The sequence below is a fragment of the Methylibium sp. genome (genome assembly GCF_035762065.1).
Classification (GTDB): Bacteria; Pseudomonadota; Gammaproteobacteria; order Burkholderiales; family Burkholderiaceae_C; genus Methylibium.
Window position 1 is genome coordinate 1 of record NZ_DASTPW010000052.1, and the last position, 41,020, is coordinate 41,020.

The window sequence follows — 41,020 nt, forward strand, 5'->3', positions numbered from 1 at the left end:
GGTCGGGGGCGCGACCGCGTCACGACCCCGGGTGGAACGGCTTGCCGAGCGACGCCGGCATGTTGATGCGGATCCAGAGCGGGTTGCGCGAGATCAGCGCGAGCACGACGATGGTGGCGAGGTAGGGCAGCATCGAAAGCCACTGGCTCGGCACCGCGACGCCCGCGGCCTGCAACGCGAACTGCAGCATCGTCACGCCGCCGAACAGGTAGGCACCAAGCAACACACGTGCCGGTCGCCAGGTCGCGAACGTGGTGAGCGCCAGCGCGATCCAGCCGCGCCCGGCGACCAGCCCTTCGACCCACAGCGGCGCGTACACCACCGACAGGAACGCGCCCGCGACGCCGCACAGCGCGCCGCCGGCGATCACCGCCGCGCAGCGGATCGCGCGCACCGGGTAGCCGAGGGCGTGCGCCGATTCCGGCGATTCGCCGACCGCCCGCAGCACCAGCCCGGCACGGCTGCGGTACAGGAACCAGGCGAGTGCCGCGCACAGGGCGATCGCGAGATAGACCACCGGGTGCTGGCGGAACAGCGCGGCCCCGACGAAGGGCAGCTCGGCGAGGCCCGGCACCTCGAAGGCCGCTCGATCGGCCAGCTTCTTGCCGACGAAGCCCACGCCGACGAAGGCCGAGAAGCCGGCGCCGAAGAGGCTCAGCGCCAGCCCGGTCGCATAGGGGTTGGTGTTCAGGCCGATCACCAGCAGCGCGAACAGCGCGGCCATCGCCGCGCCGGCCGCCGCGCCGGCCGCGAAGGCCAGCGCGTCGCTGCCGGTCGCCAGCGCCACCGCGAAGCCGGCGATCGCCGCGACCAGCAGCATCCCTTCGGCGCCGAGGTTCAGCACGCCGGCCTTCTCGCCGAGCAGCAGCCCCAGCCCGGCGATCGCCAGCGGCGTGCCCGAGGCCAGCGTCGCGGCGACCAGCAGCGCGGCTTCGTTCATGCGGCGTCCCTGCTCATCGCCCGGCGCCCATCGGGCTGCCGGTGCGCACGGGGCCGTCGAGCGTCGGCGGCGGGCTAGCGAGGCCGCGCGGCGCGGCGCCGAAGGCGGTGAGCCGGAGCCGGTAGGTGATCAGGCTGTCGCAGGCCAGCAGCAGGAACAGCAGCAGGCCCTGGAACACGCCGGTCAGCGCATTCGGCAGGCCGAGCCGCGACTGCGCCAGCTCGCCGCCGATCAGCAGCACCGACAGCAGCACGCTCGCCAGCGCGACGCCCAACGGATGCAGCCGGCCGACGAAGCACACGATGATCGCGGTGAAGCCGTAGCCGGTGGAGACGTGCGGCGTCAGCTGCCGCAGCGGCCCGGCTGCTTCCATCGCGCCGGCCAGGCCGGCCATGCCGCCGCAGACGAGCAGCGCCGTCCACAGCGAGGTCCTCGCCGAGAAGCCCGCGTAGCGCGCCGCGGCCGGCGCGAGCCCGCCGACCTGCAGCTGGTAGCCGCGCCACGAGCGGAACAGAAAGAGCCAGAACACCGCCACCAGCACCAGCGCCAGCACGAAGCCCCAGTGCAGTCGCGTCCGCGGCAGCAGCACCGGCAGCCAGGTCGTCGCGTCGAAGGTGGGCGTCTGCGGGAAGTTGAAGCCGGCCGGATCCTTCCACGGCACGAACACCAGGTAGTTCAGCAGCTGCTGCGCCACGTAGACGAGCATCAGGCTCACCAGGATCTCGCTGGCGTTGCAGCGGTCGCGCAGCGCCGCGACGATGGCGGCCCACGCCATCCCGCCGGCCGCGCCGGCCAGCAGCACCAGTGGTGCGTGGACGCCGCGCGGCCCGGTCGCGCCAAGCCCCTGCAGCCACAACGCGACGCCGCCGCCCGCGATCGCGCCCAGCAGGAACTGCCCTTCGGCGCCGATGTTCCAGACGTTCGCCCGGTAGCACACCGCAAGTCCCAGCCCGCACAGGATCAGCGGTGTCGCCTTCAGCAGCACCTCGGCGACCGCACGCGTGCCGCGCAGCGGCTCGACGAAGAAGGTGCGCAGCCCCTGCAGCGGATCCTTGCCCAGCAGCGCGAACAGCGCGCCGGCCAGCAGCGCGGTGAGCGCCAGCGCGATCAGCGGCGAGGCGATCGCCATCGCCCGCGACGGCTCGGCGCGCGCTTCGAGGCGAATCATGCCGAGGCCGCCTGCGGCCACAGCCCGCTCATCCACGCGCCGACGGTCTCGAGCGTCGCCTCGGCGGCCGCGAGGCTCGGGCTCATGCGGCCGCGCGCCATCACGACGAGCCGGTCGCTGATCTCGAACAGCTCGTCGAGCTCCTCGCTGACGACGAGCAGCGCACAGCCCTCGTCGCGCAGCTTCAGCAGCGCGCCGCGGATCTGCGCGGCCGCGCCGACGTCGACGCCCCAGGTCGGCTGCGAGACGACGAGCAGCTTCGGCTTCGCGTCGATCTCGCGGCCCACGATGAACTTCTGCAGGTTGCCGCCGGACAGGCTCTTCGCGGCCGACCGCGGCCCGCCCGCCTTGACGTTGAAGCCGGCGATCAGGCGCTCGGCGAGCGCGGTGACCTGCCGCGTGCGCAGCCAGCCGCCGCGGCCGACCGGCTCGGTGCGGGTGAGCAGCGTGTTCGCCGCGAGCGACAGCGTCGGCACCGCGCCGCGCCCGAGCCGCTCCTCGGGGACGAAATGCAGGCCGAGCGCGCGCCGCGCGGCGGGCCCGGCATGGCCGACGTCACGCCCGAACAGCGTCAGCGCGCCGGGTGCCGCGCGCGGGTCCTCGCCGGAGAGCGCCGCCATCAGCTCCTGCTGCCCGTTGCCGGAGACGCCGGCGATGCCGACGATCTCGCCGGCGCGCAGGTCGAAGGCCACGTCGTGCAGCGCGGTGCCGAAGGGCGTCGCCTGGCTCAGCCGCAGGCCCCGCACCCGCAGCGCGAGCTCGCCGGGCTGCGCCTTGCGGCGCGCAAGCCGCGGCGGCTCGGCGCCGATCATCAGGCGCGACAGGCCGGCGTTCGTCTCGGCGCGCGGATCGACCTCGCCGGCGACCCGGCCGCCGCGCAGCACGGTGCAGCGCTCGCACAGCGTGCGGATCTCGTCGAGCTTGTGGCTGATGTAGAGGATCGAGCAGCCCTCGCTCGCCAGGCGGCGCAGCGTGACGAACAGCGTCTCGACGGCCTGCGGCGTCAGCACCGAGGTGGGCTCGTCGAGGATCAGCAGCCGCGGCTCGGTCAGCAGCGCACGCACGATCTCGATGCGCTGGCGCTCGCCGACGGACAGGCCGTGCACCGGCCGCAGCGGATCGACCTCGAGGCCGTAGCTCGCGGACACGCGGGCGATGCGCGCGCCGACCTCGGCGAGCGTGCCGGCGCGGCCCAGGCCGAGCCAGACGTTCTCGGCCGCGCTCAGCGTGTCGAACAGGCTGAAGTGCTGGTAGACCATGCTGATGCCCAGCGCGCGCGCGTCGGCCGGGCTGCGGATCGCGACCGGCCGGCCGTTCCACCGGATCTCGCCGGCATCGGGCCGCACCGCGCCGAAGATCACCTTCATCAGCGTCGACTTGCCGGCGCCGTTCTCGCCGAGCACCGCATGGATCTGCCCCGGCGCCACCTTCAGCGACACGTCGTCGTTGGCCTTCACCGCCGGGTAGTGCTTGGTGATGCCGGCGAGCTCGAGGCGCAGCGCGGGCGCGGGCTCGGCGAGGGAGGCGGCGCGGCTCATCGGCGGCCCTCGGGCGGGCGCTGCGGATCGCTCCAGCGCTCGACGCCGGCCACCCGCGTCTCGACCAGGTTGCGCTCGTCGCCCAGCGTCATCCAGGCGAAGACGCGCTCGTGCAGGGCGGTGCCGTCGGCGCGACCGAGCGCGAGCGCGTCGCGATGCCGCGCCACCGGCCCGACCGCCCAGTCCCACACGCACAGGTCGGCCGTCGCGCCGACGTCGAAGTGGCCGATCTCGGCCGCGAGCCCGAGCGCCTCGGCAGCGCCGCGCGTCGCGGCATGCAGCGCCTTCCACGCGCCCAGCCGCACGCCGCGCAGCGCCTGCACCTTGTAGGCATCGGCCAGCGTGCGCAGCATCGAAAGGCTGGTGCCGCCGCCGACGTCGCTCGCGATGCTGACCTTGTGGCCGCAGGCCACCGCCGCCTGCCAGTCGAACAGGCCGCTGCCCAGGAAGAGGTTGCTCGACGGCGCGTGGGCGATCTGCGCGCCGGTGTCGGCGAGCAGCGCGCGGTCGGCCGCGTCGAGCCAGATACCGTGCGCCAGCACCGCGCGTTCGTGCAGCAGGCCGTGGCGGTGGTAGACGTCGAGGTAGCTGCGCGCCTCGGGGAACAGCTCGCCGATCCAGCGCACCTCGTCGAGGTTCTCGGCGACGTGGGTGTGCATGTAGAGCGTCGGGTCGTCCCGGCACAGCCGGCCGGCCATCGCCAGCTGCGCCGGCGTGCTGCTGGCCGCGAAGCGCACCGTCACCGCATAGGCCAGGCGCTGCCGGCCGTGCCAGCGGGCGATCAGCTCGAGGCAGTCGCGCTCGGCCTGCACCACGTCGTCGCGCAGGCCGTCGGGGGCGTGGCGGTCCATCAGCACCTTGCCGGCGACGAGCCGCATGCCGCGCTCGCCCGCCGCGGCGAACAGCGCCTCGGCCGAGACCTTGTGCACCGTCGGGAACACCACCGCCGCGGTGCTGCCGTGCGCGAGCAGCGCGTCGAGGAACAGGGCCGCGCCGGCCGCGGCCACCGCCGGATCGGCGTGCCGCTGCTCGGCCGGGAAGGTGTAGGTGTTCAGCCAGTCGAGCAGCGCGAGGCCGTGGCTCGCGATGACGTCGAGCTGCGGGCCGTGCACGTGGGTGTCGATGAAGCCCGGCATCACCAGGCGGCCGCGATGGTCGATGCGCTGCCAGCCCGCGTCGGGCGCCTCGGCCTGCACGCCGGCGATGCGGCCTTGCTCGATGAGCAGCCAGTGCCCGGGCCGCCAGCGCACGCCGCGCATCTCGGCCGGCGGCGCGAAGCCCGGGTCGGCGGTGAAGTCCAGCAGGTCGCCGAACAGCGCGAGGCGTGAAGTCGTCATGGCGGTGGGGCGACGCAAGTGCCGCGCCAGCAGCGGCATCGTCCTTGCATGCGGCGATGTTAGAAGCGCGCGGAGTACCTTTCAGCTTTCCGCCGCTGCCCCCTCGCTCCCGTGAACCCTGAACCGATCCGCTTCGTCCACCGCGGCGCCGTCGTCGAAGTCGACGCCGCCGACCCGACCCGCAGCGTGCTTGCCTGGTTGCGCGAGGACGCGCACTGCACCGGCACGAAGGAGGGCTGCAACGAAGGCGACTGCGGCGCCTGCACCGTGATCGTCGCCGAACTGGCCGAGCACGCCGGGCCCCCCGTCGGCGCGGCGGCGCGGGCGAGCGTCGTCGGCGGCCTGAGCTTGCGCACCGTCAACGCCTGCATCCGCTTCCTGCCCACGCTGCACGGCAAGGCGCTGCTGAGCGTCGAAGACCTGCAGCCCATCGCGGGCGGCGGCCTGCATCCGGTGCAGCAGGCGCTCGTCGACGCCCACGGCTCGCAATGCGGCTTCTGCACGCCGGGCTTCGCGATGTCGCTCGGCCTTTGCTACGAGCGCCACGGCGAGGCCGGAACGCGGCCGACGCGCGCCGAGCTGGCCGACGAGCTCGCCGGCAACCTGTGCCGCTGCACCGGCTACCGGCCCATCCTCGATGCGGGCCAGCGCATGTTCGAGCTGCCGCGCCGGCGGCTGGACACCGCCCCGATCGTCGCGCTGCTGCGCGGCCTGCAAGCGCGCACCGGCACGACGCTCGGCGGGCGCTTCCATGCGCCGCGCACGCTCGCCGAGCTCGCCGCGCTGCGCGAAGCGAAGCCCGAGGCGACGCTGCTCGCCGGCGGCACCGACATCGGCCTGTGGGTCAACAAGCAGCTGCGCCTGCTCGGCGAGATCGTCCACCTGGGCGGCGTCGCCGAGCTCAAGCGCATCGAGTGGCAGGGCGACACGCTGCGCATCGGCGCCGGCGCGCCGCTGGAAGACGCCTGGCATGCGCTGGCCGACGCGATCCCGCCGCTCGCCGAGGTCTGGCGCCGCTTCGCCGGCCCGCCGGTGCGCCATGCCGGCACGCTGGGCGGCAACGTCGCGAACGGCTCGCCGATCGGCGACGGCGCGCCGGTGTTGATCGCCCTGGGCGCGAGCCTCGTGCTGCGCAAGGGCGCGCGCCAGCGCCGCCTCCCGCTCGACGCGTTCTACGTGGACTACATGAAGAACCGCCTCGAGCCCGGCGAGTTCGTCGAAGCGATCGACGTGCCCCGGCCGGCGCCGGCCACCGCGGTGCGCGCCTACAAGCTGAGCAAGCGCTTCGACTGCGACATCTCCGCGGTCTGCGCGGCACTGGCCGTCACGCTCGACGGCGAGACGGTGCGCGACGCGCGCTTCGCCTTCGGCGGCATGGCGGGCATCGTCAAGCGCGCCGCCGCGGCCGAGGCCGCGGTCGTCGGCCGGCCCTGGACCGAGGCGACCGCCCGCGCCGCGATGGCCGCGCTGCCGAGCGACTTCACCCCGCTGACCGACATGCGCGCCTCGGCCAGCTACCGAATGCGCGCCGCGCAGAACCTGCTGATGCGGCTGTGGCTCGAGACGCGGCCCGCCGCCGCGCTCGGGCCGGGCGCGACCAGCATCTGGGCTGTCGCATGAGCATCCACCCGCGGCCTGCCGCGCATCACCGACCCGGCCCGGACGGCGCAGCGCCCCGGCAACTCGCACGATGAACCAGAGCACCGAACCGCTGCAGTTCACCCCCGCCACCGAAGCGGGCCGCGCGCGTGCGCACGAATCGGCGCATTTGCACGTCACCGGCACCGCGCCCTACATCGACGACCTCCCCGAGCTTGCCGGCACCCTGCATGCGGCGCTCGGGCTTTCGCCGGTCGCGCACGGCGTGCTGAAGGCCATCGACGTCGAGCGCATCCGGGCGATGCCGGGGGTCGTCGCGGTGCTCACCGCGGCCGACGTGCCGGCGGCCAACGACTGCGGCCCGATCGTCCACGACGAACCCATCCTCGCGGCCGGCACGGTCCACTACCTCGGCCAGCCGGTGTTCGCGGTGATCGCGACGAGCCGCGAGCTCGCGCGCCGCGCCGCCGCGCAGGCCAAGGCCGTGCTCGCGATCGAGCCGCTCGCGCCGGTCGTGAGCGCGCTCGAGGCGCACGCGAAGCAGCAGTACGTGATCCCGTCGATGCACCTGGTGCGCGAGTCGCGGCCCGGCGCGGTGCGCGACGCGCTCGCCGCCGCACCCCGGCGATGGCAGGGCAGCTTCAAGGTCGGCGGCCAGGAACAGTTCTATCTGGAAGGCCAGATCGCCTACGCCTGCCCGGCCGAGAACCACGGCCTCGTCGTGCACAGCTCGACGCAGCACCCGAGCGAGATGCAGCACGCGATCGCGCATGCGCTGGGCTGGCACAGCCACCAGGTGCAGGTGCAGTGCCGGCGCATGGGCGGCGGCTTCGGCGGCAAGGAATCGCAGTCGGCGGTGTTCGCCTGCGTCGCCTCGATCGCCGCGGCCAGGCTGGCGCGGCCGGTGAAGCTGCGCGTCGACCGCGACGACGACTTCCTGATCACCGGCCGCCGCCACGCCTTCGATCACCAATGGGAGGTCGGCTTCGACGACGCCGGCCGCGTGCTCGCCGCCGAGATCACGATGGTCTCGAACGCCGGCTGGAGCGCCGACCTGTCCGGGCCGGTGATGACCCGTGCGCTGTGCCACTTCGACAACGCCTACTGGCTGCCCGAAGTGGCGATGCACGGCCACAGCGCGCGCACCAACACGCAGAGCAACACCGCGTTCCGCGGCTTCGGCGGGCCGCAGGGCGCGATCGCGATCGAGGTAATCCTCGACTCGATCGCGCGGCGGCTCGGCAAGGACGCGCTCGACGTGCGGCGCGCCAACTTCTACGGAACGGGCTCGAACCGCGTCACGCCGTACGGGCAGACGATCGACGACAACGTCATCGCCGCGCTGGTCGACGAGCTCGAAGCCACCAGCGACTACCGCGCCCGCCGCGCGGCGATCGCTGCCTTCAACGCGGGCAGCCCGGTGCTCAAGAAGGGCCTTGCGCTCACGCCGGTGAAGTTCGGCATCTCGTTCAACGTGCGGCACTTCAACCAGGCCGGCGCGCTGGTGCACGTCTACACCGACGGCTCGGTGCTGGTGAACCACGGCGGCACCGAGATGGGCCAGGGCCTGAACACCAAGGTGGCGCAGGTCGTCGCGCACGAGCTCGGCGTTCCCTTCGAGCGGGTGCGCGTCAGCGCCGCCGACACGCACAAGGTGGCCAACACCTCGGCGACGGCCGCCTCGACCGGCAGCGACCTCAACGGCAAGGCCGCGCAGGACGCCGCGCGCCGCATCCGCGACCGCCTCGCCGCCTGCGCCGTGCAGCGCCACGGCGGCACGCCCGAGGCGGTGCGCTTCGAGGACGGCAAGGTCGAGGTCGCCGGGCGCACGCTGGGCTTCGACACGCTGGTCGCCGAGGCCTACACCGACCGCGTGCAGCTCTGGAGCGACGGCTTCTACGCGACACCCGGCCTGCACTGGGACCGCGACAAGCTCCAGGGCCGCCCCTTCCACTACTTCGCCTACGGCGCGGCGGTCAGCGAGGTGGTCGTCGACACGCTGACCGGCGAACACCGACTGCTGCGCGCCGACCTGCTGCACGACGCCGGCCGATCGCTGAACCCGGCGCTCGACATCGGCCAGATCGAGGGCGCGTTCATCCAGGGCATGGGCTGGCTGACGATGGAGGAACTGGTCTGGCACCCCGCCGACGGCTCCGAGCGCGCCGGGCGGCTGACCACCCACGCGCCGAGCACCTACAAGATCCCGACCGCGAACGACTGCCCGGCCGTCTTCACGACGCGGCTCTACGCGAACGAGAACCTCGCCGACAGCATCCACCGCAGCAAGGCGGTCGGCGAGCCGCCGTTGCTGCTGGCGTTCTCGGTGTTCCTCGCGATCCGCGACGCGGTCTCGGCGGCCGGCGGCCATCGCGTCGATCCGTCGCTGCGCGCGCCCGCGACGCCCGAAGCGGTGCTCGACGCCATCGACTTCGTGCGCGACGGAGCCGGCGCATGAACGCCGGCGCGCTGCGCGCCGAGGCGCGGCGCTGGCTTGCCGCGGCACGGCCCGCGGTGGTCGTCGAGGTCGCGGCGACCCGCGGCTCGGTGCCGCGCGAGGCCGGCACGCGGATGCTCGTCGCCGCCGACGCGGTGCTCGGCACGATCGGCGGCGGCCACCTCGAATGGCAGGCGATCGCCGAGGCGCGGGCCCGGCTGGGGCGGCGCAGCACGCGCGGCGACGAAGCGCCGCACGAGCAGCGGCTCGCGCTCGGGCCGTCGCTCGGCCAGTGCTGCGGCGGCGACGTGCGGCTGGTCTACGCGCCGCTCGACGCCGCCGCGCTCGCGGCCTGGCCCAAGGCCGCGCCGGATTTCCATCTCGAGCTCCACGGCGCCGGCCACGTCGGGCGCGCGATCGTCGCGCTGCTGGCCGGCCTCGACTGCCGCGTGCGCTGGATCGACGAGCGCGAGGCCGAGTTCGCCCGTCTCGCCGTCGAGGGCCTGCCGCCGCACATCGAGCCGCTCTGCGTCGATGCGGCCGAGGCGGAAGTCGCGCACGCGCCGCCCGGCGCCTGCCATCTGGTGCTGACCCACGAGCATGCGCTCGACCTGCGCATCGCCGAAGCGATCCTCAAGCGCGGCGACTTTCGCTGGTGCGGGCTGATCGGCTCGGCCACCAAGCGCGCGCGCTTCGAGCATCGCCTGGAGGCGCGCGGCCTGCCGCGCGCCGCGATCGAGCGGCTCGTGTGTCCGATCGGCGTGAGCGGCATCGCCGGCAAGGCGCCGGAGGCGATCGCGATCGCGGTGGTCGCGCAGCTGCTGCAGGCCACCGGCGGCGGCGCCTGAGCCGCGGCAGGGCGAGGCGCCTGGCGGCGCCGAAGGCGCGGCCGCGTCAGCCCAGGTGGCGCCCGAAGAATCGCAGCGTGCGGTCCCAGGCCAGCTGGGCCCAGGCGGCGTCGTACTGCGTGACCGCGATGCGGCCGGGGCCGACGGCCGTCTCGTTCGCGAAGCCGTGCTGCGCGAGATAGCGGTGGAACTCGAAGCCCACACGTGCATCGTTCAGCCGGGCCTCGAGCGCGTCGACCGTGGCGATGTCGAAGACGGCGTCCTGCGTCGCCCAGTGGCCCATCAACGGCGCTTTGATCTTCGCGGCATCGACGTATTCGAGCGGCGGGTAGCCGTACCAGACGACGCCCGCATCGGCTTCGGGCGCCTGCGTCAGCGCCAGCAGCGTGAGCGCGCCGCCCATGCAGAAGCCGGTGACGCCGACCTTCGCATGGCCTTGCGCCTTCAGGTGCTGCACCGCGCCACGGATGTCCTGCGAAGCCGCGTCGCCGAAGTCCAGCCCGTCCATCAGGTGATGCGCCTCCTCGGCCTCGACGGTGGACTTGCCGCGGTAGAGGTCGGGCACCAGCGCCGCGTAGCCGGCCTGCGCGAGCCGGTCGGCGACGCCGCGGATCTGGTCGTTGAGCCCCCACCACTCCTGGATCACGACGACGGCCGGTGCGCCCCGCGCCTGCGCCGGCTCGGCGAAGTAGCCCGGCACGCTCTGCCCGTCGGGGCGCTTGAACTCGATCGTGGAAGCCATCGGTGTCTCCTGGTCGTGGGGTTCGCCGAGAAGGTACTACGGCGCTTCGGCGACGGCAGCCCGGCCGATGCGCCGACCCGCAGGCTCACGGACCCGGCGCCCCGGCCTCGTACCAGCGCTTGACAAGCTCGCGCTCGGCCTCGCTGATCCGCGTCGCGTTGTTCAGCGGCATCTGCCGCGTCACCACCACCTGCTGGTAGACCGTCTGCCCGTGGCCGGCGATCAGCGCCGGCGTGTGCAGCGCGACGTTCTTGTTCGCGAGCTGCGCGTTGTGGCAGACCACGCAATGCCGCTCGACCACCGCCTGCACCTCGGCGAAGCGCGGCGCGGCAGCGGCCTGCGCCGCCGGCACCGCGGGCGCGCGCTCGGGCGCGATCAGCACGCCGATCACCGCCAGCAGCGCGACGGCCGCCGCCGGGATCTCCCAGCGCGCCGGCGCCTTGTGGCGCAGCACGAAGAACAGCCGGATCAGCGCCGCCGCGAGCATCAGCAGGATCAGCACGATCCAGTTGTGGCGCCCGCTGGTCAGCATGCCGTAGTGGTTGCTGAGCATCGTCACGACCACCGGCATCGTGAAGTAGGTGTTGTGCAGGCTGCGCTGCTTGCCGCGCGCGCCCAGGGCGGGATCAACCGGCAGGCCGGCGCGCAGCGCCGCGACCACCTTGCGCTGGCCGGGGATGATGACCATCGCGACGTTCGCGCTCATCACCGTGGCGAGCATCGCGCCGGTGAGCAGGAAGGCCGCGCGGCCCGCGAAGAACTGGCAGGCGACCCAGGCGGCGACGCCGACGTAGATCAGCACCCCCAGGCCGACCTTCGCGTCGCCGCCGACCGCGCCGTGCGCGTCGCGGCCGAAGAGCCGGCAGATCGCGTCGTAGACGATCCAGCCCGTCGCCAGGTAGACCAGCGCGCCCGCGACCGCGGCGCCGGGCGACCAGTCGAACACCGTCTTGTCGACCAGGAAGGACGAGGCGTTGAAGAAGTACAGCAGCACCAGCAGCGCGAAGCCCGAGAGCCAGGTCGAATAGCTTTCCCAGTACGACCAATGCAGCTTCTCGGGCAGGCCGGGCGGCGCGACCAGGTACTTGTTCGAGTGGTAGAAGCCGCCGCCGTGCACGGCCCAGGCTTCGCCGTCGACGCCGCGTTCGCGAAGCCGCGGATCGGTGGGCTTGTAGAGGCTGTTGTCGAGCCGCACGAAATGCAGCGACGCGCCAATCCAGGCGATCGCCGTGACCACGTGGAGCCAGCGCAGCAGCAGGTTGGCCCAGTCGAGCAGGTAGGTGTCCATCGTTCTTCAGCGCGCCGCATGCAAGAGGTGCACCACCGGTCCTCAGCTGCCGCGGTAGGTGGAATAGGCCCAGGGGCTCGCGAGCAGCGGCACGTGGTAGTGGGCATCGGGGTCGGCCAGCCCGAAGTCGAGCGGCACGTCCTCGAGGAAGGCCGGCTCGGGCAGGGCCACGCCGATCGACCGGAAGTAGGCCGCGACCGCGAACACCAGGCGGTAGCGGCCCGGCTGCATCGCCGCGCCTTCGAGCAGCGGCGCGTCGGCACGGCCGTCGGCATTGAGGCGCAGCTCGGCAAGCCTGTGGGCGGCGACGCCGGCGGGCGCGTCGGGCAGCCGCCACAGGCCTACCGCCATGCCGGCGGCGGGTCTGCCGTTCATCGTGTCGAGCACATGCGTGGTGAGCTTGCCCATCGGGAATCGGGTGGTGGGTGTCGGGCCGTGGTGGCAAGCGCGGGCTTGCCGTCGAGCGGCGCAGTGTAGAAAGCTGGTACGCAAACTGCTCACCGGCGACCTCGACGAAGCCCGCGCCATGAACCCTCGCGACCCGAAGCTCCACGACCGCTCGATCGACACGGCCGCCCCGCCCTATCCCCGCGACCTGCGCGGCCACGGCCGCCAGCCGCCGCATGCGCGCTGGCCGAACGGCGCCCGCATTGCGGTGCAGTTCGTCCTCAACTACGAGGAAGGCGGCGAGAACAGCCCGCTGCACGGCGACGCGGCCTCGGAGACCTTCCTCTCCGAACTGATCACCGCGCAGGCCTACGAAAGCCGGCACATGACGATGGAGTCGATGTACGAGTACGGCTCGCGCGCGGGCGTCTGGCGCATCCTGCGCGAGTTCGATCGGCGCGGCCTGCCGCTCACGGTGTTCGGCGTCGGCATGGCGCTGCAGCGCTATCCGGAGCTGGTCGCCTGCTTCGTCGAGCGCGGCGACGAGATCGCGAACCACGGGCTGCGCTGGATCCACTACCAGCAGCTGCCCGAAGCGACCGAGCGCAGCCACGTCGAGCTCGCGACGCAGCTGCTGCGCGAGCTGACCGGCGGCGCCTGGCCGCTCGGCTGGTACACCGGCCGCGACAGCCCGAACACGCGCCGGCTCGTCGTCGACCACGGCGGCTACGAGTACGACAGCGACTACTACGGCGACGACCTGCCGTTCTGGATGCCGGTCGCGCGGACCGACGGCCGCACGGTGCCGCACCTCGTGGTGCCCTACTCGCTCGACACCAACGACATGCGCTTCGTGCAGGCCCAGGGGTTCAACACCGGCGAGCACTTCTTCACCTACCTGCGCGACAGCTTCGATGCGCTCTACGCCGAGGGCGACCCGCACGGGCTCGACCGCCCGAAGATGATGTCCGTCGGCATGCACTGCCGGCTGCTCGGCCGGCCCGGACGCATCGGTGCGCTGCAACGCTTCCTCGACCATGTGCAGGCGCACGAGCGGGCCTGGGTGTGCCGGCGCATCGACATCGCGCGCCACTGGCAGGCCGAGCATCCCTGGGCGCCCGCGGCATGAGCGCGACGCCGCCGCGAACGCTCGCCTGGCTCAACGACGCGCCGGCCGCCGACGCGCTGGCGGCGCTCGACGGGCTCTACGAGCACTCGCCCTGGGTCGTCGAACGCGCACTGGCGCAACGGCCGTTCGCCTCGCTCGCGCAGTTCGAGCACGCGCTGGCGCGCGAGGTGCGCAAGGCGCCGCGCGAAGCGCAGCTCGCCTTGATCCGCGCGCACCCCGAGCTCGCCGGCAAGGCCGCCGTCGCGGGCACGCTCACGGCCGAGTCGACCGGCGAGCAGGCACGCGCCGGCTTGAACCGATGCACGCCGGAGGAGTTCGCGCAGGTGCAGCGGCTCAACGCGGCCTACCGCGAGCGCTTCGGCTGGCCCTTCGTGATGGCGGTGCGCGGGGCGCGCGGCCTGGGGCTGCCTCGCACGCAGATCATCGCGACGCTCGAACGGCGCCTGCTCGGCCACCCGGACGTCGAGTTCGCCGAATGTCTGCGCCAGATCGATCGCATCGCGCAGATCCGCCTGAACGACAGCTTCGGCTTCGAGCCCGCGCTCGGCAACGCGGTGTGGGACTGGGCCGAGCAGCTGGCCGCGCACAGCGAGCCGGCCTGGGCCGCGAGAGGCGAGCTCACCGTCACCTACCTCAGCGGCGCCCACCGCGCGTGCGCCGCGCAGTTGCAGGCGTGGATGCGCGAGTGCGGCTTCGACGAGGTGAGCCTCGATGCCGTCGGCAACGTCGTCGGCGTCTACCGCGGCACCGATGCGCATGCGCCGCGGCTGCTGACCGGCTCGCACTACGACACGGTGCGCAACGCCGGCAAGCACGACGGCCGGCTGGGCATCCTGGTGCCGATGGTCGGCGTGCGCGAGCTGCGACGCGCCGGACGCCGGCTGCCGTTCGGGATCGAGGTCGTCGGCTTCGCCGAGGAGGAAGGCCAGCGCTACAAGGCCACCTTCCTCGGCTCCAGCGCACTCACCGGCCACTTCGATCCGGCCTGGCTCGAGCAGCGCGATGCGGACGGCGTGTCGATGCGCGCGGCGATGCACGCGGCCGGCTTGCCGGGCGCTTCACCGGACCCCGCCGGCCTGCCGGGCGCTTCACCGGACCCCGCCGGCCTGCCGGGCGCCTCACCGGATCCCGCCGGCCTGCCGGCCATGCTCGAAGCGATCGCCGCCTGCCGGCGCGATGCCACGCGCTACCTCGGCTTCGTCGAGGTGCACATCGAGCAGGGGCCGGTGTTGAGCGAGCTGGACCTCCCGCTCGGCGTCGTCACCTCGATCAACGGCAGCGTGCGCTACCTGGGCGAGGTGATCGGCGTCGCGAGCCACGCCGGCACGACGCCGATGGGCCACCGACGCGACGCGGCGGCGGCGGTCGCCGAGCTGCTGCTGTTCGCCGAGCGGCGCGCGGCGGCGCAACCCGACGTGGTCGCCACCGTCGGCGTGCTGAACGTGCCGAGCGGCTCGATCAACGTCGTGCCGGGCCGCTGCAGCTTCAGCCTGGACCTGCGGGCGACGACGAACGAAGCGCGCGACGCCTGCGTGCGCGACGTGCTGGCCGAGCTCGCCGCGATCTGCGGGCGGCGTGGCGTCGGCTTCACGATCGAAGAGACGATGCGTGCCGACGCCGCCCCGAGCGATCCCGCGTGGCAGCGGCGCTGGGAGCGCGCGGTCGCCTCGACCGGCCTGCCGGTGCACCGCCTGCCCAGCGGCGCCGGCCACGACGCGATGAAGCTGCACCAGGCGATGCCGCAGGCGATGCTCTTCGTGCGCGGCGAAAACGCCGGCATCAGCCACAACCCGCTCGAATCGACGACCGCCGACGACATGCAGCTCGCGGTCGTCGCCTTCATGCACCTGCTCGACCAGCTCGCCGAGGAAGCGATGAGCGGTGAAAGTCCCCCGAGCGCGAACGCCCCCTCGGGAAAACCGGCCGCAGGCCGCAGGAGCCCCACATGACCACACCCCACCACCACCTCGACGCCTGGATCGACGCGCACTTCGACGAGCAGGTCAAGCTGCTTCAGGAGCTGGTGCGGGTGCCGACCGATTCGCCGCCCGGCGACAACGCGCCGCATGCCGAGCGCACCGCCGAGCTGTTCGCGGCCTTCGGCTTCGTGGCGGAAAAGCACCCGGTGCCGGCCGACGAGGTGAAGGCCTGCGGCCTGACCTCGATCACCAACCTCATCGTGCGGCGCAAGTACGGCGACGGCGGAAGGACGATCGCGCTGAACGCCCACGGCGACGTCGTGCCGCCCGGCGAAGGCTGGAGCCGCGATCCCTACGGCGGCGAGGTCGACGACGGCAGGCTCTACGGCCGCGCGGCCGCGGTCAGCAAGTGCGACTTCACCACCTACGCCTTCGCGGTGCGGGCGCTCGAATCGCTCGGCGCGCCGCTCAAAGGCAGCGTCGAGCTGCACTTCACCTACGACGAGGAGTTCGGCGGCGAGCTCGGCCCGAAGCGCCTGCTCGACCAGGGCCTGACCCGGCCCGACCTGGCGCTGGCCGCCGGCTTCAGCTACCAGATCGTCACCGCGCACAACGGATGCCTGCAGCTCGAGGTGACGGTGCACGGCCGGATGAGCCACGCCGCGATCCCGCACACCGGCGTCGATGCGCTGCAGGCGGCGGTGGCGATCCTGAACGCGCTGTATGCGCAGAACGCGGTCTACAAGAGCGTGCACTCGAAGGTGCCGGGCATCACGCATCCCTACCTGAACGTCGGGCTGATCGCCGGCGGCACCAACACCAACGTCGTGCCGGGCAAAGTCGTCTTCAAGCTCGACCGCCGGATGATTCCCGAGGAGGATTCGGCCGCGGTCGAGGCCGAAGTGCGCCGCGTGATCGCCGAGGCCGCGGCCGCGTTGCCCGGCATCACGGTCGACGTCCGCCGCCTGCTGAGGTGCGAGGCGCTGAAGCCGCTGCCGGGCCAGGCGCCGCTGGTCGAGGCGCTTGGTAAGCATGCCGAGGCCGTGTTCGGCGAGCCGGTTCCCACCACCGGCACGCCGCTGTACACCGACGTGCGGCTGTACTGCGAGCGCGGCGTGCCGGCCGTCATCTACGGCGCCGGGCCGCGCACCGTGCTCGAGAGCAACGCGAAGCGCGCCGACGAGCACATCGTGCTGGAGGACCTGCGCCGCGCGACCAAGGTCGTCGCGCGCACGCTCCACGACCTGCTCGCCTGAGCCGTCGCCGGCATGCTTCCGCTGGAACGCGCACCGTCGCGCACGACCGCTCGGTCGCGTCGCCGCTCACGGGGGCGCTGACGCATGGGCTGGCACGGCAGGCTCGAGCTCGACCACCGCCTCGAAGCGACTCCGCGCGCCGACGACGCCGATCGCACCACGATCGGACGCGCGCGTCATGCTGGCCCGCTGCGCGTGCTGCGCAGTCTCTACCCGGAAGGCCCGCGGGTCTGCCACCAGGTGCTCGTGCACCCGCCGGGCGGCATCGCCGGTGGCGACGAGCTCGAGCTCTCGTTGCGCCTCGCGCCGGGCAGCCACGCGCTCGTCACCACGCCGGGCGCGACGCGCTTCTACCGCAGCGACGGCGCGGTGGCTTCGCAGACGCTCGACGCCCGAGTCGCCGACGGCGCCCGGCTCGAATGGCTGCCGCTCGAGACGCTGGTGCACGACGGCGCCCGCGCGCACAACCGGCTGCGCTTCGCGCTGGCCGAAGGCGCCGAGATGATCGGCTGGGACCTCCTCGCGCTGGGTCTTCCGGCATCCGGCCTGGCGTTCGAGCGCGGCCGTTTCGAGCAGCGCATCGAAGTGGACGAAGCCTGGCTCGAACGCAGCCTGGTCGACTTCGACGCGCCCCAGGCCGCGGCGACGCGGCGCCGGCTCGCGAGCCCGCTCGGCTGGGGCGGCCACGCGGTGCTCGCGACGCTGTGGTTCGCGAGCGGCCGCGCGATCGACGATGCCCGGCGCGAGCGGCTGCTGGAGGCCGCGCGCACCGCGTTGCCGCCCGACGCGCCAGCGGGCACCACCGCGCCGAATCCGCACGTGGTCGTGGCGCGGGCGCTGGCGGCGCGCGTGGAGCCGCTGATGCAGCACGCGCGGGCGGTGTGGTCGGCGTGGCGCGAGGCCGCGTGGCGGATGAGCGCGAGCGCGCCACGCGTGTGGCGGACCTGAGGCGCCGCCGGCCTCAGCTGCGCGAGGCTTCGGGCTTCGCTTCGCGCTGCATCAGGCGCTGCACCGCCGCGGCCGGCGTCAGCCGAGCGTCGAGCACCGCGCAGACGGCGGCGGTGAGCGGCATCTCGACGCCCAGCGCCTGCGCGCGCGCGAGCACGGTGGCGGCGCTGTAGACGCCTTCGGCGACGTGGCCCAGCGACGCGAGCACCTCGGCCAGCGACCGCCCCTGTGCGAGCTGCAGGCCGACCTGCCGATTGCGCGACAAGTCGCCGGTGGCGGTCAACACCAGATCGCCGAGCCCGCTCAGGCCCATGAAGGTGTCGGCGCGCGCGCCGAGCGCGAGGCCCAGGCGCGTCATTTCGGCCAAACCGCGCGTGACGAGCGCGGCGCGGGCGTTGAGGCCGAGCCGCAGGCCGTCGGCGATGCCGGTGGCGATCGCGATCACGTTCTTCACCGCACCGCCGACTTCGACGCCGACCGGATCGGCCGAGGTGTAGAGCCGCAGCGCATCGCCGTGGAAGGCGGCGACGGCCTGCTCGCGCAGCGCCTCGTCGGCGCTCGCCGCGACCAGCGCGGTCGGCTGCGCGCGCGCGACCTCGAGCGCGAAGCTCGGGCCCGACAACACGCCCACGCGGAAGTGCGCGGCGACCTCGCGCGCGATCTCGTGGCCGAGCAGGCCGGTCTGCGCCTCGAAGCCCTTGCACAGCCACCACAGGCCGCCGCCGTGGCCCGCCGCGCGGCCGAGCATCTCGCGCAGGCCGGACATCGGCGTGGCGATGACGATCAGGCCGTCGTCGCCGCCGTCGCGCGCATGGGCCAGTGCCGCGTCGAGGTCGGCCGTGCAGGCGATCGAGGCCGGCAGTTCGATGCCCGGCAGGTAGCGCGCGTTGCGGCGCTCGCGGCCGATCGCTTCGGCCTGCGCCGCATCGCGCGCCCACAGCAGCAGCTCGTGCCGTGCGGCGATCGAGGCCGCGAGCGCGGTGCCCCAGGCGCCGGCGCCGAGGACCGCGATGCGCATGGCCGGGCTCGCGCCGTTCGCGTCGAACGGATCAGGCGGTGGTGATGATCGGCGAGCCGCCGTGGCCGTTGCCGTTGCCGTTGGTCGCCGCGCCCTGCGCCTGCTGCTGCGCTTCGTACATCGCCTGGAAGTTGACCTCGGCCAGGTGCACCGGAGGGAAGCCGGCGCGCGTGATGATGTCGGCGACGGTCGCGCGCAGGTAGGGGTAGACGATCTGCGGGCAGGCGATGCCGATCACCGGCGGCAGCTGGTCGTCGGGCAGGTTGCGGATCTCGAAGATGCCGGCCTGCTTCGCCTCGACGAGGAACAGCGTCTTGTCGCCGATCTTGGTGGTGACCGTCGCGGTGACGCTCACCTCGTACATGCCTTCGGCGATGCCCTCGGCACCGACGCCGAGATTGATCTCGACTTGCGGCTGCTGCTGCTCCATCAGGATTTGCGGCGAGTTCGGCTGCTCGAGCGAAGCGTCCTTCAGGTAGACGCGCTGGATCTGGAACACGGGGGTGGTGTCTTGCTCGGCCATGGTGAAGCTCGTGGGCGGTGGAGCCGCGCGCGGCCGAAGGCGGCCGTGGTGCGAAGCGGGTGGGGCGCGGCCGGCGGTGCCGGTGCCGCGCCGAGGGGCCGCGATTATGTCGTGGCGGGTATGCGGCGGCGGGCTTCAGGCGCCGTTGAGCAGCGGCATCAGCGCGCCGCGCTGATCGAGCGCGATCAGGTCGTCGCAGCCGCCGACGTGGGTGGCGCCGATGAAGATCTGCGGCACCGTGCGGCGGCCGGTCGCCTCGACCATCGTCTGGCGCTGCGCCGGATCGAGATCGACGCGGATCTCTTCGATGGCTTCGACGCCGCGCTGCTTGAGCAGCGCCTTCGCACGCAGGCAGAACGGGCAGACCTGCGTCGTGTACATCTTCACGGGAGACATCGGCTTGACTCGGTATCGCGAGGCCCGCAGTGTCATGCGGATGTCACGACCCTGCGCCACGGCGGGTCGAAACGCCGCGCCACGTCAAGCGGCGGATTTCTCGACCGGCAACTGAGCCTCGCGCCAGGCCGCCAGGCCGCCGCCGACGACCATCGAGCGCTCGTAGCCGAGCTTCTTCAGCACGCCGACGGCCCGCTGCGCACGCGCGCCGGTGGGGCAGAGCACCAGCAGCGGCAGCGCCTTGTTCGAGGGCAGCGCCTTGTGGCCGGTCGAGAGGCTTCCGAACGGCACGTTGCGGGAATTGACCGCATGGCCGCTCGCGTACTCGGCGGGTTCGCTGATGTCGATCAGCACCGCCTTCTCGCGGTTGATGAGCTGCACCGCTTCGGCGGTCGAGATGCGCTGAGAGCCGCCGCGTGCGCCGCGCAGCGCGGGCCAGGCGAGCAGGCCGCCCGAGACGAGCGCGGTCAGCACGAGGTGCCATTGGTCGAGCAGGAACTTCACGAGGTTCATCGCCGGAAAGCGCCCGGAGGAAGGGCAAGCGCGGGGTGGGCGTGGCAGGGCACGAAGCGCCGAATTCTAGAATCCGCCTCCCTTCATCCGACGTGTGCGCGCACCCATGACCCGACTCGTGCTGATCCGCCACGGCGAATCGACCTGGAACCTCGAGAACCGCTTCACCGGCTGGACCGACGTGGAGCTGACGGCCACCGGCGTCGCGCAGGCGCAGCGCGCGGGGCAGCTGTTGAAGGAAGCGGGCATCGAGTTCGACACGGTCCACACCTCGGTGCTCAAGCGCGCGATCTGGACCGCCTGGCACTGCATGGAAGGCATGCAGCGCACCTGGCTTCCGGTGGTCAAGGACTGGCGGCTCAACGAGCGCCACTACGGCGCGCTGCAAGGCTTGAACAAGGCCGAGACCGCGAAGCAGTTCGGCGACGAGCAGGTGATGCTCTGGCGCCGCAGCTACGACGTGCCGCCGCCGGCGCTGGAAGCCGACGACGCGCGCCGCGTCACCGAGCGCGACGACCCGCGCTACGCGAAGCTCGCGGCCGCGCAGGTGCCGCTGACCGAATGCCTGAAGGACACCGTCGCGCGCGTGCTGCCGCTTTGGTACAGCACGCTGGCGCCGGCGATCGCGCAGGGCCAGCGGCTTTGCATCGTCGCGCACGGCAACAGCATCCGCGCGCTGGTCAAGCATCTCAACGGCATCTCGGATGCCGACATCGTCGGCGTCAACATCCCCAACGGCATGCCGCTGGTCTACGAGCTCGACGCGAACCTGAAGCCGATCTCGAAGCACTACCTCGGCGGGGCCGACGCGGCGGCGCTGGCGGCGTCGGTGTCGGCCGAGCAGACCGAGAACTGACGCTCAGAGATCGAGCACCAGCCGCGCCGACTCGGCGCGCGAGCAGCACGGCAGGAACTGGTCGCCGGCCGCCTGTTCCTCCGGCGTGAGGTAGAGGTCGCGGTGATCCGGCCGGCCCTCGATCACGCGGGTCAGGCAGGTGCCGCACACGCCCTGCTCGCATGAGGTCGCGACCGTCACGCCCGCATCGGCGAGCGCCCGTACCACCGTCTTGTCGGCCGGCACGGTGACGATGCGGCCCGAGCTCGCGAGCTGCACCTCGAATCCCGCATCGCCGCCGCGCGCGGCCTGCGGCTCGGCCGAGAAGAACTCGTAGTGCAGTTGCGCCTCGGGCCAGCCGGCCGCGCGCGCGCCGCCGAGCACCGCGTCCATGAAGCCTTTCGGGCCGCAGACGTAGAGGTGGCGTCCTTCGGCGCGGCCGGCCAGCAGCTTTGCGAGATCGAGCCGCTGCACCGCGGGGCCGTCGTCGAAGTGCAGCTGCACGCGGGCCGCATAGGCCGAGCGCTCGATGCGCTCGACGAAGGCCATCCGCGCCCGCGATCGCGCCGCGTAGTGCAGTGCGAACTCCGCGCCGACGTTCGCCAGCCGCTCGGCCATGCACAGCAGCGGCGTGATGCCGATGCCTCCGGCCAGCAGCAGGTGACTGCGCGCCGCGGGGTCGAGCGCGAAGTGGTTCTTCGGGGTGCTGATCGCGAGCCGGTCGCCCTCGCGCAGTTGCTCGTGCATGGCGAGCGAGCCGCCGCGCGAGGCCGCGTCGCGCAGCACCGCGATCAGGTAGCGGTGGGTCTCGCGCGGGTCGTTGCACAGCGAGTACTGGCGCGTGGCGCCGCCGGGCGTGCGCACGTCGACGTGCGAGCCGGCGGAGAACGACGGCAGCGGCGCGCCATCAACGCTCACCAGCTCGAAGCTGCAGATGCCCTCGGCCTCGACCGACTTGCGCGCGACGCGGACATCGAGCGAGCCGGCGCTCATCGCGCGGCCCGCTCCTGCTCGACCAGCCGCTGCACCACCTTGCGCGCCTGCACGCCGCCGTAGTCGGTGTTGAGCGACAGCAGCGCGCGCTCGGGTTGCGCCGAATGGTTGCGCTGCTGCGACTCGAGCATCTCCAGGTCCTCCTGGAACACCTTGGACTGGGCCTCGCGGATCTGCGCGGTGAGCGCCGCGTCTTCCGGCTTGAAGTTGCGCGCGAGCCCCCAGAAGTACCAGATCGAGGTTTCGGTTTCCGGCGTGATCAGGTCGACGACGATCCCCGAGGTCTTGACCGCCGCCGGCGCATCGAAGCCGCCCTGCCCGGCCAGCGCGACGCCGACGTCGATCAGCACGTTGGCCGGCGGCACGAAGCGGCAGCGCTGCCAGCGATCGACGGTGGCGCTGTCGTCGAGCCCGTTCCCGCGCATCGCCGCGGCCCAGAACGGCGGCGCCTTCACGCCTGGGATCTCGCGGCGCGTGACCACCGTGTCGCCCTCCACCGCCGACTGCGGCACGATCTCGTCGAGCTCCGGCTGGCCGATGCTGGTGGCGTGCACGTATTTCTCGTGCGTCAGGTCCATCAGGTTGTCGATCATCAGCCGGTAGTCGCAGCGCACGTGGAACATGCCGCCGCCGAAGGTCCAGGCCGGGTCGTCGGCCCACGGCAGATGGGGCAGCTTCGCGGCATCGGCCTGCGCCGCGTCGCCGGGCCAGACCCAGACGTAGCCGTGGCGCTCGACCGCCGGATAGCTCCTCAAGGGCGCGAAGCCGCGCACGCGCTGGCCGGGCATCGCGACCGTCTTGCCGTCGCAGCCCATCTCCAGCCCGTGGTAGCCGCACACCAGCTTGCCATCGACCACCGCGCCGAGCGACAGCGGCGCGCCGCGATGCGGGCACCAGTCCTCCAGTGCCGCGACCTTGCCTTCGGGGCCACGGAAGACGACGAGGCGCTCGTTGCAGACGGTGCGGCCGAGCGGGCGGGTCGCGATTTCGTCGGGTGTGCAGGCCACGTACCAGGCGTTCTTGGGAAACATCAGATGCACCCTCTTCGGCTTCAATTGGATCCAATTTTGGCTTTGCATCGGCAAGAATGCAAACGATGAGTACTTCAATGGATCCCGTTCTCGCTGCGACAGCGCCGGCGGCGACTGTCGTCGCGACGCTGCGCCAATGGATCATCGACGGGCGGCTGCCGGCCGGCGAGCGGGTGGCGGAGCTGCCGATCGCCGAGTCGCTGGGCGTCTCGCGCACCCCGGTGCGGCTGGCGTTCCGCTCGCTGGCGCAAGAAGGCCTGTTGACGCCGGCCGGCAAGCGCGGCTACCTGGTGCGGCGCTTCTCGGAAACCGACGTGCGCGCCGCGATCGAAGTGCGCGGCGCGCTCGAGGGCCTGGCCGCGCGCGATCTCGCGCAGCGCGGCCTGGGCGCGGGCGAGCGCGCCGCGCTGCTCGAATGCCTGGCCGACGGGGCGGCGCTGCTCGCGAAGCGGCATCTCGTCGAAGACGACGTGGACCGCTGGGCGCGCCTGAACGAGCGCTTCCACGACACGATCGTCGCCTCGGCCGCGAGCCGCGTGATCGGCGACGCGATCGCGCGCAACGACCACCTGCCCTTCGCGTCGGCGAGCTCGATCACGCTCGATCCGCGCGCGCTGCATGCCGAATACGAAAAGCTGCGCATCGCGCAGCTGCAGCACCAGCTGGTGTTCGACGCGCTCGACCGCCGCGAGGCCGCGCGCGTCGAGATGCTGATGCGCGAGCACGCCTGGGTCGGGTTCCGCTACGGGCGGTTTCTCGGCCTGGAACCCGGCCCGCTCGCCGGCGCGCGCGGCTGAAGGCGCGGTTCAGCGCCGCGCGTCGAGCGCCTGCCCGATCGACTGCCGCAAGCGCTCGCCCAGCGCGCGGCGATCCTCGCCCGCGGACGCCTGCGGCTCCAGGAAACGCAGGCTGACCCGCAGGCCGTCGGCGCAGGCCACGAGCCAGAGGCTTTCGAGCAGGCTCGTGTCGCCGACGTACACGACCGCGTCGCTGATCGCGGCCTGCGCGTCGCCGTAGCGCAGCGCGAGCGGCTGCACCGGCGCCGCGGTGGCGATCGCGGCCTGCAGCAGGTTCGCATGGAAGGGCAGCAGTTCTCGGCCGGTGCCGGTCGTGCCTTCGGGGAACACGGCGACCAGGTCGCCGGCCTGCAGCGCTTCGCCGATGTGGTGGACCACGCGCATCGCATCGCGGCGTTTCTCGCGCTCGAGGTAGACCGTGCCGGCCGCGTCGACCAGGCGATTCAGCACCGGCCACCGCTTCACGTCCGCCTTCGACACGAACCGCGCCTGCGGACAGACGGCATGCACCGCGACGATGTCGAGCCAGGAGACGTGGTTCGCGATCAGCAGGCAGCCGCCTCGCGCCGGCTCGCCGTGCCGCTCGAAAGCCACGCCCGAAACGCGCAGCATCTTGCCGGCCCACCAGCGCACCTTCGCCTGCCGCTGCGCGCGGTCCATGCCGCGAAAGCTCCACAGCGTGATCGCCACCCCGTGCAGCACATGCACGACGATGCGGGCGAGGCGCCACGCGGCGCGTATGCGCCGCTTCATGAGGCCCGGGCGCTCAGGCGCCGCTTCACGAAGCCCGGGCGCGCAAGCGCCGCCTCATGCTTCGTGCGCGACGTGTCCCGCGACCACCGTCAGGCGCACGCGCCCCGGCAGTTCGCAGCCGCTGGTGGCGAACGCGAACGGCGTGTGCTTGCCCTGGCTCTTCAAGGCCAGCGGCGTGCAGGACCAGCGCGCCGCCGGGTCGAACACGCAGACGTCGGCGACGCCGCCTTCGATCAGACGGCCGGCACTCGACGACAACGAGCCGAGCGCATCGCCGAGCACCCGCACCGGCTCGCTCGTCACCACCGCCAGCGCGCGCAGCAGGCCGCTTTCGCCGCCCAGCGCCGGTTGCGTCGCCACCGACTCGTCGCCCCACTTCAAGGCCAGGCTCAGCAGCAGCTCGAGGCCGGTCGCGCCCGGCTCGGCCTCGGCGAAGGGCAAGGTCTTCGCGTCCGCGTCGACCGGCGTGTGGTCGGACACCAGCGCGTCGATCGTGCCGTCGGCCAGCGCGGCGCGCAGCGCGTCGCGGTCGCGCGCCTGGCGCAGCGGCGGCACGAGGCGCATCGCCGGGTCGAAGTAGCCGATGTCCACATCGGTCAGGTGCAGCGAGTTGATGCTGACGTCGGCGGTGACCGGAAGGCCCTCGGCCTTCGCGGCGCGCAGCAGCTCGACGCCGGCGGCGCTGCTCAGGCGGCACAGGTGGACGCGCGCGGCATCCTTGCCGCCGCCGGCGCGCATCAACTCGAAGAGGGTGTGCAGCGCGATCGTCTCGGCGCTCGCCGGCACGCCCGCGAGGCCGAGCCGCGTCGCGACCGCGCCGCTGGCGGCCACGCCGCCGCCGAGCCAGGGATCGTTCGGCCGCAGCCAGACGGTGTAGTTGAAGGTGGCCGCGTACTGCAGGGCACGGGCGAGCACCTGCGTGTCGCGCACCGGCGCGTCGGCCTGCGTGAAGCCGACGCAGCCGGCGCGCGTGAGCTGCGCCATCTCGGTCAGCACCTCGCCGCCGAGCCCGCGCGTCAGCGCGCCGAGCGGGAACAGCCGGCAACGGCTGAGCTTGCGCGCGCGGAACTTGAGCATCTCGACGAGGCCGGGCTCGTCGAGCGGCGGATCGGTGTCGGGCAGGCACACGAGGCTGGTGACGCCGCCCGCGGCCGCGGCGGCCAGTTCGCTTTCGAGCATGCCCTCGTGCTCGTGGCCCGGCTCGCGCAGGCGCGCGGCGAGGTCGACCAGCCCCGGCGCGACCACCAGCCCGCTCGCGTCAAAGCCGCGATCCGGCGTGAAGTCGCCCGAGACCTTGCCGATCGCGACGATGCGGCCGGCGGCGATCGCGACGTCGCCGATCTCGTCGCGGCCGGTGGCGGGGTCGACGATGCGGCCGTGCCGGATCAGGAGCTTCATGCCGCCCCCCGGGCGCTTCGCGCCGCCCCGGCGAGGGGCGATTCGCACCTGGCGAAGCCTGCGTCGCTCATGCGTCGTTCCCCGCGATGATCGACATCACCGCCATCCGCACCGCGATGCCGAAGGTGACCTGCGGAAGGATCACGCTCTGGCCGCCGTCGGCGACCGAGGAGTCGATCTCGACGCCGCGGTTGATGGGGCCCGGGTGCATCACGATCGCGTCGCTCTTCGCGAGCGCGAGCTTGTCGTCGGTGAGACCGAAGCTCTGGAAGTACTCGCCGGCGCTCGGCAGGAGCGCACCGCTCATCCGTTCGTTCTGCAGCCGCAACATGATGATCACGTCGGCGTCGCGCACGCCCTCGGCCATGTCGTGGCACACGCGCACGCCCATCGCTCGCAGGTCGCCCGGCACCAGCGTGCGCGGGCCGACGGCGCGCACTTCGGCCGCGCCGAGCGTGGTGAGCGCGTGGATGTCGGAGCGCGCGACGCGCGAATGCACGATGTCTCCGACGATCGCCACCACCAGCCCGCTGAAGTCGCGCTTGTAGTGGCGGATCGTGTACATGTCGAGCAGCCCCTGCGTCGGGTGCGCGTGGCGGCCGTCGCCGGCGTTGACCACGCGCACATGCGGCGCGACGTGCTGCGCGATCAGGTAGGGCGCGCCGCTCTCGGCATGCCGCACGACGAACATGTCGGCGTGCATCGCCGAGAGGTTGGCGATGGTGTCGAGCAGCGTCTCGCCCTTCGCGGTGGAGCTGCGCGCGATGTCGAGGTTGATCACGTCGGCGGAGAGGCGCTTCGCGGCAATCTCGAAGGTGGTGCGCGTGCGCGTGCTGTTCTCGAAGAAGAGGTTGAACACGCTCTTGCCGCGCAGCAGCGGCACCTTCTTCACCTCGCGGTCGTTGACCGAAAGAAAGCTGCCGGCGGTGTCGAGGATCTGCGTCAGCACCGCCTTCGGCAGGCCTTCGGTGCTGAGCAGGTGGATCAGCTCGCCGTGGCGGTTGAGCTGCGGGTTGCGGGCGCCGACCTGCATCAGGGGCTTCCCGCGTCGGTGATGTCGAAGCCGAAGCGGCCGGTCGTTTCGTCGCGCGACAGCGTCAGGCGCCGCGTCGCCGGCAGCACGATGCGCGCGGCCGAGACGGCCGGCTCGATCGGCAGCTCGCGCCCGCCGCGATCGACCAGCACCGCGAGCGTCACGCTGGCGGGCCGGCCGAAGTCGAACAGCTCGTTGATCACCGCGCGCGTGGTGCGGCCGGTGTAGAGCACGTCGTCGATCAGCAGGATGTGGCGGCCGTCGATGGCGAACGGCAAGGCGGTCGCGTCCGCGGTGACCGCGAGGCCGCGCGAGTTGAAGTCGTCGCGGTGCATCGCGCTCGAGATCACGCCGGGCTTGCCGGCCAGGCCGAGGTCGCGCTGCAGCCGCTCCGCGAGCCAGGCGCCGCCCGACCAGATGCCGACCAGCGCGCTGCCTTCGTGCAGCAGCGGCCGCATGCGCGCCAGCAGGTCGGCGTAGAGGGCTTCGGCGTCGAGGTGGAGAGGCGTCATGCTGGGATCGGTCGCGCCGCGGCCGGGCCGGCCGCGGCGGTGCCCGATTCTTGCCTCGTTGCGCAGGCCATCGCCACGCCCGCAGCGGCTCGATTCATCGGTGCTCCCTCAAGTGCTGCTCCAGCAGCAGGGCCGCGGCCGCCGCATCGGCGTCTTTCGCGCCCTGGCTCAGCACCTCGGTCGTCGAATAGCGCTCGTCCACCTCGTGCACCGGCAGGCCGAAGCGGCCCTGCAACTGCCGGGCGAAGCGGCGCGCGCGGCGCGTGTTGTCATGCTCGGCGCCGTCGGGGTGGTACGGCACCCCGACGACCAGCGCGGCCGGCTGCCATTCGGCGATCAGCGCGGCGATCTTCGCGAAGCGGGCATCGCCTTCGGCGGCGATCGTGGCGAGCGGCTGCGCACTGCACGTCACGGTGTTGCCGCTGGCGACGCCGGTGCGCTTGAGGCCGTAGTCGAAAGCGAGCAGCGTGGCGGCAGTGCGATCAGCGCGGGCCGCGCCCGCCATCACGCATGCCCGGCCTGGGCCGACAGCATCGCCTGGCTGATGCCGAGCAGCCCGAGCGCGCGCTCGTAGCGCTGCTCGATGGGGGTGTCGAAGATGACCTCCGGCCGCGCATCGACGGTGATCCAGCCGTTGCGTGCGATCTCGTCTTCCAGCTGCCCCGCGCCCCAGCCGGCGTAGCCCAGCGTCACCAGCACGCGCCGCGGGCCGGCGCCGCTGGCCAGCGCTTCGAGCACGTCGCGGCTGGTCGTCATCGCGAGGCCGCCGGGGATGCGCAGGCTGCTGCTGTACTCGGCGCCGTCGGCGTCGGGATCGGCGGCATCGTCGTCGCCGCGCTCGTGCAGCACGAAGCCGCGTTCGGTCTGCACCGGGCCGCCGATGTAGACGGGCTGCTCGGCCAGCTCGTCGCGGTCGAGCGAGAGGTCGACCTTCTCGAACAGCCGCCCCAGCTTGATCTCGCTCGGCTTGTTGATGACCAGCCCGAGCGCGCCGCGTTCGGTGTGTTCGCACAGCAGCACGACGGAGCCCGCGAAGTTGCCATCGGTCATGCCGGGCATGGCGATGAGGAACTGACTCGTCAGGTTGGACGCGCTCTCCGCTGGCATGGCCGCGATTCTATGCAGCGGGGTCGCCGCGCCGCAGAGACCCGGCATCGCGCACGGCACACTGCATGCCGTGAGCCTCGCCCCGTCCCCGCAGTTCGGCGCCGCACTCGTCTGGTGCCGGCGCGACCTGCGCTGCGACGACCACGCGGCGCTCTACCACGCGCTGCGCGCGGCGCGAAAGGTGCACGTCGCGTTCGTGTTCGACACCGAGATCCTCGAGCCGCTGCCGCGCCGAGACCGCCGCGTCGAGTTCATCCGCGAAAGCCTGGTCGACCTGGACCGCCAGCTGCGCGAGCTCGGCGCGCGGCACGGCCAGCCGGGCGCGGGGCTGATCGTGCGGCACGGGCGAGCCCGCGACGAGATCCCCCGCCTGGCCGCCGCGCTGCAGGTGCAGGCGGTCTACGCGAACGCCGACCACGAGCCGGCCGCGATCGAACGCGACGCGCAGGTGCGCGGCGCGCTGGCCGAAGCCGGCATCGCCTTCCACGCCGGCAAGGACCAGACGATCTTCGAGCGCGACGAGCTGCTCACCGGCGCCGGCCGCCCCTACGCCGTCTTCACGCCCTACAAGAACTGCTGGCTGAAGAAGCTCGAGCCCTTCTTCGTGCGTGCCTACCCGATCGAGCGCCACGCGGCGGCGCTCGCGCCGAAGCCTGCGGCCGAGCCGGCCGACGTGCCGACGCTCGCCGAGATCGGCTTCGAGCCGACCAATCTCGCCGAGCTCGCGATCGAGCCGGGCAGCCCCGGCGCGCTCGCCGCGCTCGACGATTTCCTCGACGAGCGCATCGACCGCTACGAGACCGCGCGCAACTTCCCCTCGGTCAAGGGCCCGAGCTACCTCAGCGTGCATCTGCGCTTCGGCACCGTCTCGATCCGCCGGCTCGCCGGCGAAGCCTGGAACCGGATGCAGACCTCCACGACCGGCTCGCGCGGCGCCGAGGTGTGGCTGTCCGAGCTGATCTGGCGCGACTTCTATTTCCAGGTGCTGCACCACCACCCGCGCGTCGTCACCGAAAGCTTCAAGCCGGAATACGACCGCATCAGGTTCGAGAAGGGAAAGGCCGCCGACGCGCTCTTCGCGGCCTGGTGCGAGGGCCGCACCGGCTACCCGCTGATCGACGCGGCGATGGCGCAGATCAACCAGACCGGCTACATGCACAACCGCCTGCGCATGGTGACCGCGAGCTTCCTGTGCAAGGACCTCGGCATCGACTGGCGCCGCGGCGAGGCCTACTTCGCCGAGCGGCTCAACGACTACGACCTCTCGGCGAACAACGGCGGCTGGCAATGGGCCGCATCGTCGGGCTGCGACGCGCAGCCCTACTTCCGCATCTTCAATCCGGTCAGCCAGAGCGAGAAGTTCGACGCCGAGGGCCGCTTCATCCGCCGCTACCTGCCGCAGCTGGCCCGGCTGCCCGACGAGCTGCTGCACGCGCCCTGGACCGCGCGGCCGGTGGACCTGGCCGCGGCCGGCGTCGAGCTCGGGCGCGACTACCCGGCACCGATCGTCGACCACGACGCGGCGCGGCTGAAGACGCTGGAGCGCTACGCGGTGGTGAAGACGGGGCGGTGAGCACGGCGCCCCCTTGGGGCGGCGAAGGGGCCGCTTCGTGGCCCTCGGGGAGCGGCGAAGCCGCAACGGGGTGGGCTAGAACAGCTCGACGTCGCCGACCTTCTCGGCCGCCTCGAAGGCGCCGGATTCGACGAGCGCCTCGTGGCAGTCGATCCGGTTGCGGCCGTGTTCCTTCGCGTGATAGACGGCGCGGTCGGCGCGTTCGAAGGCCGCGCTCGCGGTGTCGAGCGTGCGCAGCTCGGTGAAGCCCAGGCTCGCGGTGACGTGGCCCACCTGCGGGAAATTGAAAGCCTGCATCTGCGCGCGAAAGCGGTCGAAGGCTTCGTGCGCGCCGACGCGCGACGGCGCGCGCAGCAGCACGACGAACTCCTCGCCGCCGAAACGGTAGAGCCGGTCGCCGTGACGGAACGCGGTGCGCAGGATGCGCGCGACCAACAGCAGCACCTCGTCGCCGATCAGGTGGCCGAACTGGTCGTTGACGCGCTTGAAGTGATCGATGTCGATCACGCCGAGCCAGTGGCGCAGCAGGCAGGGCTCGGCGGCGGGCGCGGCGCTGCGGCGCTGCCGGTCGTCGGTCATGCACTTGCCGAACTGCTCGTCGAAGGTGCGGCGGTTCAGCAGGCCGGTCAAGGTGTCGCGCTCGCTGTAGTCGAGCAGCCCGAGCTGGTTGCGGTAGATCAGCAGCAGGCCGTCCACCAGCTTGCGCTGCGGCGCGCTCAGCGGGCCCCGGCTCACCACCTCGAGCACGCCGGTGCGCTGGTTGCCGATCGACAGCGGAAAGACGTTGAGGCACGTCCCCTCGCCGCGGCCGCCGGCCGGCAGGCCGAGCATCGACTCGCCGGTCGTGAGCGCGCGGTCGTGGTGCGGCCGGTCGGCCAGCGAGGGCAGCGCTTCCACGGGCGTCCAGGGCGGGTCGCCGGGCACCACGCCGACATGCTGGCGCGCGCCGGCTTGCAGCAGCAGGCGCGGCGCGGCCGGGTCGCCGACGCAGTGCAGCAGGCTGATGGCCAGGCCCGCCGGCTGCAGCCAGTCGGCGAGCACGGAGACGATCGTCGTGTCCAACAACTCACGATCGCGATAGCCAGTGAGGCTGGCAACGGATCCGATGAAGTCCATGGTGGGCGGGCGCGGTTGAGCCTTGAGGTCGTGCAGCGAGGACTGCTCTGCGCGGCATATCGGCCGCCGGCCGCGGGGCTTGAGCCGGCAAGCTGCGGCGCACACAGCCCGCGTGCTCAGATCGAGATCCGCGCGCGCACCCCGTCACGCGGCATGTCGACGCCGCGGCCGCGCATCACGATCTCGCCGCGCTCCATCACCAGGTACTGGTCGGCGAGCTGCTCGGCGAAGTCGACGTACTGCTCGACCAGCACGATCGCCATCGGCTGGACGCCGGCGCGGCGCGCGTTCGCGTCTTCGGCCAGCGAGCGGATCACGCGCCCGATGTCCTTGATGATGCTCGGCTGGATGCCTTCGGTCGGCTCGTCGAGGATCAGCAGCTTCGGCCCCGCGGCGAGTGCGCGCGCGATCGCGAGCTGCTGCTGCTGGCCGCCGGAGAGATCGCCGCCGCGCCGGCCGAGCATCTGCCTGAGCACCGGGAACAGCTCGAACAGCGCGGGCGGGATCGGCGTCGCGCCGGGCTTGCTCGCCAGGCCCATGCGCAGGTTCTCCTCCACCGTGAGCCGGCCGAAGATCTCGCGGCCCTGCGGCACGAAGCCGATGCCGCAGCGCACGCGCTCGTAGGGCGTGAGCCTGTCGATCGGCTCGCCGCCGAGCTTGATCGAGCCGGTCTTGGTCGGCACCAGCCCCATCAGGCTCTTCAGCAGCGTCGTCTTGCCGACGCCGTTGCGGCCCAGGATCACCGTGACCTCGCCGGCCTTGGCCTCGAACGACACGTTCCGAAGGATGTGCGAGCCGCCGTAGTACTGATTCACACCGTCGACACTGAGCATCGTTGTCCTCGAGCTGCAACCCCCGCTCGGCAGGGGCAAGGGGGTGCGGAACGTGCGACCGCAGGGGTCCGCGGGCTACCGCCCGAGGTACACCTCGACGACCTTGTCGTTGGCTTGCACGTCGGCGAGGCTGCCCTCGGCCAGCACGCTGCCCTCGTGCAGCACGGTGACCTTCTTCTTCGGGTCGTCGGCCGTCAGCGCGCCGATGAACTTCATGTCGTGCTCGACGACCACCAGCGAATGCGCGCCCTGCAGCGTCAGGAACAGCTCGGCGGTGCGCTCGGTTTCCTCGTCGGTCATGCCGGCCACCGGCTCGTCGAGCAGCAGCAGCAAAGGGTCCTGCATCAGCAGCATGCCGATCTCGAGCCACTGCTTCTGGCCGTGGCTCAAGGCTCCCGCGGTGCGCCCGGCCTCGGCCTTCAGGTGGATCTGCTGCAGCACCGCGCCGATGCGGTCGAGCTGCTCGCCCGCCAGCTTGTGCGTCACGGCCGCACGCGCACGGCGGTCCGCCTTCAACGCAAGTTCGAGGTTCTCGAACACGGTGAGCTGCTCGAACACACTGGGCTTCTGGAACTTGCGGCCGATGCCGATGCCGGCGACCTGGCTTTCGCGCAGGCGCAGCAGGTCGATCGTGCTGCCGAAGAAGGCGCTGCCCGCATCGGGCCGCGTCTTGCCGGTGATGACGTCCATCATCGTCGTCTTCCCCGCGCCGTTCGGGCCGATGATGCAGCGCAGCTCGCCGGCGCTGATCGACAGGTCCAGCCCGTTCAGCGCCTTGAAGCCGTCGAAGCTGACCGTGATGTCTTCGAGGTACAGGATCGCCCCGTGCGAGACGTCGACGACGCCTTCGTGCACCACGCGGCCGTAGCTCGCGGCGCGGCCGCCGGAGCGCGCCGGCACCGGCAGGCGGTCGAGCCGCTCGCGCGCGAGGCGGCCGGCCTCCATCAGTTGCGGCGTCATGCCTTTCGCTTCCCGCGGACGAGACCGGCGATGCCCCCCGGCCTGCGCAGCAGGCCGACCAGGCCGTTCGGCAGGAACAGGGTGACGGCGACGAACAGCGCCCCCAGCACGTACAGCCAGTACTCGGGAAAGAACTGCGTGAACGCGCTCTTCGCGCCGTTGACGAAGAAGGCGCCGACGATCGGCCCGATCAGCGTGCCGCGCCCGCCCACCGCGGCCCAGATCGCGATCTCGATGCTCGCGGCCGGGCTCATCTCGCCGGGATTGATGATGCCGACCTGCGGCACGTACAAGGCGCCCGCGATGCCGCACATCACGGCCGAGAGCGTCCAGATCGCGAGCTTGTAGTGCAGCGGCTCGTAGCCGCAGAACATCACGCGGCTTTCGGCGTCGCGCACCGCCTGCAGCACGCGGCCGAACTTGGTGTGGACGAGCCAGCGCGCGAACACGAAGAAGCCGATGAGCACCAGCCCGGTCAGCACGAAGAGCGTGACGCGCATCGACGGCGTGTTCAGCGGCATGCCGAGGATGCGCTTGAAGTCGGTGAAGCCGTTGTTGCCGCCGAAGCCCGTCTCGTTGCGGAAGAACAGCAGCATCGCGGCGAAGGTCATCGCCTGCGTGATGATCGAAAAGTACACACCCTTGATGCGCGAGCGGAACGCGAAGTAGCCGAACACGAAGGCCAGCAGGCCCGGCACCGCGACGACGAGGAACAAGGTCGCGACGAAGGAGTCGCTCAACGCCCAGTGCCAGGGCAGCTCCTTCCAGTCGAGGAAGACCATGAAGTCGGGCAGCTCCGACTGGTAGTTGCCGTCGCGGCCGATCTGGCGCATCAGGTACATGCCCATCGCGTAGCCGCCGAGCGCGAAGAACACGCCGTGGCCCAGCGAGAGGATGCCGGTGTAGCCCCAGATCAGGTCCATCGCGAGCGCGGCGATCGCGTAGCACATGATCTTCGCGACGAGGCCGACCGCGTAGTCGCCGAGGTGGAAGGCGCTGCCCGGCGGCGCGGCCAGGTGCATCAGCGGCACGAGGATCGTCACGGCCACGAGCGCGGCGAAGACGCCGGTCCAGGCCTTCGGGCTCAGCAGTCGCGGGCGTGGCGGCACCAGCGCGATCGGCATCACCGCGGTCATGCCTCGCGGCCCTTGAGTGCGAAGAGTCCCGAAGGCCGCTTCTGGATGAACACCACGATGATCACCAGCACCATGATCTTCGCGAGCACCGCGCCGGCCCAGCCTTCGAGCAGCTTGTTGACGACGCCCAGCCCCAGTGCCGCGTAGACGGTGCCGGCGAGCTGGCCGACGCCGCCGAGCACGACGACCATGAACGAATCGACGATGTAGCCCTGCCCGAGATCGGGCCCGACGTTGCCCACCTGGCTCAGCGCGCAACCGGCTAGGCCGGCCACGCCGGCGCCGAGCGCGAAGGCCAGCGTGTCCACCCGCGCGGTGTTCACCCCCATGCACGAGGCCATCGGCCGGTTCTGCGTGACGCTGCGCACGAACAGGCCGAGCCGCGTGCGTGCGATGAGGTAGGCCATCGCGCCCAGCACCACCGCGGCGAACACGACGATCGCGATGCGGTTCCAGGGCAGCACGAGGTTGCTCATTACCTGCACGCCGCCCGACAGCCACGCCGGGTTCTCGACCGGCACGTTCTGCGCACCGAACAGCGAGCGCACCGCCTGCTGCAGGATCAGGCTGATGCCCCATGTGGCGAGCAGCGTCTCGAGCGGCCGGCCGTACAGGAAGCGGATCACGCCGCGCTCGAGCACCGCGCCGACGGCGGCGGCGGCGAGGAAGCTGATCGGGATCGCCACCAGCACGTAGGCGTCGAACCACTGCGGCAGCCACGCGCGAAAGGCGTTCTGCGTCAGCCAGGTCGCGTAGGCGCCGATCATGATCAGCTCGCCGTGCGCCATGTTGATCACGCCCATCAGGCCGTAGGTGATCGCGAGGCCGAGCGCGGCGAGCAGCAGGATCGAGCCGAGCGAGATGCCGGTGAAGGCGACGCCCGCGCGTTCGCCCCAGGCGAGTCGCGCGTCGATGCCGTCGAGCGCGGCTTGCAGCGCGGCACGGACGCCCGGGTCCGTCTCGCCATCCTTGGCGAGGCGCTCCAGCAGCAGCGCGCGGGTGGCCGGCGTCGCGCTGCCGCCGAGCGCCTTCGCGGCGGCGAGCCGGCGCGCGCTGTCGTCGCTCGCGATCAGCGCCTTCGCGCGCAGCAGTTCGAGCTCCGCCTTCAGGCCGGCGTCGCCTTCCTTCGCGAGCGCCTGCTCGACCAGCGGCAGCTTGGCTTCGTCCATCGATTCGCGCAGCGCGCCGATCGCCGCGCGGCGCTGGGCGAGATCGCCGCTGACGAGTTGCAGCGCGCCGAGCGCGGCCTGCAGCTCGGTGCGCATGCGGTTGTTGACGACCGCGTCCTCGGCGGCTTCCGGCAGCTTGGCGCTCTGGCCGCTGGCGGCTTCGACGGCGCTGCCATCGGCCGCGACGATGTAGGCGCGTCGGTCGTCGACGCGCACTTCGCCGTCGATCAGCGCCTGCACCAGCGCCGGCACGCGCGGGTCGGCGGCGGCGATGGCTTCGGCGAGCGCGGCGATGCGGTCGTCGGTGTCGCCGGTGCTGATCGCGAAGGCCTGTTCGGGCGTCAGCGCACGCACGGGCGCCGCCGCGAAGCAGGCCACGGCGGCGATCAGCAAGACGAGAAGTGAGCGCATGGCGAAGGCGAAGTCGAGCGGCTCATGCCATGCCGGGCCATGCGCCCGGCCGGCAACGCGGCGACGCCCGGTGCGGGCGCCGCCGTGCGGTCGTCACATCTTCTTTTCGGGCGCGTTCTTCTTGCCCTTGTTCTCGGTGATGTAGTCGCTCCAGGGGTCGGCGACGACCGGGCCTTTGGTCTTCCACACCACGTTGAACTGGCCGTCGGCCTTCACTTCGCCGATGAACACCGGCTTGTGCAGGTGGTGGTTCTCCTTGTCCATCGTCGAGATGAAGCCGCCCGGCGCCGGGAAGGTCTGGCCGGCCATCGCGGCGATGACCTTGTCGGTGTCGGTCGACTTCGCCTTCTCGACCGCCTGCTTCCACATGTGGATGCCGATGTAGGTGGCCTCCATCGGATCGTTCGTCAGCGGCTTGTCCTTGTGGCCGGGGATGCCCTTGGCCTTGGCGTAGTCGCTCCAGAGCTTGATGAACGCGGTGTTCGTCGGGTTCTTGATCGACATGAAGTAGTTCCATGCCGCGAGGTGGCCGACGAGCGGCTTGGTGTCCACGCCGCGCAGCTCCTCTTCGCCGACCGAGAACGCGACCACCGGCACGTCGGTCGCCTTCAGGCCCTGGTTGCCGAGCTCCTTGTAGAAGGGCACGTTCGAGTCGCCGTTGATGGTCGAGACGACCGCCGTCTTCTTGCCTTCGGCGGCGAACTTCTTGATCTTGGCGATGATGGTCTGGTAGTCGCTGTGGCCGAAGGGGGTGTACTCCTCCATGATGTCGGCCTCGGCGACGCCCTTGCTCTTGAGGAAGGCGCGCAGGATCTTGTTGGTGGTGCGCGGGTAGACGTAGTCGGTACCCAGCAGCACGAAGCGCTTGGCGCTGCCGCCGTCCTTGCTCATCAGGTACTCCACCGCGGGAATCGCCTGCTGGTTCGGCGCGGCACCCGTGTAGAACACGTTCTTGCTGAGCTCTTCGCCTTCGTACTGCACCGGGTAGAAGAGCAGCGAGTTGGCCTGCTCGAACACCGGCAACACCGACTTGCGCGACACGCTGGTCCAGCAGCCGAACACCACCGCGACCTTGTCCTGGCTGATGAGCTGCTTGGCCTTTTCGGCGAACAGCGGCCAGTTTGAGGCCGGGTCGACCACCACCGGCTCGAGCTTCTTGCCCATCACGCCGCCCTTGGCGTTGATCTCGTCGATGGTCATCAGCACGGTGTCCTTCAACACCGTCTCCGAGATGGCCATCGTGCCGGACAGCGAGTGCAGCACGCCGACCTTGATGGTGTCGGCGGCAAAGGCCGAAGGCCCGAAGGCGCCGGCCGCGGCGAGCGCCACGGCCGAGAGCGAAGCCGCGAAGCCGCGACGGGTGGTGGTGGTGTTCTGCTGACGGGACATGGGCTCTCCTCCTGAGAAAGCGGTGGGCGGATGCGTCGAACGACGTATGGACGCGAGGTCCGGGAACGCCCGCAGCTTAGGAACGGGGAGGAGGCGGAGGAATACGCAAGGTGGCGTACGGCACGCGCACCCGGCGGCAAACGCCTTAGCGATCAGATCGCGTCGAGCGGACTCACGATGCCGCGGCCACCCTTCATCAGCACGTGCGTGTAGATCATGGTGGTCTTCACGTCGGCGTGGCCGAGCAGTTCCTGCACGGTGCGGATGTCGTAGCCGGCCTGCAGCAGATGCGTGGCGAAGGAGTGGCGCAGCACGTGCGGAGAGCAGGGTTTGGCGATGCCGGCGCGCCCGGCCGCGAGGGAGACGAGCTTCTGCACCGAGGCTTCGTTCATGTGATGGCGACGCTCGACCCCGCTGCGCGGGTCGACCGACAGCACCGGCGACGGAAACGCCCACTGCCAGCCCCAGGCGCGCGCGGCGCCGGGCTTTTTGACGTCGAGCGCGTCGGGCAGCACCACCTCGCCACGGCCGGCTTCGAGATCCGACTGATGCAAGGCACGCGCACGGGCGAGCTGCGCCTGGAGCGGCGCGATCAGGTTGTCGGGCAGCACGGTGACGCGGTCCTTGTTGCCCTTGCCCTCGCGCACGACGATCTCGCGGCGCGAGAACTCGATGTCCTTCACGCGCAGGCGCAGGCCTTCGAGCAGGCGCATGCCGGTGCCGTAGAGCAGCGAGGCGACAAGCGTCAGCGGCCCGGACGGCATCGCGTTCAGCAACGCCGCGACCTCTCGCTGCGTCAGCACCACCGGCAAGCGGCGCGAAACGCGAGCCGACACGACTTCGTCGAGCCACGGCAGTTCGACGCGCAGCACCTCCTTGTAGAGAAACAGCAGCGCGGCCTTGGCCTGCTGCTGCGTCGAAGCGGATACACGACGCTCGGCCGCCAAATACGACAGGAATGCCTCGACTTCCCGTACGCCCATCTCGGCCGGATGCCGCTTGCCGTGGAAAAGAATGAAGCGCCTGGCCCAATCGACGTAGGACTGCTCCGTCCGCAGCGCGTAATGGCGCACACGGATCGCGACGCGGAGCTGATCAAGCAGCTTGGGCGGTTTGGGGGCGGAGTGCTGCGAAGCAGCATCGCCCCCCACCGACGAAGAGTCCATCCGCAGAAATTTAGGCGGGCTAACGCCCGCGGAGAATCACGAGAAGTAGGGGTTGGCGCAAGGAGCCGGCCGAGTCATCCTCGCGGAGCCTTGGCGGCTTAGGCCGCCGTTGCTCTGGTGGGCCGGTTGGCCCAATTAACGTTAGGCCTTGTATGCGTCGCTATGTAGCTCTTCCGTTGCTTCTGTTCACTGCGTGTGCGGCACCTGATCCTCGGTTCCTACGCACCAAGCTGGAGGCTGCTGTTGGCCAGCCGCTTTCCGCGACCGACTTTGGTAAACCCACCCATGCTATGCGCACTGAACTTCACGGTAGCAGCGACGCGCGTCATATCCAATTCACGCGGTCTAACGGATGCTCCTATGTTCTTGTGGTCAGCAAGGAGTCTGGTGTTGTGGAGAGCTGGTTCTTCGCATCGCCGGAAACTCTATGCGAACAACTGGCCAAGCGCCCGATTGGCACATGACGTTCGTTGCTCATAGGCCGGCAATTGGCCTAACCCGGCTTTCCAGCGGACGGCCTACGGCCGCCGCTGAAATTCAACGTTAGCCATAAGAGATGATTTCTTCGCGCTTCTACGGCTTGCCAAAGCGGCAACTCAATCACAAGCCATGGCGGCTACGGCATATCCCGCAGGAAAGTGTGCGTGGCGCAATCAGAGGCGCCACTCACCGTGAACGGCTTCTACATCCGTCTCCTAGCAAGTCCGGTCAGCGGCGTATCCGGTTGCGGCTGGTGGCGGCCTATATCCGTCGCTTTGGGAAGGACGAGTTCGCAATTAAGTTTTCGGTTCCAAAAGCTCCTCCCAGTGTTAGGAGCAACTGGCTTTCTGGCGGGTACGCTTGGTGGCGGGAACGGCTAACTCGTCGCTCAAGCGGACTGCCTACGGCAGCCGCTTACCTTCAACGTTAAACCTCAATGGATGAATTAACACGTCTTCAAGTTTGGTACACCGCCCAGTGCAACGGTGATTGGGAACACAGCTATGGCGTCCGTATTGATACATTGGACAACCCTGGCTGGAGCGTTGAAGTGGACCTAAAGGACACCCACCTCGCTCGACGAGCATTTCCAGTTGGGGTCAAAGGCTCGTCGGAGGTGGCTACCAGCTGGGTTCACTGCAAGGTTGAAGCGGCCAAGTTTCATGGGTTTGGCGGCGCCGGAGATCTCACCGAGATCCTGAGCACATTTCTTACGTGGGCGGAAAGCGATGTCTAACCCGTCGCTCAAGCGGACGCCTTACGGCGCCGCTTATCTTCAACGTTAGGCGTCATCATTTCTATGAGCTTCTTCAAACGCCTCTTTGCAAGCAACGCCCCAAAGCGCTTGGATCATCCGGTCTTTGGTGAGGCAGTCTTTATCGAGGCAAAGCTTGGCTCGTACCGGGAAGCAGAAGTTGACATTGGCGAAGACTGCTTGTTCGTAGCTATCGACGCTCCTGACCAGCAGGAACCTACGCAGTCTCAGGTCGAGTTCTACGAGCGAATTATGGCAATGCCAGATCAAACCTTTTCCCTCGTCCAGTCTGTGCTGGTCCCGGCGTTCGAGAACTGGTCAAAGACGCACTTTCCAAAAGACTGGCGAGAAGTGCTCAAGCTTTCCGGCTTGTCGGTGCCAGTGGATGGAAACAACAATCTGCTATGGGAGCTGTCGTTTGAGGCCAAAGTCCTGAACAAGCAGTTGTTTACATGCAGGTTCGAGTCCGGCAAGCCAGTTCAGGTCGAAATCAGTGGGTAGGCCGCATGACGCCTAACCCTTCCATCGAGAGGACGTCACAAGAGCTGCGCCCTTGCGCCGCCTCTCATGTCAAACGTTAGCCGTCATCAGCACCAAAGGTAGTTCACCCTCCTTCGGCGGATTTATGCCAGAAGAAGGGCGTCGCCTCTTCAAGGCTGGGGATAACGAACAAGCCCTCCGGTACATCGGCGGGTTTGTCCAGGAAGGCAACACACGCGCAATGCTCGCCATGGCCGACCACGAGTATGACCAAGGCCACATGGAAAGGAGCCTGTCGTGGGTTACAAAGGTCGAGCAAGCAGCAGCAGCCGGCGACTTCGAAGCTTGTATTTATCTCTCCTCTGCGTACCAACGCGGGCTTGGAGCAGGTTCGCCGCAAGAACGTCAAGTGAAGTCCCTTCTTATGCTCGAGCGCGCTGCGGAGGAGCGTTATGTGTCATGCGCCCATGCGCTCATGTCGAACTACCTTTATGGCTTAAACGGTGCCCCGGTTTCCAAAGAACGCTTCGCGTACTGGGCTCGCAAAGCTGCTAGCTATGGGTCTCCTGCGGCTCAAGCAGCTTTGGGAAAGCTCGATGCATGGCCCAACGTCGGACCAGCGCCGAATGACGGCTAACCCGTCGCTCAAGCGGACGCCTAACGGCGCCGCTTACCTTCAACGTTAGGCGCCATGAAGTCGTTGCCGAAGTCATCCAAGGAGCTGAACGACGCGCTGGTAGGCATCTTCCCGGCGTTCTCGGGTGGTTTTGAAGAACTCGCTTCCTCAGTCACGTACGAGAAGGAAGAAATCAGCTTTCACGCACTCATGCGCGAGTTCACGTACTTCTTCGGAAAAGGCATAGATTCCTTCTCCGAGAAGCAACTGGAGGAACTTGGAGATCTGCTTGTACGTGCGACCAGATCCAAAGGCCCTCTGGAGAACGCAATCGACACATGCTTTCTTGAGCACGCAAAGAAGATCAAAGTCAATCGGAAGCTGGCGCGTTGGCTGTCAAAGGCTCGTGCGAAGCATGGCGCCTAACCCTTCCATCGAGAGGACGTCACAAGGGCTACGCCCTTGCGCCGCCTCTCATGTCAAACGTTAGGC

40 protein-coding genes are annotated in these 41,020 nt (G+C 70.8%); 14 read left to right on the forward strand and 26 right to left on the reverse strand.

Translation table 11 applies throughout. The annotated features are described in order from the left end of the window. Nucleotides 1–19 precede the first annotated feature (19 nt). From VFR90_RS16250 to guaD, 4 genes are read right to left on the reverse strand one after another with little or no spacing between them, the layout of a single operon-like run. Nucleotides 20–940: an ABC transporter permease gene (locus VFR90_RS16250; RefSeq protein WP_326407206.1), complete on the reverse strand. Its 921-nt coding sequence runs from the start codon at nt 938–940 to the stop codon at nt 20–22. A gap of 13 nt (nt 941–953) precedes the next feature. Continuing rightward, nucleotides 954–2,108: an ABC transporter permease gene (locus VFR90_RS16255; RefSeq protein WP_326407207.1), complete on the reverse strand. Its 1,155-nt coding sequence runs from the start codon at nt 2,106–2,108 to the stop codon at nt 954–956. Beyond that, nucleotides 2,105–3,646 carry an ABC transporter ATP-binding protein gene (locus VFR90_RS16260; RefSeq protein ID WP_326407208.1) on the reverse strand — a complete coding sequence of 514 codons (1,542 nt, stop codon included), beginning with the start codon at nt 3,644–3,646 and terminating at the stop codon, nt 2,105–2,107. Before VFR90_RS16260 ends, VFR90_RS16255 begins: the two co-directional genes overlap by 4 nt. Then, complete coding sequence (gene guaD / locus VFR90_RS16265; protein WP_326407209.1) at nt 3,643–4,983, reverse strand: guanine deaminase; 1,341 nt, start codon at nt 4,981–4,983, stop codon at nt 3,643–3,645. The genes VFR90_RS16260 and guaD overlap by 4 nt, the downstream gene beginning before the upstream one ends. Before the next feature lie 111 nt (nt 4,984–5,094). On the opposite strand from guaD, the gene xdhA reads away from it, so the two are divergent. From xdhA to xdhC, 3 genes are all read left to right on the forward strand, one after another. Continuing rightward, nucleotides 5,095–6,603, forward strand: coding sequence for a xanthine dehydrogenase small subunit (xdhA, locus tag VFR90_RS16270; protein WP_326407210.1), 1,509 nt, complete (start codon nt 5,095–5,097; stop codon nt 6,601–6,603). Between the two features lie 70 nt (nt 6,604–6,673). Continuing rightward, nucleotides 6,674–9,040, forward strand: a complete 2,367-nt coding sequence (gene xdhB / locus VFR90_RS16275) for a xanthine dehydrogenase molybdopterin binding subunit (protein ID WP_326407211.1) — start codon at nt 6,674–6,676, stop codon at nt 9,038–9,040. Next, nucleotides 9,037–9,867, forward strand: a complete 831-nt coding sequence (gene xdhC / locus VFR90_RS16280) for a xanthine dehydrogenase accessory protein XdhC (RefSeq protein WP_326407212.1) — start codon at nt 9,037–9,039, stop codon at nt 9,865–9,867. Before xdhB ends, xdhC begins: the two co-directional genes overlap by 4 nt. A gap of 46 nt (nt 9,868–9,913) precedes the next feature. Here xdhC and VFR90_RS16285 read toward each other — a convergent pair whose 3' ends face one another. The 3 genes from VFR90_RS16285 to uraH form a co-directional block, all read right to left on the reverse strand. Beyond that, the gene (locus VFR90_RS16285) at nt 9,914–10,609 is read right to left on the reverse strand and encodes a dienelactone hydrolase family protein (protein ID WP_326407213.1); all 696 of its coding nucleotides are present in this window, start codon (nt 10,607–10,609) and stop codon (nt 9,914–9,916) included. 85 nt (nt 10,610–10,694) lie between these two features. Next, complete coding sequence (locus tag VFR90_RS16290) at nt 10,695–11,897, reverse strand: urate hydroxylase PuuD (protein WP_326407214.1); 1,203 nt, start codon at nt 11,895–11,897, stop codon at nt 10,695–10,697. A 42-nt stretch (nt 11,898–11,939) separates the two neighbouring features. Continuing rightward, nucleotides 11,940–12,305, reverse strand: a complete 366-nt coding sequence (gene uraH, locus VFR90_RS16295) for a hydroxyisourate hydrolase (RefSeq protein ID WP_326407215.1) — start codon at nt 12,303–12,305, stop codon at nt 11,940–11,942. Nucleotides 12,306–12,423: 118 nt separating this feature from the next. Here uraH and puuE point away from each other — a divergent pair, with 118 nt between their 5' ends. From puuE to VFR90_RS16315, 4 genes are all read left to right on the forward strand, one after another. Then, the gene (puuE, locus tag VFR90_RS16300) at nt 12,424–13,413 is read left to right on the forward strand and encodes an allantoinase PuuE (RefSeq protein WP_326407216.1); all 990 of its coding nucleotides are present in this window, start codon (nt 12,424–12,426) and stop codon (nt 13,411–13,413) included. Beyond that, complete coding sequence (uraD, locus tag VFR90_RS16305) at nt 13,410–15,362, forward strand: 2-oxo-4-hydroxy-4-carboxy-5-ureidoimidazoline decarboxylase (RefSeq protein WP_326407217.1); 1,953 nt, start codon at nt 13,410–13,412, stop codon at nt 15,360–15,362. Before puuE ends, uraD begins: the two co-directional genes overlap by 4 nt. After that, the gene (locus VFR90_RS16310) at nt 15,359–16,588 is read left to right on the forward strand and encodes a M20 family metallopeptidase (RefSeq protein ID WP_326407218.1); all 1,230 of its coding nucleotides are present in this window, start codon (nt 15,359–15,361) and stop codon (nt 16,586–16,588) included. Before uraD ends, VFR90_RS16310 begins: the two co-directional genes overlap by 4 nt. A gap of 84 nt (nt 16,589–16,672) precedes the next feature. Continuing rightward, the gene (locus VFR90_RS16315) at nt 16,673–17,536 is read left to right on the forward strand and encodes an urease accessory protein UreD (protein ID WP_326407219.1); all 864 of its coding nucleotides are present in this window, start codon (nt 16,673–16,675) and stop codon (nt 17,534–17,536) included. Between the two features lie 13 nt (nt 17,537–17,549). Here VFR90_RS16315 and VFR90_RS16320 read toward each other — a convergent pair whose 3' ends face one another. The 4 genes from VFR90_RS16320 to VFR90_RS16335 all read right to left on the reverse strand — a co-directional run bounded on the left by VFR90_RS16320 (nt 17,550) and on the right by VFR90_RS16335 (nt 19,977). After that, nucleotides 17,550–18,554 (reverse strand): NAD(P)H-dependent glycerol-3-phosphate dehydrogenase, encoded by a 1,005-nt coding sequence (locus VFR90_RS16320; RefSeq protein ID WP_326407220.1) that lies wholly within the window; start codon nt 18,552–18,554, stop codon nt 17,550–17,552. A gap of 31 nt (nt 18,555–18,585) precedes the next feature. Beyond that, a complete protein-coding gene (gene secB, locus VFR90_RS16325) occupies nt 18,586–19,077 on the reverse strand; it encodes a protein-export chaperone SecB (RefSeq protein WP_326407221.1) in 492 nt (163 codons plus the stop codon). A gap of 135 nt (nt 19,078–19,212) precedes the next feature. Beyond that, a complete protein-coding gene (gene grxC / locus VFR90_RS16330; protein ID WP_326407222.1) occupies nt 19,213–19,473 on the reverse strand; it encodes a glutaredoxin 3 in 261 nt (86 codons plus the stop codon). A gap of 84 nt (nt 19,474–19,557) precedes the next feature. Next, nucleotides 19,558–19,977 carry a rhodanese-like domain-containing protein gene (locus tag VFR90_RS16335; protein WP_326407244.1) on the reverse strand — a complete coding sequence of 140 codons (420 nt, stop codon included), beginning with the start codon at nt 19,975–19,977 and terminating at the stop codon, nt 19,558–19,560. A 115-nt stretch (nt 19,978–20,092) separates the two neighbouring features. Between VFR90_RS16335 and gpmA the strand changes: the two genes are divergently transcribed. Further along, a complete protein-coding gene (gene gpmA / locus VFR90_RS16340; protein WP_326407223.1) occupies nt 20,093–20,842 on the forward strand; it encodes a 2,3-diphosphoglycerate-dependent phosphoglycerate mutase in 750 nt (249 codons plus the stop codon). A gap of 3 nt (nt 20,843–20,845) precedes the next feature. Here the strand turns inward: gpmA and VFR90_RS16345 are convergent, their stop codons facing one another. Both VFR90_RS16345 and VFR90_RS16350 read right to left on the reverse strand, forming a co-directional pair. Further along, the gene (locus VFR90_RS16345) at nt 20,846–21,814 is read right to left on the reverse strand and encodes a PDR/VanB family oxidoreductase (RefSeq protein WP_326407224.1); all 969 of its coding nucleotides are present in this window, start codon (nt 21,812–21,814) and stop codon (nt 20,846–20,848) included. After that, nucleotides 21,811–22,845: a Rieske 2Fe-2S domain-containing protein gene (locus VFR90_RS16350; RefSeq protein ID WP_326407225.1), complete on the reverse strand. Its 1,035-nt coding sequence runs from the start codon at nt 22,843–22,845 to the stop codon at nt 21,811–21,813. The genes VFR90_RS16345 and VFR90_RS16350 overlap by 4 nt, the downstream gene beginning before the upstream one ends. A gap of 65 nt (nt 22,846–22,910) precedes the next feature. On the opposite strand from VFR90_RS16350, the gene VFR90_RS16355 reads away from it, so the two are divergent. After that, nucleotides 22,911–23,642 (forward strand): GntR family transcriptional regulator, encoded by a 732-nt coding sequence (locus VFR90_RS16355; RefSeq protein ID WP_326407226.1) that lies wholly within the window; start codon nt 22,911–22,913, stop codon nt 23,640–23,642. Nucleotides 23,643–23,651: 9 nt separating this feature from the next. Here VFR90_RS16355 and VFR90_RS16360 read toward each other — a convergent pair whose 3' ends face one another. The 6 genes from VFR90_RS16360 to VFR90_RS16385 form a co-directional block, all read right to left on the reverse strand. Beyond that, nucleotides 23,652–24,395 carry a lysophospholipid acyltransferase family protein gene (locus tag VFR90_RS16360; protein ID WP_326407227.1) on the reverse strand — a complete coding sequence of 248 codons (744 nt, stop codon included), beginning with the start codon at nt 24,393–24,395 and terminating at the stop codon, nt 23,652–23,654. 54 nt (nt 24,396–24,449) lie between these two features. Continuing rightward, entirely contained in the window at nt 24,450–25,793 is a 1,344-nt protein-coding gene (locus VFR90_RS16365) for a dihydroorotase (RefSeq protein WP_326407228.1), read from the reverse strand. A 67-nt stretch (nt 25,794–25,860) separates the two neighbouring features. Further along, nucleotides 25,861–26,826, reverse strand: coding sequence for an aspartate carbamoyltransferase catalytic subunit (locus VFR90_RS16370; protein WP_326407229.1), 966 nt, complete (start codon nt 26,824–26,826; stop codon nt 25,861–25,863). Then, a complete protein-coding gene (gene pyrR / locus VFR90_RS16375; RefSeq protein ID WP_326407230.1) occupies nt 26,826–27,338 on the reverse strand; it encodes a bifunctional pyr operon transcriptional regulator/uracil phosphoribosyltransferase PyrR in 513 nt (170 codons plus the stop codon). Before pyrR ends, VFR90_RS16370 begins: the two co-directional genes overlap by 1 nt. Nucleotides 27,339–27,432: 94 nt before the next feature. Next, on the reverse strand, nt 27,433–27,843 hold the full coding sequence (gene ruvX / locus VFR90_RS16380) for a Holliday junction resolvase RuvX (protein WP_326407231.1): 411 nt from the start codon (nt 27,841–27,843) through the stop codon (nt 27,433–27,435). Further along, nucleotides 27,843–28,445 carry a YqgE/AlgH family protein gene (locus VFR90_RS16385; RefSeq protein WP_326407232.1) on the reverse strand — a complete coding sequence of 201 codons (603 nt, stop codon included), beginning with the start codon at nt 28,443–28,445 and terminating at the stop codon, nt 27,843–27,845. Before VFR90_RS16385 ends, ruvX begins: the two co-directional genes overlap by 1 nt. A gap of 70 nt (nt 28,446–28,515) precedes the next feature. On the opposite strand from VFR90_RS16385, the gene VFR90_RS16390 reads away from it, so the two are divergent. Beyond that, nucleotides 28,516–30,018, forward strand: a complete 1,503-nt coding sequence (locus tag VFR90_RS16390) for a cryptochrome/photolyase family protein (protein ID WP_326407233.1) — start codon at nt 28,516–28,518, stop codon at nt 30,016–30,018. A gap of 75 nt (nt 30,019–30,093) precedes the next feature. Here VFR90_RS16390 and VFR90_RS16395 read toward each other — a convergent pair whose 3' ends face one another. From VFR90_RS16395 to VFR90_RS16425, 7 genes are all read right to left on the reverse strand, one after another. After that, entirely contained in the window at nt 30,094–31,080 is a 987-nt protein-coding gene (locus VFR90_RS16395) for a GGDEF domain-containing protein (RefSeq protein ID WP_326407234.1), read from the reverse strand. A gap of 170 nt (nt 31,081–31,250) precedes the next feature. Then, nucleotides 31,251–31,967, reverse strand: a complete 717-nt coding sequence (urtE, locus tag VFR90_RS16400) for an urea ABC transporter ATP-binding subunit UrtE (protein WP_326407235.1) — start codon at nt 31,965–31,967, stop codon at nt 31,251–31,253. A gap of 75 nt (nt 31,968–32,042) precedes the next feature. Then, nucleotides 32,043–32,927 (reverse strand): urea ABC transporter ATP-binding protein UrtD, encoded by an 885-nt coding sequence (gene urtD / locus VFR90_RS16405; RefSeq protein ID WP_326407236.1) that lies wholly within the window; start codon nt 32,925–32,927, stop codon nt 32,043–32,045. Then, entirely contained in the window at nt 32,924–34,063 is a 1,140-nt protein-coding gene (gene urtC, locus VFR90_RS16410) for an urea ABC transporter permease subunit UrtC (protein ID WP_326407237.1), read from the reverse strand. Before urtC ends, urtD begins: the two co-directional genes overlap by 4 nt. Next, nucleotides 34,060–35,643, reverse strand: coding sequence for an urea ABC transporter permease subunit UrtB (gene urtB, locus VFR90_RS16415; protein ID WP_326407238.1), 1,584 nt, complete (start codon nt 35,641–35,643; stop codon nt 34,060–34,062). Before urtB ends, urtC begins: the two co-directional genes overlap by 4 nt. A gap of 93 nt (nt 35,644–35,736) precedes the next feature. Then, on the reverse strand, nt 35,737–37,032 hold the full coding sequence (urtA, locus tag VFR90_RS16420; protein ID WP_326407239.1) for an urea ABC transporter substrate-binding protein: 1,296 nt from the start codon (nt 37,030–37,032) through the stop codon (nt 35,737–35,739). Nucleotides 37,033–37,184: 152 nt separating this feature from the next. Continuing rightward, entirely contained in the window at nt 37,185–38,198 is a 1,014-nt protein-coding gene (locus VFR90_RS16425) for an integron integrase (protein WP_326407240.1), read from the reverse strand. A 916-nt stretch (nt 38,199–39,114) separates the two neighbouring features. Between VFR90_RS16425 and VFR90_RS17690 the strand changes: the two genes are divergently transcribed. The 4 genes from VFR90_RS17690 (at nt 39,115) to VFR90_RS16440 (ending at nt 40,954) form a co-directional block, all read left to right on the forward strand. After that, nucleotides 39,115–39,414 carry an immunity 53 family protein gene (locus VFR90_RS17690; protein ID WP_414676550.1) on the forward strand — a complete coding sequence of 100 codons (300 nt, stop codon included), beginning with the start codon at nt 39,115–39,117 and terminating at the stop codon, nt 39,412–39,414. Nucleotides 39,415–39,477: 63 nt separating this feature from the next. Next, nucleotides 39,478–39,933, forward strand: a complete 456-nt coding sequence (locus VFR90_RS16430) for a hypothetical protein (RefSeq protein WP_326407241.1) — start codon at nt 39,478–39,480, stop codon at nt 39,931–39,933. A 52-nt stretch (nt 39,934–39,985) separates the two neighbouring features. Then, the gene (locus tag VFR90_RS16435; RefSeq protein ID WP_326407242.1) at nt 39,986–40,549 is read left to right on the forward strand and encodes an SEL1-like repeat protein; all 564 of its coding nucleotides are present in this window, start codon (nt 39,986–39,988) and stop codon (nt 40,547–40,549) included. A 54-nt stretch (nt 40,550–40,603) separates the two neighbouring features. Further along, nucleotides 40,604–40,954, forward strand: a complete 351-nt coding sequence (locus VFR90_RS16440; RefSeq protein ID WP_326407243.1) for a hypothetical protein — start codon at nt 40,604–40,606, stop codon at nt 40,952–40,954. Nucleotides 40,955–41,020 lie beyond the last annotated feature (66 nt).

Bases quoted from the DNA above. Each gene is read 5' to 3' on its own strand.
- VFR90_RS16250 (WP_326407206.1), bottom strand. From the start codon at position 940: ATGAACGAAGCCGCGCTGCTGGTCGCCGCGACGCTGGCCTCGGGCACG.
- VFR90_RS16255 (WP_326407207.1), bottom strand. From the start codon at position 2,108: ATGATTCGCCTCGAAGCGCGCGCCGAGCCGTCGCGGGCGATGGCGATC.
- VFR90_RS16260 (WP_326407208.1), bottom strand. From the start codon at position 3,646: ATGAGCCGCGCCGCCTCCCTCGCCGAGCCCGCGCCCGCGCTGCGCCTC.
- guaD (WP_326407209.1), bottom strand. From the start codon at position 4,983: ATGACGACTTCACGCCTCGCGCTGTTCGGCGACCTGCTGGACTTCACC.
- xdhB (WP_326407211.1), top strand. From the start codon at position 6,674: ATGAACCAGAGCACCGAACCGCTGCAGTTCACCCCCGCCACCGAAGCG.
- xdhC (WP_326407212.1), top strand. From the start codon at position 9,037: ATGAACGCCGGCGCGCTGCGCGCCGAGGCGCGGCGCTGGCTTGCCGCG.
- VFR90_RS16285 (WP_326407213.1), bottom strand. From the start codon at position 10,609: ATGGCTTCCACGATCGAGTTCAAGCGCCCCGACGGGCAGAGCGTGCCG.
- VFR90_RS16290 (WP_326407214.1), bottom strand. From the start codon at position 11,897: ATGGACACCTACCTGCTCGACTGGGCCAACCTGCTGCTGCGCTGGCTC.
- uraH (WP_326407215.1), bottom strand. From the start codon at position 12,305: ATGGGCAAGCTCACCACGCATGTGCTCGACACGATGAACGGCAGACCC.
- puuE (WP_326407216.1), top strand. From the start codon at position 12,424: ATGAACCCTCGCGACCCGAAGCTCCACGACCGCTCGATCGACACGGCC.
- uraD (WP_326407217.1), top strand. From the start codon at position 13,410: ATGAGCGCGACGCCGCCGCGAACGCTCGCCTGGCTCAACGACGCGCCG.
- VFR90_RS16310 (WP_326407218.1), top strand. From the start codon at position 15,359: ATGACCACACCCCACCACCACCTCGACGCCTGGATCGACGCGCACTTC.
- VFR90_RS16315 (WP_326407219.1), top strand. From the start codon at position 16,673: ATGGGCTGGCACGGCAGGCTCGAGCTCGACCACCGCCTCGAAGCGACT.
- VFR90_RS16320 (WP_326407220.1), bottom strand. From the start codon at position 18,554: ATGCGCATCGCGGTCCTCGGCGCCGGCGCCTGGGGCACCGCGCTCGCG.
- secB (WP_326407221.1), bottom strand. From the start codon at position 19,077: ATGGCCGAGCAAGACACCACCCCCGTGTTCCAGATCCAGCGCGTCTAC.
- grxC (WP_326407222.1), bottom strand. From the start codon at position 19,473: ATGTCTCCCGTGAAGATGTACACGACGCAGGTCTGCCCGTTCTGCCTG.
- gpmA (WP_326407223.1), top strand. From the start codon at position 20,093: ATGACCCGACTCGTGCTGATCCGCCACGGCGAATCGACCTGGAACCTC.
- VFR90_RS16345 (WP_326407224.1), bottom strand. From the start codon at position 21,814: ATGAGCGCCGGCTCGCTCGATGTCCGCGTCGCGCGCAAGTCGGTCGAG.
- VFR90_RS16350 (WP_326407225.1), bottom strand. From the start codon at position 22,845: ATGTTTCCCAAGAACGCCTGGTACGTGGCCTGCACACCCGACGAAATC.
- VFR90_RS16355 (WP_326407226.1), top strand. From the start codon at position 22,911: ATGAGTACTTCAATGGATCCCGTTCTCGCTGCGACAGCGCCGGCGGCG.
- VFR90_RS16360 (WP_326407227.1), bottom strand. From the start codon at position 24,395: ATGAAGCGGCGCATACGCGCCGCGTGGCGCCTCGCCCGCATCGTCGTG.
- VFR90_RS16365 (WP_326407228.1), bottom strand. From the start codon at position 25,793: ATGAAGCTCCTGATCCGGCACGGCCGCATCGTCGACCCCGCCACCGGC.
- VFR90_RS16370 (WP_326407229.1), bottom strand. From the start codon at position 26,826: ATGCAGGTCGGCGCCCGCAACCCGCAGCTCAACCGCCACGGCGAGCTG.
- pyrR (WP_326407230.1), bottom strand. From the start codon at position 27,338: ATGACGCCTCTCCACCTCGACGCCGAAGCCCTCTACGCCGACCTGCTG.
- ruvX (WP_326407231.1), bottom strand. From the start codon at position 27,843: ATGGCGGGCGCGGCCCGCGCTGATCGCACTGCCGCCACGCTGCTCGCT.
- VFR90_RS16385 (WP_326407232.1), bottom strand. From the start codon at position 28,445: ATGCCAGCGGAGAGCGCGTCCAACCTGACGAGTCAGTTCCTCATCGCC.
- urtE (WP_326407235.1), bottom strand. From the start codon at position 31,967: ATGCTCAGTGTCGACGGTGTGAATCAGTACTACGGCGGCTCGCACATC.
- urtD (WP_326407236.1), bottom strand. From the start codon at position 32,927: ATGACGCCGCAACTGATGGAGGCCGGCCGCCTCGCGCGCGAGCGGCTC.
- urtC (WP_326407237.1), bottom strand. From the start codon at position 34,063: ATGACCGCGGTGATGCCGATCGCGCTGGTGCCGCCACGCCCGCGACTG.
- urtB (WP_326407238.1), bottom strand. From the start codon at position 35,643: ATGCGCTCACTTCTCGTCTTGCTGATCGCCGCCGTGGCCTGCTTCGCG.
- urtA (WP_326407239.1), bottom strand. From the start codon at position 37,032: ATGTCCCGTCAGCAGAACACCACCACCACCCGTCGCGGCTTCGCGGCT.
- VFR90_RS16425 (WP_326407240.1), bottom strand. From the start codon at position 38,198: ATGGACTCTTCGTCGGTGGGGGGCGATGCTGCTTCGCAGCACTCCGCC.
- VFR90_RS17690 (WP_414676550.1), top strand. From the start codon at position 39,115: ATGGATGAATTAACACGTCTTCAAGTTTGGTACACCGCCCAGTGCAAC.
- VFR90_RS16430 (WP_326407241.1), top strand. From the start codon at position 39,478: ATGAGCTTCTTCAAACGCCTCTTTGCAAGCAACGCCCCAAAGCGCTTG.
- VFR90_RS16440 (WP_326407243.1), top strand. From the start codon at position 40,604: ATGAAGTCGTTGCCGAAGTCATCCAAGGAGCTGAACGACGCGCTGGTA.